We start from the raw sequence: 55,598 nt of genomic DNA on the forward strand, positions 1-55,598 counted from the left end.
ATCACGCCGGAGAAGCCCTCGGGCAGGCCGATCATCCGGCGCAGCCAGTCCATCACCCGGGTCTCGAGCTCGGTCGCCGCCGGCGAGGTCTGCCAGAGCATGCACTGCGCCGCGAGCGCCGCGGTCACGAACTCCGCCACCAGGGAGGGCGGGCTCGCGTTGGCCGGGAAGTAGGCGAAGAAGCGCGGGTGCTGCCAGTGGGTCATGCCCGGCATCACCACCCGGTCGAGGTCGGAGAAGATGGCCTCCATCGGCTCGCCCGCGGCCGGGGGCTCCGCCGGGAGCTGGCGGAAGATCTCGCCCGGCGCCACCTGCGCCCGCACCGGCCGCTCGCCGACGCCCGCCAGGTAATCCACCGACCAGTCGGCGGCCCGGTGCGCCCAGGCCCGAAACGTCTCGTCGTCCATGCCCTTCCTCCCGCCGGCCCGGCATTCCGGTGCCCGGCCGGGGGTTTAGCAGGTTTCGCGGGGCGCGCCTCCCCGTCCGCCGCCGGAACCGCCAATCGAGGCGACAGGCCGCAACCCGGACGTCACCGGATCCGACAATCGAGCCCGGGATCCGGCCAGCTTGAGCGCTCGGTGAAAGCGTGTCACGATCAATCAAGCGAGCGTTCTTAACGGTTGTTTAATCAATTATCGGTTGTAAGGGCGGGTATTTGTTTCTCGTGAACGCAGGGTCGTGAGGGGCGTGGCGGAGCTGCGCGCCGGTGCGGTGCATCGTCGGAACTCGCTTCGATCTTCGTCGACCCGCCTTGTTAGACCATAAGAGGGCGACGAGAGGAGCGCGATGTTCGGGCGACGCACGCAGACGAGACCGGTGGACGGGCTGACCCACCACCCTGTCCGGGTGCAGGGCGGCGAGGGCGTCGACCAGGACGGCTGCCTGATCTGTCTCGGCGACCAGCCGGTCTCGCTGCTGGTCCGCCTGCAACCCGGCACCGCCGCGCCGGAGCACCGCCACAAGTGGCGCGTGGCGGAGACCTACGGCCCCGGCCGGGCGCTCGCCCGCGCCCCGCTCTTCGACACGCCCGACGCGGTCATCGACTGGATCGCCCCCCGCCTGCCGCGCCCGGCCCCGCCTGCGTGGCTGGACGCGCATCTGCTGCCGTGAGGCCGGCAGGCGATCCGGTCCGATACGCGTCCACGATCCATGACGATGTGGCGCGGGCACGCCGCACGGGCCGTCGGGTCTTCGCCAAGCCGCTCCCCTTTCCCGGACGACGGGAGCGAAGCGGAAGGAGATCCGGCAGAGGGGGAGAGGCGGAAGAGGCGTGTCTCCCTCGTCGGTCCGGTGCGCCGGCGCACGCGGGCCCGGACGGGCCGGGCCCATATCTCCTCCATGCCGCCCGCATCCCCGCCGCGCCCGCGTGAGACGCCGGGACTTGAGGGCGGCCGGAGACCCGACACCATGACCCGCTTCGTCACCGCGGCCGTCGTCGCCCTGCCCGTCCTCGCCCTGTCCGTCCCGGCGCTCGCCAATGGCGGCGACCGCGAGCCCGCCGGCGGCGCCTTCATGAGCAGCTACGTCACCAATCCCTACGCCACCGCCCGCTCGCCCGCCGAGGCCCGCCCGCAGGAACAGCCCGCGCCCTGGTTCGTCCCGGAGACCACCGGCTCCGTGCGGGCCCTGCCGGCGCACCGACGGACGCATCGCTGAGCACCGTCATCTCCACGCCACGGTCCCCAAGGTAAGCTTCCGGTTTGATCCGAGCCGGAGCGCCGAGGGGGACCCCGATGACACAGCCGTCGCTGAACCGTTCGCAGCAGGCCGAAGCCGCCGAGGATGCCGGCTCGAACCCGAGCCCGAACCCGACCCTCGGCGAGGTCGTGGCCCGGCGCTTCGACCGGCGCGAGATCCTGCGCGGCGGACTGGCAGGCGGACTGGCGGTCGCGGCGATCTCCGCCACCCTGGCCCCCCGGGCGGTCGCCGCGGCACATCCTGAGACCTTCCCGTTCCGCGAGCTGCCGGCCGGCGCCGACGAGCGCCACCACGTGGCCGAGGGCCACGACGCCGAGGTGCTGATCCGCTGGGGCGACCCGGTCCTGCCCGGCGCGCCGCCCTTCGATCCGCACAGGCAGTCGGCGGCCGCGCAAGCGCAGCAATTCGGCTACAACAACGACTTCCTGGGCTTCTTCCCGCTGCCGGGCGCGAGCGACCCCGCCGGCCACGGCCTCCTCGTCGCCAACCACGAGTACACGAACGAGGAGCTGATGTTCCCCGGCCTCGGCCGGCAGGACGGCAAGGCGGCCTTCGCCGGCATGAGCCGCGACCTCGTCGACATCGAGATGGCGGCCCATGGCGGCTCGGTGATCGAGGTGAAGCGCGAGGACGGGCGCTGGCGCGTGGTGCCGGATTCCCGGTACGCCCGCCGGATCACCGCCACGACCCCGATGCGGATCGCCGGCCCCGCCGCCGGCGCGGACCGCCTGCGTACCGGCGCCGACCCGCAAGGCACGCAGGTTCTCGGCATGCTCAACAACTGCGCCGGCGGCGTCACGCCCTGGGGCACGTGGCTGACCTGCGAGGAGAACGTCAACTACTACTTCCAGGGCCGGCTGCCCGAGGGCTCGGGCGAGGCGCGTAACCACAAGCGCCTCGGCATGCCGGGCAACCTCTACGGCTGGGCCCGCTTCCACGAGCGCTTCGACCTCGGGAAAGAGCCCAACGAGCCGAACCGCTTCGGCTGGGTGGTCGAGATCGATCCGTTCGACCCGACGAGCGTGCCGGTGAAGCGCACCGCCATGGGCCGCTTCAAGCACGAGGGCGCCGCCGGGGCGATGGCGCGCGACGGCCGCTACGTCGTGTTCCAGGGCGACGACGAGCGCTTCGACTACGTCTACCGCTTCGTCACGCGGGATCCGGTGAACACGCAGGACAAGGCCGCCAACCGCGACATCCTCGACCACGGCACCCTGTCGGTCGCCCGCTTCGACGCCGACGGGCGCGGCACCTGGCTGCCGGTGGTGTTCGGGCAGGGCCCGCTGACGCCGGAGAACGGGTTTCGCGACCAGGCCGACGTGCTGATCGAGACCCGCCGGGCCGCCGACCTGCTCGGCGCCACCAAGATGGACCGGCCGGAGGACGTCGAGGCCAACCCCAAGACCGGCAAGGTCTACGTGATGCTGACGAACAACGTGCGCCGCAAGGCCGACCAGGTCGACGCCGCCAACCCGCGGCCGGACAACCGCTTCGGCCACATCGTCGAGCTCTCGCCCGCGGGCGGCGACTTCGCCGCCGATGCCTTCGCCTGGGAGGTGCTGGTGCGCTGCGGCGATCCCTCGGTCGCGGCGGTGGGCGCCACCTTCTCGTCGGCGACGACGAAGGACGGCTGGTTCGGCATGCCGGACAACTGCGCCGTCGACGGCGCGGGCCGGCTCTGGGTCGCCACGGACGGCAACTCGCCGGCCAAGACCGGCCGCGCCGACGGCATCTGGGCAATGGAGACCGACGGCGCCCGCCGCGGCACGGCCAAGCACTTCTTCCAGGTGCCGCTCGGGGCCGAGATGTGCGGCCCCTACTTCACCCCCGACGACACCACCTTCTTCGTCGCCGTGCAGCATCCCGGCGAGGCCGACGAGGAGGATCCGACCGCGACCCCGGCGACCTTCGAGAGCCCGGCGACCCGCTGGCCCGACTTCGACCCCGCCCTGCCGCCGCGCCCGGCGGTGCTGGCGATCACGAAAAGGGGTGGGGGGAAAGTGGGGGCGTAAAGCCCACCTCCTCGAGACTCGCGCCGCCCCGGACCCTCTCCCCTCTCCCGAGCAGGCTGACGGCCTTGGCGCCGATGCGTCGGCTTGACCGAATCGTGTGTCTTTGCCGACGCGCGGAGACGGCCGACGCGGCCCGGAGCCCGATCGTGGTCGCAGACCAGGAGGGCGACATCGATAGCCACCGCGCGCGCCAGCCTGCGGGCAGCGATCGTCTGGTGCGGGCGCATCACGACCGGCCGCTGGTGGCGGGCGGCGGCCCGCAGGCCAGGACGTCGTCGCCGGTGGCGGCGACCGGGACGGTGGAGATACCCGATCGCCCCGGTCGGCCGGGAGCGCTGCCGTGCGGCCCTCCGGCCTGGATGCCTGCGCCCGGACGGCCCCGGCTGCCGTAAGGATCCCGCAACCATCGCGGGGCGAGACTTGGAACGGAACGGCAGAGCTTCGAGTTGTGGGCCGCCGATCCGGGAGCCATCCTTGAGACGACCCTTCCTCTCCCTGCCCGAGCCGCACCTCGCGGCTCGCCGGCCCCCTGTCCCGCGGTCGGGTCCGGCGTGATCGGCTGAACCCTCGCGGCGCCGGTCCCGGGAACCTCCGGTCGCCCGACCCGCGCTCGACGGCTCGCAAAACCGTCCGGGCGGCGCCATCATGGGCGCGCCCGCCACCGCCCGTCCGTCGCGACGGGCCCGCTCCGTCCGTCCGGCTCCTCCCTTGCACGACCATTCCTTGCACGACCGTCCCTTGCACGACCGTCCCTTGCACGACCGTCCCCCGCAGCAAGGCCGTGTCGAGACGACGGCCCTCCCGATCCCGCGGCCGCCGCGGGCGGCGCGATGGATCCCGCACGCGATCCTGGCCGCGGGCCTGATCGCGACGGGGCTCAGCACCGCCCTGATGTGGCGGGCCGGGAGCCTGCGCGACCGGCTGGCCTTCCTCCACGCCACCGACATCGAGCTGCGCACCGTCGAGGACCAGTTCCGGACCTACACCGCCCTCCTGCGGGGCGGCGCCGGCCTGTTCGCCGCCAACCGCGACACCGTCACGCTGGCGGAGTTCCGCGCCTACGTGCAGCGGATCGAGTTCCAGGCGCTGTATCCCGGCTTCCTCGGCATCGGCTTCACGCCGGCGATCCCGGCCTCCGAGCGCGAGCGCTTCGCCGCGCGGGCCGCGGCTTTGGGCGTGCCGGACTTTCGCGTGCGCCCGCAGAGCGACTATCCGGTGCTCAGCCCGATCCTGTTCGCCGAACCGCCGAACCCGCGCAACCAGGCCGCCATCGGCTACGACGTGATGTCCGACCCGGTCCGCCGCGACATGGTCGAGCGGGCGCGCGACAGCGGCCAGCCGGCCGCCTCGGCGCGGATCCAGCTCGTGCAGGAGATCGACGCGAACAAGCAGGCCGGCTTCCTCGTCGCCATGCCGGTCTATGCCGGCGGCACCGTCCCGTCCGACCTCGACGAGCGGCGGCGGCGCTATCTCGGCTTCGTCTTCGGCGCCTTCCGGGCCGACGACCTGTTCAACAGCATCGTGGCGGCGGAGGCCGAGGAGGATGCCGCCTTCGCCATCTACGACGGCGTCCCCGGCGAGGCGACGCTGCTGCACCGCTCCGTGGGCGCGCGGAACACGACGCCCGGCCGCCTCACGCGGGAGGCGACGATCGAACTGGGCGGGCGCACCTGGACCGTGGTGTTCGAGCAGCGCGTCTCGGCCCGGCGCGCCTCGGCGCTGCCGGAGGTCGGGCTCGTCTGCGGCGGCGGCCTCCTCGCCAGCGCGCTGCTCGCCTTCGCGGCGTTCCGGCAGCGCCGCACGCAGGACGAGATCCGCCGCCTCAACGCCTCCCTGGAGGCCCGGGTCGAGGAGCGCACGCGCGACCTGCGGGACGCGGCCGAGAGCCTGCGCCAGGCCGGCGAGGAGCGCGCGCGCATGGAGGAGGTGCTGCGCCAGTCGCAGAAGATGGAGGCGGTGGGCCAGCTCACCGGCGGGCTGGCGCACGACTTCAACAACCTGCTCGCCGGCATCTCGGGGGCGCTCGAGCTGATCGAGACCCGCATCGGCCAGGGCCGCTCCAAGGACGTGGCGAAGTACATCGCCGCCGCGCAGGGCGCCTCGAAGCGCGCCGCGGCGCTGACCCACCGCCTCCTCGCCTTCTCGCGCCGCCAGACGCTGGCGCCGAGGGCCGTCGACGCGAACCGGCTGGTGGACGGGATGCTCGACCTGATCCAGCGCACCGTCGGCCCGGCCATCGACGTGCGGCACACGGGGGCGGACGACCTCTGGCCCACCCTGGTCGACCCGTCGCAGCTCGAGAACTCCCTCCTGAACCTCTGCATCAACGCGCGGGACGCGATGCCGGAGGGCGGCCGGATCGTCATCGCGACGGAGAACCGCTGGATCGACCGCGCGCAGGCCGCGGCGCAGGACATGCCGGAGGGGCAGTACCTGGCTTTGTGCGTGTCCGACACCGGGACCGGCATGCCCCCGGAGGTCGTCGCCCGGGCCTTCGACCCGTTCTTCACGACGAAGCCGATGGGCGAGGGCACGGGTCTCGGCCTGTCGATGATCTACGGCTTCGCCAAGCAGTCGGGCGGGCAGGTGCGCATCGTCTCCGAGGTCGGCGTGGGCACGACCGTGTGCCTCTACCTGCCGCGGCATCGCGGCGAGGCCGACGCGGACGGGCCCGACCCCGACAAGCGTCCGATGGCCCAGGCCGAGACGGGGGAGACCGTGCTGGTCGTGGACGACGAGCCGACCGTGCGCATGCTCGTGACCGACGTTCTGAGCGACCTCGGCTACACCGCGGTCGAGGCCGCGGACGGGGCCGGTGGCTTGCGGGTGCTCCAGTCCGACGCCCGCGTGGACCTCTTGGTGACCGATGTCGGCCTGCCCGGCGGCATGAACGGGCGCCAGATGGCGGACGCCGCCCGGGTCGCCCGGCCCGACCTGAAGGTCCTGTTCATCACGGGCTTTGCCGAGGCCGCCCTGTTCGGCAACGGCCCGCTCGAACCCGGCATGGCGGTCCTGACCAAGCCCTTCGCGGTCGACGCCCTGGCGGCGCGCATCCGCGAGATGATCGCGACCTGACGACCGGCCTCGCGAGGCCGGCGGATCCCGGGCTGTGTCGCCCGCCGTCGCGACCGTGCCGGGTGTCGGCCGCGCAGGCGATGGTCGAGCGATCGTCACGCGACCGGATAAAGGGGGCAGGATGCCCGTCGGACGAGCCTCGGTCCGGGCTCAGTCTTCACCGTCGGCGAGGGTATCGATGCGCTCGGAGAGCCGCCGCACCTCGGAGATCGCGGTCAGCACGCGATTCTCCATCAAGACATTGTCGCCACGAAGCGCGTCGATATCCCGCCTCAGCGAGTCGATATCTTCCCGCACAGTTCCGATGTCGTCGCGGACACGGTTGAAACCCTCATCCATCCGCATCGCCAGTCGGCCGACGAGTTCGATCAGCCGGCTCTCACGCTCGTGGGTTTCCTGAATATCGCGGCGAATACCCTGCATCTGCCGGAGCAGTATATTGTTGTTCGGAGAGGGGAACGACTCCACCATTGTCGACCGATCCTGTCATCGGCTGCGATGCGATACGCACGGAATGATAGTCGTCACCCAGGGGAATGCGAAGCGAAATCTCGCGCTTGCGCGCGCTGCCCTGCCTGCGCCGCCCTACTTGTTCGCCGCGTCGCTCGCCGTAACGAACGTGCCCTCGAAGCGGCCGCGCTGGGTGTCGGCCGCGCAGGCGACAGTGGAGCGGCCCGGGCTGGAAGCCGGGAAGCGGCAGGAGCCGACGGTCATCAGGGTGTCGCGGGTGATGCCGCCGTCGGCGCCCTTTACCGTGAGGATCACCGCGCTCACCGGCTGGAGGGCATCGACCCCGACCTCCTCCTGGCGGTCCTGCGGCATGCCGGTGCCGCTGAAGCTCACGGTGGTGCCGTCGCTCGAGGTGAAGTCGAACGAGGTGCGCCGGCCCTGGACTGTGTTGACGATGGTCTCGCCGCAGGTCGGGCTGACGTCCTTGCCGGCGACGACGAGCTTCTCGCAGGCGCCCTTGAGGACGTTGCGAGTGAGCGGCTGGGCGTGGGACTCGACGGCGCAGGACAGGCCGAGGAGAAGCAGGAGAGTGAGGACGCGGGTCAACATGGCAGGAATGTAGGGACCGCCGACGGCAATCCCAATGTGGCTTTAGTGGAGAACGACCGCGATGGCCTCCGCCGCCCGCTCGCCCTCGGCGAAAGCGCCGCCCGCGGTGCCCCACTGCTCGCGCGACAGGGCCTCGCCGGCAAACCAGATCCGCTCAGCCACCGCCTCCTTCAGGAGGTCGCGGGCCCCGGTATGGCCCGGCGGCACCACCGCCCAGGAGCCGCGCGACCAGGGGTCGTGGCGCCACTCGGTCACCGCCGGCACGGCGAGGTCGCGCAACGGCCCGCGGCCGACCTGCCCGGCCAGGGTCTCGCGCACCAGGCGGCGCGCGCCGTCGGCCCCGGCGCGGGCGGCGTCGAGGCGGGCGGCGAGCGGCACGTCGAGCTCGAAGTAGTGGAACGGCGTGCCGTCGACCCGGGTCAGCAGGCCCGGCGGCTGGAGCCGGCCGCCGATCAGGCTCGCCAGCCGGTCGCGGCCGCGGAACGGCGAGGACGGCCAGTGCAGCACCACGTGCTCGTAGATGCCGGTGCGGAATCCGTCGATCGCCGCGCGGACCGGGCCGGGCAGGTCGGGAGCGAAGCGCAAAGCCGGGGCCGGCTCCTGCATCACCATCATCGGGGCGGTGACGAGGGCCGCACGAGCCCGCAAGGTCCCGCGCGTCCCGAGATCGAGCCGCACCCCCTCGCCGGCCCAGTCGAGGGCGGTGACGGGTGTGGAGAGGGCCACCGGCAGCCCGGCGGCGAGGCGGGCGAGGTAGGCGCCGTAGCCGCCGGCGATGAAGAAGTTGTCGCCGTACTCCATGCTCGGGAAGTCGTGCAGGCTGACCTCGGAGAGCGGCCGGCCGGAGACGAGGCCGTGCACCAGCGCGACCCGCCGCCCCCAGGGGCCGAGGCCGGGCGGCAGGGCGCTCGCCGCCGGCCGGTCCTCGCCGTGGAGGCGCGCGCCGTCGGTCATCGCCCGGTCGGCGACGGCCCAGGCGCGGCCGAAGGCCAGCTCCTCCGCCGGCCGGCCCGGACGGCGCCCGACCCAGAGGTGGCTCTCCTGCGCGGCCCGGCGCAGCGGTTCGCCGCGCGCGAGACCGAGCGCCACCAGGGGATTGATCGGCCCGGCATGGAGCCAGTGGGCGCCGAGATCGACCGGATGGCCGCGCAAGGCGGTGGTGACGGTGCGGCCGCCGAGCCGCGGGCGGGCCTCCAGCACCGCCACCGACAGGCCGCGGGCGAGCAGCCGGCGCGCGGCGCCGATCCCGGCGGCGCCGGCACCGATCACCACCACGTCGGGGTGAGCGGGCAGGTCCGCGAGCGGCGGGGTGCCGGTGGGGCTCAGGTGCTCGTGGGCTGCGCGCGGCATCCGGATCATCACCCCTCGTTCGCCTCGGTTCCGGCCGCCGCCGCGATCCCGTCGAGCCAGCGGGCCAGCCGCCCGCGGCCCGTCGCCGGGACCGGGCAACCGGCCTGGCTGCGAATGTAGAGCGCGAGGCTCGATCGGCCCTCCCCGCGGCCCACGATCTCGACCACGACGGTGTCGGGGCAGCGAAGCCAGGCGGTACGGGCGACGTAGCGGTCCTGCTCGCCCCACCGGTCGGTGAAGACGAGCGCGGTGCGCGGCTCACGCTCGGCCACCGCCCGGACGATCTCGCGCAAGGTGGCGCCCGCCACCGGGTAGAGAGGCGGCACCGCGTCGGCCTGCGCGTGCGGACAGACATCGGCCGCACAGGCGAGCGCGTCGCCCCGGGACGGCACGCGCCGCAGAGCCGCGAAATCGACCGGGCCGAGATCGGGGGGCCCGAGCAGGGCGAACCACGCCTCCTCGATGCCGCCGGGCTCCTCGCCGCGGGCGACCATCACCGCCCCGGCGGCGAGGACCGCGAGGACGAGGGCGGAGACGACGGCGAGGAGGGAGAGCGCGGCGGCACGCCCGGTCACGGATCAGCCTCCGGCGGCGCCGGCCGCGAGGCGCCACACACGCAAGGGGGTGTCCGGCACCGGGACCGGCTCCAGCCCGGGCGGGGTGATCTCGCCGCGCCCGATCCGGTCGGCGACGCTCGACGCCTCGGGGTCGGCCGGGGTCGTGCAGGCCACGATGTAGTCCGCCCCCACCCGCGCCGCCACCGGCGCGAGGGCGTTCACGTCGCGAAAGGCGTCGAGCGCGGCGACGAGGCCCGGCAGCGCCCGGTGGTAGGGCGCGGCCACGACGGCGTGGTGGCCGTGCAGGAGCAGCGCCGGCCCGAGGTCGATCCGGGCGAGGACCAGCCCCGGCGGCAGGACGTCGAGGGCCGCGATCGCCCGGGGAGCGCCGCACTCCTGCCAGGCGGTGCGCTCGGCCTCCATCGCCTTGTCCGGCCCGGGCAGGCCCGGCAGGAGCGACACGACGAGGAGCCAGACCTTGCTGCACAGGGCGAGGCTCACCGCCACGGCGGCGACCTGCCGGGGCGCCGTGGCCCCGGGCACCCGCAGCAGCGCCACCGCCCGGTCGAAGACCGGACCGGCCACCAGCGGCACGAAGGCGGCGGCGACGTAGAGGCCGCGGACCTGCGGCACGCCGAGGGCGAGGCCGAGCCAGAGCGCGCCGGCGACCGCCGCCATCAGATATCGCTGCCCGGCCTCGCGGCCGCGCCACGCCCACAGGCTCGCCGCGACGGCGCCGATCACGACCGGCAGGTAGCCGGCGAGCGCGAGGTCGGGAGCGTGCCGGGCGAGGTGCCAGGCCGGGAGCATCTCCTGCACCCGCACCAGCCATTCCCGGCGCACGACGTCGGGCATGCCGGTGAACGGCCCGGCGGCGCAGGCCGGGAACAGGACGAGGAATCCGCCGGCCGCCGCGACCCCGCAGGCGAGGAGCAGACCGAGGCGCCGGCCCCTCCCCCGCTCGCCCGGCAGGAGGGACGCCGCTCCGGCCGTCACCGCGGCCGAGGCGGCGAGCCAGAGCCAGGGCGGCGAGAGCGCGTCGCAGGCGGTGGCGCTCCACAGGGCCGGCGCGGTCTGGACCAGGAACAGGGCCGGGGCGACGAGCCCGAGGGCGAGGCCGTAGCCGAGGAAGGGCGGCAGCGCGGCGCGCCCGGCCCGCAGCCATAGGCCCGCGAGGACGAGGCCGGCGAGCGCGATGAACGGCAGCGCCTCGAGCCCGACCGCCAGGGAGAGGGCGGCGAGCGCGCCGGCGACCGCCCCGTCCCGCAGCGTCGCGTCCGGCCGGGCGAGGGCGAGGATCAGCGCGAGGATCGCGCAGATCTGGACGCTGTGGTGGTCGATCCGCCCCGGGCCGAACAGGCCGATGACGAAGACCGATTGCGTGGCGGCAAACAGCGCGAAGGCCGCGGCGCGCCAGCCGAACAGGCGTCGCACCCCGCGGTAGAGCAGCGTCGCGTAGAGGCCGAGCAGCAGGAACGGCCAGGCCAGCGCGGCGATGCCCTCCGCCAGGGCGGGTCCCGCGAAGGGCCGCGCCAGCAGGATCAGCCCGGCGATCGGCGCGTCGACGAGGCGCGACCAGTGCATCGGCGGCGCGCCGGCGTGGCGGTGCTGGGAGAGGTCGAACCAGAACTGGCCGGCGAGGAGGTCGCGCACCTGGACGAGCCGCATGGCGTCGTCGGTATCCGGCAGGCGCAGGTCGCGCAGGATCGCCCCGAGGCCGGCCCAGGAGGTGAAGCCGACGGCGCCGGCGAGCACGATGAGCCAGACCAGCGCCGGGCGCTCGAAGGGCGAGGGTCGCGCCTGCGGTCCGGACCGGGCCTGGGCGAGCAAGGCGGCGAGCATGGCGCGGGGTCCTTGAGCCGGGAGGAGATCCGGGGCCTTGGGAAGAACCGGGGTCCCCCGGTTCGCACGCTCGCCGTTACCCCCCGGTTAGCGCGGGCGGTTGAGCGGATCTTTACCATCCGGCCGGTAAAGCTCGGGGAGAGACACGTCCGCACGCGGCCGTGCCGGTCCCGGAGTTGCCCGAGCGATGAGCCTTCACACCGAGACGCTGGTGATCGGCGGGGGACCGGCGGGCCTGACCACCGGCTACATGCTGGCGAAGGCCGGCCGCGACGTCGTGGTGCTGGAGCGCGACGCGACCCAGGTCGGCGGCATCAGCCGTACGGTGGAGTACAAGGGCTTCCTGTTCGACATCGGCGGCCACCGCTTCTTCTCGAAGTCGAAGGAGGTGGTCGATCTCTGGAACGAGATCCTGCCCGACGACTTCATCGAGCGGCCGCGGCTGTCGCGGATCTACTACAAGGGCAAGACCTACGCCTACCCGCTTAAGGCCTTCGAGGCCCTGCGCAACCTCGGAATCGTCGAGAGCGGTCTGTGCGTCGCCTCCTATCTCTGGGCCCGGGCCCGGCCGACGCCCGACCCGAGGAGCTTTCACGAGTGGGTCCGCAACCAGTTCGGCGAGCGGCTGTTCTCGATCTTCTTCAAGACCTACACCGAGAAGGTGTGGGGTATGTCCTGCGACGACATCTCGGCCGATTGGGCGGCGCAGCGCATCAAGGGGCTCGACCTCGGCGCGGCGATCCGCGACGGGCTGAAGCGCTCGCTCGGGCTGCACCGGCCGGCCGCCGGGGACGGCCCGGTGATCAAGACGCTGATCGAGTCGTTCCGCTATCCCCGCCGCGGTCCCGGCATGATGTGGGACGCGGCCGCCCGCGCGATCCGGCGTGACGGCGGGCAGGTGCTGCTCGACCGGCGGGTCGACGGCCTGTCCTACGATTCCACCACCAAGCTGTGGACGGTGAGCGCCCGGCGCGAGGGCGGCGGGCGCGAGACCTTCACGGCGCGCAACGTCGTCTCCTCGGCGCCGATCCGCGAGCTCGTCGGCGCGATCCGCCCGGCCCCCTTGAGCACCTTCCAGGCCCGCTCCCTGCGCTATCGCGACTTCGTCACCGTGGCGCTGATCGCGAAGGCCAGGGACAGCTTCCCGGACAACTGGATCTACGTCCACGACCCGGCGGTGAAGGTCGGCCGGGTGCAGAACTTCCGCTCCTGGTCGCCCGAGATGGTGCCGGATGAGACCTATACCTGCCTCGGCCTCGAATATTTCTGCTTCGAGGGCGACGGCCTGTGGAACGCGGCCGATTCCGAGCTGATCGCACTGGCGCGCCGCGAGATCGGCCAGATCGGCCTCGTCGATCCGGCGAGCGTGGTCGATGCCTGCGTGGTGCGCCAGCCCAAGGCCTATCCGGTCTACGACGACGCCTACCGCGCCCACGTGGCGACGATCCGCCGGGACCTCGAGGGCAGCTACCCGACCCTCCACCTCGTCGGCCGCAACGGGATGCACAAGTACAACAACCAGGACCACGCGATGATGACCGCGATGCTGACCGCGCGGAACATCCTCGCCGGCGAGCGCCGCTACGACGTGTGGAACGTCAACGAGGACGCCGAATACGCCGAGGCCGGGCTGTCGGGGGCGCAGGAGGCGCTTGCGAGCGAGCGGATGGTGCCGCGCAAGGTGGCGTGAGCCGTCACGACGCCGTCTGAGCCGGCCGGCAGCGCAGGCTCAGCAGCTCGTCCAGCGTCGGGTCGAACCCGGCGACCCACCGTCCCCAGACCGGCGCCGTCGCGGCGGCGAGCGCCAGGGCGAGGAGCAGCCACGGCAGCGCCGCGCGCATCACCGCCTCCGCACCAGGAGGCCGCCCGCCAGCGCCATGGCCGCGCCCCAGGCGAGGAATCCCGAATCCCACCAGACCCAGTCCGCCCGCGGCACCGTCTCGTTGACGTGGTGCAGCCCGAGGATCTGGTGGTCGATGACCCCCTCGACGAGGTTGAACGCCGCCCAGCCGAGCAGCACCGCGCCGGCGAGGCCCCGGCCGTCACGGGGACCGCCCCGGCGCCAGAGCCCGAACACGCCGAGCACCACGAACACGTAGGTGGCGCTGTGGAAGTACCCGTCCCAGCGGGTGTTCAGCTCCAGCGCGTCGAGCGAGGTGACCGGGTACCAGCTGCTCAGCATGTGGTGCCATTGCAGCAGCTGGTGCAGCACGATGCCGTCGAAGAAGCCGCCGAGGCCGAGGCCGATCAGCAGGCCGGGCCACAGGCCGGGATGGGGTCGGGTGAGGGCCGTCATGCCCGGCGAACGGCACGGATCTGCATCCGTTCCGGGGCCCGCGACGGCGCCGGAGCTTCACAGCGCCCGCCCCCTCGACTAAGGAGCCCGCAGAACCCCGGCGCAACTCCCCGGACGAGACCCGCGGAAGGACTCCACGACCATGACCGGCTTCGACCATGTCGGCCTGACCCGGCCCGCCTCGCAGCTCGTGACCGTGTTCGGGGGATCGGGCTTCCTCGGCCGCCACGTGGTGCGGGCGCTGGCCAAGCGCGGCTACCGGATCCGGGTGGCGGTGCGCCGGCCCGACCTCGCCCAGTTCCTCCAGCCGCTCGGCCGCGTCGGCCAGATCGTCGGCGTGCAGGCCAACCTCCGCAACCCGGCCTCGATCGTGCGCGCCGCCGAGCACGCCGACATCGTGGTCAACCTCGTCGGCATCCTCCAGGAGAGCGGCAGCCAGAGCTTCCAGCGCCTCCAGGCCGAGGGCGCCGGCGAGGTCGCGCGCGCCGCCGCCGCGGTCGGCGCTCCGATGGTGCACGTCTCGGCCCTCGGCGCCGACGAGCAGTCCGAGTCGGCCTATGCCCGCTCGAAGGCGATCGGCGAGGCCCGGGTGTTCGAGGCCCGGCCCGACGCCGTGATCTTCCGTCCCTCCATCGTGTTCGGGCCGGGCGACAGCTTCTTCAACCGCTTCGCTTCGCTCGCCCGGATGCTGCCGGTGCTGCCGCTGGCCGGCGCCGAGGCGCGGATGCAGCCGGTCTTCGCCGGCGACGTCGCCGAGGCGGTGGCCCGGGCGGTCGAGGGCCAGCTCCAGGGCGGCCGGGTCTACGAGCTCGGCGGGCCGGAGATCCTGACCCTCCAGCAGCTCGTCGAGTACGCCCTGAAGGTGACGATGCGCAGCCGCGTGGTGCTGCCGCTGCCGGCCCCCGCCGCCCGGTTCCAGGCCCGGGTGATGGAGATCGTCGACACCGCGACGCTCGGCCTCCTGCCCGACACCCTGAAGCTCACCCGCGACCAGGTCACCCTGCTCCAGAGCGACAACGTCGTGTCGGCGGCGGCGAAGGCCGAGGGGCGCACGATCGAGGGCATCGGCATCGCGCCCACCGCGATCGAGGCGGTGGTGCCGGGCTACCTCTGGCGCTTCCGCAAGGCCGGCCAGTTCGCTACCGGCCGCGGCACCCCCGAGATGGCCGCGACCCCGGACCTGATGGCCCCCGAGCCGATGGGCCCGGGCTCGCAGCACCACCCGGGCGACGCCAGCGGCCCGGCGATCGGGCAGCTCGCCGCCGGTGTGGGCCCGGCGCCGGGCGTGCGCTGGGGCAAGCGGAAGTAAGGGCTGTCGCAGGTCGGACAGGAAGAAGGGCGGTCCCGCGGGGCCGCCCTTTCTTGTTGCCGCTCCCCTTTCCCGGACGACTGGAGCGTCAGCGGAAGGAGATCCGGGATCCAGCACAGGAACTGCCGCGAAGCGGCTCTGCATCTTGCAACGTTGCAGACAAGCAGGCGCTTCGCGACTTTTCGTGCTGGGTCCCGGATCTCCTTCCACTTCGTTTCAGTCGTCCGGGAAAGGGGGAGGCTGGACGTATGCCGTCCCGCCTCCATTCTCCTCAGATCGACCGCACGGCCCCGCCATCGACCCGGATCATGCTGCCGGTGACGTAGGACGCGCGCTCCGAGGCCAGGAAGCACGCCACGTCGGCGAATTCCTGCACCTTGCCGTAGCGCTTGGCGGGAATCGCCGCGCGGGCGGCCTCGGCGATCTCGTCGCGCGACTTGCCCTGCGCCTTGGCGTTGGCGGCGTCGAGCTCGCCGGTGCGGTCGGTCTCGATCCGGCCGGGCAGGACCATGTTGACGGTGATGCCGTCGGCCGCGACCTCGGAGGCGAGCGTCTTGGCCCAGCCGGCGATCGAGGCGCGCAGCGCGTTCGACATCACGAGGTTCGGGATCGGCTGCTCGACGCCGCTCGAGGCCACCACCAGGATGCGGCCGAAGCCGGCCTGGCGCATGCCCGGCAGGACGAGGCCGGCGAGGCGGAAGACCGGGGTCACCATCGCCTCGAACTGGGGCGTCCAGGCCTCGGGCTGCACGGTGAGCGCCGTGGCGGCCGGCGGGCCGCCGGTATTGGCGACCAGGATGTCGACCCCGCCGAGATGCTCCTGGGCCGCCGCGTAGATCGCCTCGACATTGTCCTTCAGGCTGCCGGCGAAGGCGTAGGCGCGGCCCTGGCCGCGGGCGTTGATCGCCGCCACCGCCTCGTCGAGGCGCTCGGCGGTGCGGGCGGTGAGCAGCACGTCCGCGCCCTCGGCCGCCAGGGCCTCGGCGATGCCGCGGCCGAGGCCGCGGCTGGACGACAGGACGAGGGCGCGCTTGCCCTTGAGACCGAGATCCATGGTGATTCCTCCCGCTATTCCAAAGCTTGTCCGCTGACGTCAGGAACTAACACAACCACGCCCCCCCTCCCACCTGGAACCTCATCCCGAGGTGCCGCGCAGCGGCCTCGAAGGAGGCCTCCAGTTCTCTCGGGGAGTTCTGGAGGCCTCCTTCGAGGCTCCCTGCGGTCGCACCTCAGGATGAGGTCGCGGATGTGGCGGAGCCTCTGGCGGATCGGCGCTCAGGCCGTCTCGCCGGAAAGCCGCTTCAGCCAGCCCTCGGCTTGCGCCCGCACGTTGTCCGGCGCGGTGCCGCCGTAGCTGGTGCGGCTCGCGACCGAGTTCTCGACGCCGAGCACCGCGAAGACGGCTTGCGTGATGCGCGGCTCCTCTTGCTGCATCACGTCGAGCGGCAGCGCCTCGAGGCCGATGCCGCGGGACGAGGCCTCGCCGACGAGGCGGCCGGTCACGTGATGGGCGTCCCGGAACGGCAGGCCGAGCTCGCGCACCAGCCAGTCGGCGAGATCGGTGGCGGTGGCATAGCCGGAGCCGGCGGCCACCTTCAGCACCTCCGGCACCGGCTCCAGGTCGCGCACCATGCCGGCCATGGCGGCGAGGCACAGCGAGAGGGTCTGGAGCGCGTCGAAGGTGCCCTCCTTGTCCTCCTGCATGTCCTTCGAATAGGCGAGCGGCAGGCCCTTCATGACGATGAGCAGGCCCGACAGCGCGCCGATGACCCGGCCGGACTTCGCCCGCACCAGCTCGGCGGCGTCGGGGTTGCGCTTCTGCGGCATGATCGAGGAGCCGGTGGTGAACCGGTCCGACAGCTTGACGAAGCCGAACTGGGCCGAGGTCCAGACTACGATCTCTTCGGCGAATCGCGACAGGTGCACCGCCGTGATCGCTGCCGCCGAGAGGGCTTCCAGGGCGAAGTCGCGGTCGGCGACCGAATCGAGCGAGTTCGCGGTCGGCCGGTCGAAGCCGAGGCTCGTCGCCGTGGCGTGGCGGTCGATCGGGAACGAGGTGCCGGCGAGTGCGGCCGCGCCGAGCGGGCACTCGTTGAGGCGGGCGCGGGCGTCGCGGAACCGGCCGCGGTCGCGGGCCAGCATCTCGACATAGGCCAGGAGATGATGCCCGAAGGTGACGGGCTGCGCCGATTGCAGGTGGGTGAAGCCCGGCATCACCGTGCCCGCGTGCTTCAGCGCCAGCTCGGCCATCGCCTGCTGGAGGTCGGCGGCCTGGGCGTCGAGGGCGTCGAGGGTGTCGCGCACCCACAGCCGCATGTCGGTGGCGACCTGGTCGTTGCGCGAGCGCGCGGTGTGGAGCCGCCCGGCCGTCGGGCCGACGATCTCGCGCAGCCGGCTCTCCACGCTCATGTGGATGTCCTCGAGCTCGCGGCGGAACTCGAAGGTCCCGGCCTCGATCTCGGACTGGACGGACTTGAGCCCGGCCTCGATCTTCGCCACATCCTCGGCCGGCAGGATCCCCGCCTTGCCCAGCATCGCGACGTGGGCGAGCGAGCCCCGGATGTCCTGGGGAGCGAGGCGCTTGTCGAAGCCGATGGAGGCGTTGATCTCCTCCATGATCTCGGCGGGGCCGCTCGCGAAGCGCCCGCCCCACATCCGGTTGCTCATGTCCTCACCTCGTCTCGCATCCTCGCGAAAAACCCGCCTCGCCCTCGTCGCGGGGGGGCTCGTCGCCGTCCTCGGCCTCGGGGCTGCCCTATACGGGGTTGCGGGCGGGGGCAACGGCGGCGCCTGCCCGCTCGGGGCCGCCACCGCCGCCCGCGTCTCGCCCCTCGCCCGCGGCGAGGTGGCCGCGCTCCAGGTCGATCCCCGGCCGAAGCCCGCGCCGGCCATCACCTTCACCGGGCCGGACGGGCAGCCGCGGACGCTCGCCGACCTCAAGGGGCGCACGGTGCTGCTGAACCTCTGGGCGACGTGGTGCGCGCCGTGCAAGGCGGAGATGCCGGCCCTCGACCGGCTCCAGGGCGAACTCGGGGGCAAGGATTTCGAGGTGGTGGCGCTCAACCTCGACACCCGCAACCCCGACCGGCCGCCGCGCTGGATGCAGGAGAACGGGATTTCCCGCCTCGCCTACTATTCCGACCCGGCCGGGCGGGCGCTGCCGGCGTTGCAGCAGGGCGGCGAGGTGGTGGGCCTGCCCACCACCTTCCTGATCGACCCCGACGGCTGCGCGGTCGGCGTGATGAAGGGCCCGGCGGAGTGGGCGAGCGGGGACGCGCTGAAGCTGGTGCGGGCGGCGCTCGGGCGGGGATAGACCCTGTTCGTTGAACCGGCTCGCGATTCCTGGCAGGCGGGGCGCCATGCAGACGACCTCCCCTCCCCGGCGCCTGCCGCGCCCGCTCTCGGCTCTCCGCAACCTGCTCGTCAGCAGCGCCGGCGGCGGCCTCGTGCTGGTGGCGAGCGCGGTGCTCGCCCTCGTCGTCGCCAACGGCCCCTACGGCGACGTCTACGCCCGGGCGCTGCACGCGCATCTCGGGCCGTTGAGCCTGCTGCACTGGATCAACGACGGCCTGATGGCCCTGTTCTTCCTGCTCGTCGGGCTGGAGATCAAGCGCGAGATCCTGGACGGGGGCTTGCGGACCTGGCCCGACCGGGCGCTGCCGGGCATCGCGGCGCTCGGCGGCATGGCGGTGCCGGCGCTCGTCTACGCCGCGGTCAACTTGTCGTCTCCCGCCACCCTGCGGGGCTGGGCGATCCCGGCGGCCACCGACATCGCCTTCGCGCTCGGCGTCCTGGCGCTGCTCGGCTCGCGGGCGCCGGTCTCGCTCAAGGTCTTCCTCACCGCGCTCGCGATCCTCGACGACCTCGGGGCGGTGGTGATCATCGCGCTGTTCTACACCGCCGACCTCGCCTGGCCGATGCTGGCGCTCGCCGGCGCCGTGACCGCGATGCTGACGGTGCTCAACCGCCTCGGACTCCGCCGCCTCGGGCCCTACCTGATCGTCGGCGCCGTGCTGTGGCTCCTGGAGCTGCGCTCAGGGCTCCACGCCACCGTGGCGGGGGTAGTCCTGGCGCTGGCGATCCCACTGCGGGCAAGCCCGGGCCGGCCCGACGACGGGGAATCGCCCCTGCACCGGCTGGAGCACGCGCTCCAGCCCTGGGTCGCCTTCCTGATCCTGCCGGTCTTCGGCTTCGCCAATGCGGGCGTGTCCCTCGCCGAATCGACGCCCTCGGTCCTGTTCGCGCCCGTCACCCTCGGGGTCGCGGCGGGGCTGTTTCTCGGCAAGCAGGTCGGGGTGTTCGGCGGCGTCTGGCTCGCGGTGCGGACCGGGCTGGCGCACAAGCCTGCCGGCGCCACCTGGCGCCAGGTCTACGGAGTGGCGCTGCTGTGCGGCATCGGCTTCACCATGAGCCTGTTCATCGGCGGCCTCGCCTTCGCCGGCGCGCCCGAGTTCGACACCGAGACCAAGCTTGGGGTGATCCTGGGCTCGGTGCTCTCGACGCTGGCCGGCGCCCTGGTGCTGTCGCTCGGGAAGCGGGAGGGGACGAGTTCGGCGGCGACGGAGTAGTGCGCTTGGACGCAACGCGAGGCAAAACGGCTCTCTCGCCGCCGACGCCCTGCCTTCATCCCGCAGGGCTGTCTGGGAAAACCCGCGCCTTCTCCCTTACGTCGGATTCCCCAGCGTCATCCCGGAACTCGCCGCAGACGAGAGCCCGGGAATGACATCGAGGGTTTATCAATTCGCAGTCTGCGAGGCGGCGACGCGGTTGCGGTTCGGCGCCTCGGTGCGCTTGCCGGCATCCGCGGGCTTCACGTCACCGGTCTTGCCCTCTCCGGTCTTGGCCTCCCCGGCCTTGGCGGCGGGCTTGGCGTCGGCAGGCTTCGCCTCCGCCTTGGGCGCAGCGGGCTTTCCGGCACCCGGGTTGAGCCCGTCGACCTTGGCGGTCGCGGCCGCGTGGGCGGCCGGAGCCGGGTGCAGGCGGGCGGTGGCGGTGACCTTCTTCGGCAGCGGTGCGGCCGGCGAGATCGCGGCGACCGGGGTGGTGTCGGCCGACGGCAGGGCGGCGGGCGCCACCGGGGGGGCGGCCGGCGCGCCGCCGAACAGGTTGCCGAGGAGCTTGCGGTAGGCCGACGGGTCGCCGTCGGCGCTCGCCACCGTGATCGGCGCCGCCGGGGCAGCCGCGGCGGCGGCCTCGCGGGTCGGGATCGGGGCCGGATTGGTCGCCGGCGCCGCGAAGGCGAGCGCGGTCGGCTTCGCGCCGGCCTTGCCCTTCTCGTGCTTCGGGTCGATCTTGGCGAGCAGGACCGGCTTCACCTTCGGCTCGATCACGACCTCCTCGGGCGCCGCCGCCAGGGCCTCGGGCCGGCTGATGGTGCCCATGTTCGGCCGCGGCTGCGCCTGCTCGGCGAAGAGCTGGGTGCTCGGCGCGCTCTCGCGGAAGAACGGGTGCTGGCCGCCATCCTGGTAGACGAGGCGGGTCGCCGCGGTGCCCTTGGCGACGAGCTCGGCCACCTCGACCTCGTCCTTCTCGCGCTTGGCGACGACGACGGGATCGACCTTCGGGTTGCAGGCGCCGGCCGCGGCGTCCTGGCCGCCGAAGACGTAGCGGGTGCCGCACACCCCGACCCGCGGCTCCTCGTGCAGGGCCTCGAAGTAGTCCGAGCCCTCCTTGAGGTTCTTCCAGAAGCCGATATTCGGGTCGTTGCGGAACTTGGCGAGGTTCTGCGCCGTCATCCGGAACGGGTAGGACTGGAACTGGAACGCCCGCTGCCCGCCGGCAAAAGCCTCGCGGGCGATGGCGTAGATCTCCGAGATCGCCTCGTCGGTCATGGCAAAGCAGCCGGCCGAGGAGCAGGTGCCGTGCACCATCAGGTAGCTGCCGGTGCGGCCGTTGGCGCGGTCGAAGGCGTTCGGGTATCCGGTGTCGAAGGAGAGGTAGTAGGACGAGTTCGGGTTCATCTGCCCCATGGCGATGGGATAGAACCCCTCAGGCGCCTGACGGTCGCCCTCGCGCACCTTCGGGCCGAGCTGGCCCGACCAGCGGCAGATCGGGAAGGTCTTGAGCAGCGCGTACTGGCCGTCGGTGCCGCGCTTCCAGACCTCCATCTCCGATTCCTTCTTGAAGGCGCGGATCAGGATGGGGTCGCGGGGCGACATGTTCTTCGTCGCCATCAGGGCGACAGTCTTCTGCGGGATCGGCTCGCGGGCCCGCGCCGAGCCGGCGGCCGAGAAGCCGGCATCCTGGCACGCCCCGAGGGACAGCGCGACGGCGAGCGCGCTCGCCGCCAGCACCGGACGCATCGCCAGACGCCTCGCCAGACCCACCATGGGAACCCCGCCTTCTCGCCATCGGACCGCCGGCACACTGACGCCGCGGACCGGTCTCCCCAACCCCATAGCTTCGTTAAACTTACCCGCCTCTTACCGCAAGAACGGTTAAGATTGCGGGGATGCGTTCAACAGGTGCCTCGGACAAGAAGCCGGCACCCGGCGTCACGGGGTTCACCCACGAACACATCCGCCCGGTCTTCGGCAAAACGAAGGCCGGGTTGTGTCTGGGGCATGGGGGTTGTGCGGAGCTGTGGATCGTGGGGATGGAGTATCGACGGAGCCAGCGCCCGCTTCGTCCCACCCGCCGACACCGACACCCTCCGCGTCATCCCGGGCTCCGCTGCGCGGCCCCGGGATGACGCGGAGGATGTCAGATCTGTCGCGGGAAAAGCGGATGCGATGGACCTTTACAGGCTCCGCCCGATCTCCAGGAACTTCTGCGCCCGCCGGTCGCGCAAGGTGTCCGCGTCGAGGCTCGACAGCGGCTCGAGCGCGCTCGCGATCGCCTCGCCGGTGGCCCGGATGGCGGCCGACCGGTCGCGGTGGGCGCCGCCGGTGGGCTCGGGCACGATCCCGTCGATGACGCCGAGCCGCAACAGGTCCTGGGCGGTGATCTTCATCGCGGTGGCGGCGTCCTGCGCCCGCCCGGCGTCGCGCCACAGGATCGAGGCGGCGCCCTCCGGCGAGATCACGCTGTAGATCGCGTGCTCCAGCATCAGCACCGTGTTGGCGGTGGCGAGCGCGATGGCGCCGCCCGAGCCGCCCTCCCCGATCACCACCGTGACGTTGGGGGTCGGCAGGCCGAGGCAGGCCTCGGTCGAGCGGGCGATGGCCTCGGCCTGGCCGCGCTCCTCCGCCTCGATGCCCGGATAGGCGCCCGCCGTGTCGACGAAGGTGAGGACCGGCAGGCCGAAGCGGCCGGCGAGCCCCATCAGGCGGACCGCCTTGCGGTAGCCCTCGGGCTTGGCCATGCCGAAATTGTGCCGGATGCGGGCCTCGGTGTTGGCGCCCTTCTCTTGGCCGATGACGCAGACCGGCCGGCCGCGGAAGCGCCCGAAGCCGCCGACCACCGCCTCGTCCTCGCCGAAGGCGCGGTCGCCGGCGAGCGGCTGGAACTCCTCGATCAGCTCGGCGCAGTAATCGACGAAGTGTGGCCGCTGGGGATGGCGGGCGACCTGGGTCTTCTGCCAGGGGCTGAGGCCGGCATAGAGCTCGGCGAGAGCCGCCGCGGCCTTGGCCTCCAGCCGCGCCACGTCCTCGCTGATCGCCACCGCGCCGTCGCGGTCGCCGAGCGCCCTCAGTTCCTCGAGCTTCGCCTCGAGCTCGGCGACGGGCTTTTCGAAGTCGAGGTAGGAGCGCATCGGGACCTGTGCTGTGTCGAGCCGGCGTCGCGGGAGGCTTTTGGCGGGGAACCGGAGCCAGGGGCACGTCCTGCGGCGCGGGCGGCCCACCCGGGCCTTGAGCGGCGCGGAGGCTTGGCGGAGGGGCCGGCCCGTGTCAACCCGAGGACCCAGGGCGACCCGCGGCGCGGGTGCAGCGCGAGGCTTGTCTCGCGGCAGTGCAGCATCATCTAACCGCCGGGATTCGCGCGGCGGCCAGCGGAGGCCAAATGGACGAGCGGGATCAGGCGGAGCGGCGGGCCGGGCGCGACGAGTGCCGGGTGCTGGTGCTGCAGGGCGGCGGCGCGCTCGGCTCGTACCAGGCCGGCGTCGCCGAGGCGATGCAGGAGGCCGCGCTCTCGCCCGACTGGGTCGCCGGCATCTCGATCGGGGCGATCAACGCCGCGCTCATCGCCGGCAACCCGCCCGAGCGCCGGATCGAGCGGCTGCGGGCCTTCTGGGAGAAGGTCTCCTCCGCGATCACCGTCTCGCCGTGGTGGCCCGGCGAGCAGGCCCGCGAGGTGTTCAACGCCTGGAGCGCCGCCTTCGGGGCGACGGTCGGGGTGCCGGGCTTCTTCGCCCCGCGCGTGCCCCCGGCGACGTTCTACCCGGCCGGCGCACCCCAGGCGCTCAGCTACTACGACACCGCGCCGCTGCGGGAGACCCTCGTCGAACTGATCGACTTCGACCGGATCAACCGCGGCGAGACGCGGCTCAGCGTCGGCGCGGTCAACATCCGCACCGGCAACTTCGTCTATTTCGACAACCGCCGCGACCGGATCGGCCCCGAGCACATCATGGCGTCGGGCGCCCTTCCGCCGGGCTTCCCGCCGGTCGAGATCGACGGCGAGCTCTACTGGGACGGCGGCATCGTCTCGAACACGCCGCTGCAATACGTGCTCGACGAGGAGCGCCTGGCCGATCTGGCGGTGTTCCAGGTCGACCTGTTCAGCGCGCGCGGCCCCGTGCCCCGCACCCTCTCGGAGGCGGCCGAGCGCGAGAAGGACATCCGCTTCTCCAGCCGCACGCGGCTCAACACCAACGACCAGATCGAGATCCACAAGGCCAAGACCGCGTTCCGGCGCCTGTTCGACAAGCTGCCGGCCGCCCTGCGCCAGGATCCCGACGTCGCCTTCCTGTCGGAGGTCAGCCACCAGAACGCGGTGACGATCCTCCAGCTGATCTACCGCGCCAAGAACTACGAGAGCGACGCCAAGGACTACGAGTTCTCGCGCACCACGATGCTGGAGCACTGGAAGACCGGGCGCAACGACGTGCGCCGCTCCTTGCGCCACCGCCACTGGATCGAGCGCTGCCGGCCCGAGGAGGGCGTGAGCGTGTTCGACCTCACCCGCGACGCGCGGGACTGACGATCTTTCGGAGAGGAAGGTACGCCGCATGACCCGCGACGAGATCCTGAAGGCGCCCTCGATGCCGGCCTTCAGCCCGAGCTACCCGCACGGGCCCTACCGCTTCATGCGGCGCGAATACCTCATCATCACCTACGAGACCGACCCGGACGCGCTGCGCGCCGCGCTGCCCGAGCCGCTGGAGCCGGCGCCCGGCAACCTCGCCTTCTACGAGTGGATGAAGATGCCGGATTCCTCCGGCTTCGGCGATTACGAGGAGAGCGGGTCGGCGATCGTCGCCACTTACAAGGGCGAGCCCTGCAATTACTCGGTCCAGATGTATCTCGACGACGAGCCGCCGATCACCGCCGGCCGCGAGATCTGGGGTTTTCCGAAGAAGTACGGCGTGCCCCGGCTCAAGGTGATGAAGGACACGCTGACCGGCACCCTGCACTACGACGAGGAGCGGGTGGCGATGGGCACGATGACCTACAAGCATCGCAGCCTCGAGGACCAGCTCGACAAGGTGCGCGAGGGCATCGGCCAGCTCAACGTCAACCTGAAGCTGATCCCCGACGTCGACGGCGGCGTGAAGGTGGCGCAGCTCGTCGGCTACCGGCTCCAGGACATCACGGTCCACGGCGCCTGGGAGGGCGACGCCCGTCTGCACCTGATCCCGCACGTCAATTGCCGCGTCGCCGACCTGCCGGTGCGCCGGATCGTGCGGGCCCGCCACCAGATCGTCGACTTCACCCTGCCGTACGGCCACGTGCTGCACGACTACCTGGCCTGACGACCCCTCCCCGAGGAGACGAAACCCATGACGCTGCAATCCAAGACCGCCCTCGTCACCGGCTCGACGAGCGGCATCGGGCTGGCCATCGCCCGGGCCCTGGCGCAACACGGCGCCAACGTGGTCATCAACGGCTTCGGCAAGCCCGAGGCGATCGAGAAGGAGCGGGCCGCGATCGAGTCCGAGTTCCACGTCCGCGCGGTCTATTCCGGCGCCGACATGACGAAGCCCGAGGAGATCGCCAAGATGGTGGCGGACGCCGAGGCGGAGTTCGGCGCGGTCGACATCCTCGTCAACAACGCGGGCATCCAGTACGTCTCGGCGATCGAGGAATTCCCGGTCGAGAAGTGGGACCAGATCATCGCGATCAACCTGTCCTCGGCCTTCCACACCATGCGGGCGGCGATCCCCGGGATGAAGAAGAAGGGCTGGGGCCGGATCATCAACACGGCGTCGGCGCACTCGCTGGTCGCCTCGCCCTACAAGTCGGCCTACGTCGCGGCCAAGCACGGCATCGCCGGCCTGACCAAGACCGCGGCGCTCGAACTCGCCACCCACAAGGTCACGGTCAACTGCATCTCGCCGGGCTACGTCTGGACCCCGCTGGTCGAGGCGCAGATCCCCGACACCATGAAGGCCCGCGGCATGACCAAGGACCAGGTGATCGAGGAGGTGCTGCTGAAGGCCCAGCCGACGAAGGAATTCGTCACGGTGGATCAGGTCGCGGCGATCGCGGTGTTCCTGTGCTCGGAGGCCGCGGCCCAGATCACCGGCACCAACCTGCCGGTCGACGGCGGCTGGACGGCGCAGTAGCGCGAGGCGGCGGGATCGGGCCGCGCGAGACCGGCCCGATCCCGTCGGCGTCCGTCAGCCGCGGGCGTCGGCGTAGACCGGCCGGTAGCTCAGCCCCTCGATGAAGGCACGGACGTCGCGCGGGCGCTCGACCGTGGCGAGGCCGCGCGCGAAGATCGACTCGGCGACCCGCGTCGCCGTCGTGCGCTCGGTCTCCAGGATGTTGTCCTGGCGGGGAAACAGCATTCCCGCCTCCCGCTCCGCCCGGCCGACCTGGTCGGCGGTGGCGCGCGCCGCCTCGATGAACATCGCGTCGTCGATGCGCCGCGGCCGCGTCGCGTAGACGGCGAGCGCGACGGCCGGGAAGATGTAGAAGTTGTTCGCCTGCCCGGGATGGAAGGTCCGGCCGTCGCGCTCGACGTCCGGGAACTGCACGCCGCAGGCGACGAGCGCCCGCCCGTCGGTCCAGTCGTAGGCCTGCTCCGGCGTGCACTCGGCGTTGTCGGTCGGGTTGGAGAGCGGGAAGATCACCGGACGCTCGCACGCCTCGGCCATCGCCTTCACCACCGCCTCGGTGAAGAGCCCGCCCACCGTCGAGACACCGACGAGCACCGTCGGCTTGAACCGCCGGACGGACTCGGCGAGGTCGTCCGTCGCCGCCTCGTCGCGGGCATAGGGCGCTTGCGAGGGGTTGAGGTCGGTGCGGCCCTTCACGATCAGGCCGTGGATGTCGAACAGGGCGATGCGCGAGCGCGCCTCGTCGTCGCTCAAGCCCGCCTCGCCCATCGCCATCGCGACCATCCCGGCGATGCCGATGCCGGCCGAGCCTGCGCCGGCGAACAGGACCCGCTGGTCGGCCAGCGCCTCGCCCTTGATCTGGAGCGCGGTGATGAGCCCCGCCAGCGTCACGCTCGCGGTGCCCTGGATGTCGTCGTTGTAGACGAGGTAGCGGTCGCGGTAGCGCGCGAGGAGCCGGATCGCGTCGTCTCCCTTCCAGTCCTCGAAGTGCACGCAGACGCCGGGAAACACCTCGTTGGCCGCGGCCATGAACGCGTCGACCACCGCGTCGACCTCGTCTGGCCCAGGCGGCTCCTCGCGCAGGCCGGTATAGAGCGCGTCGGCGCGCAGCGCCGCGTTGGTGGTCCCGATGTCGAGGTGGATCGGCAGCAGGCCCTCGGGCGGCACGGCGGCGCAGGCGGTGTAGAGTTGCAGCTTGCCGATCGGGATCGGTGCTCCGTTGGCCCCGATGTCGCCGAGGCCGAGGATGCGGCCGCCCGACGAGACGCAGATGAAGCGCACGTCCCGGACCGGCCAGTTGCGCAGCACCTCGGCGAACCGGCCCTGCATGGACCGGTTGAGATACATGCCCTGCGGCTCGCGGTAGATGTGGCCGTAGGTCAGGCAGGCCTCGGCGATCGTCGGATCGTAGACGATCGGCACGAAGCGCACCGGATCGGACATCACGGTGGCGTAGAACAGCGTCTCGTTCCGGACGCTGAGTTCCTGGAGGTAGATGTAGCGCTCGACGTCGTCGGGCTTGGACGCGAGGTGGCCGAGCACCCTCTCGACCTGCCGCTCGAGCGTCTCGACGGCAGTCGGGAGCATCCCTTCGAGCCCGCGGGCCTTGCGCTCGGCTTCGGTATAGGCCGTTCCCCTCGATGCCTGGATCACGGTCGCGTCTCCATGCCTTCCGTCAGCGGGATGGCGGAGGATCGGGCTTCGTCGCGCAGCCGATCCACATCCCCTTGCGGCAACGATGCAGGTGAGCTTTTGTTGCACCGCAGCATGACGCAAAGGTCGGAGCCGCCGCATCGACCTGTCCGTGACCAAGTTCGCTCGCCGCGCCCGGTCCATCCGACCTGCCGTTGTGTTACAGGCTTTTAATGGCACGGACAGGCAACTGGTGGAATGTGAGAGTATTATTCACATGTCATCAACGCAGCGATGATCGAGAATATCCAAGACATCGCCTACAAGAAGAGAGAGCGCCATGTCCTATCGCAAATCCGTCGCCGCCGCCCTCGTCGCCGCCACGTTCCTCGGTGGAGCCGCCTACGCCGCCGAGCAGGCGGCCAAGCCCGCCGCGATGCAGGAGACGCCGGCGCAGAAGGCGATCGACCAGGATGTCGGCAAGCTCTCGAAGGACGGCGCCCAGGCGTTCCGCGACATGCACCTCGCGCGCATCGCGATCTTCGACGCCGACCCGGCGCAGGCCAAGAGCCTGATCGGCAAGGCGCAGGCGGCACTCGCCAAGGCGAAGACGGACGACGCGGTGTTCACCAAGGCCGAGGCCGACCTCAAGACGCCCGCCGACATGGCGGCCGCGCCAGCGGCCCCGAAGGACAAGGCAGCGGCGGACGCCGCGGCGGCGCAGCCGGCCTCCAAGGACGCGGCGGCGAAGGACGCGACGGCCGCGGGCAAGGTCGCCTGGGTGCCGGTCGATGCCCAGATGACCCTCGGCGAGGATTTCGTCGCGACGCCCGAGAAGGCCTCGGCGGTCACCGAGGCAAACAAGAGCCTTGCCAAGGGCGACCAGAAGGGCGCGATCGAGAAGCTCAAGCTCGCCCATGTCGACGTGAACTTCGTGATGGCGGTGCTGCCCCTCGACAAGACCACCGCCGACGTGAACCAGGCCGCCACGCTGATCGGCCAGGGCAAGTACTACGAGGCGAACGCGGCGCTGAAGACCGCCGAGGACGGGATGCGCTTCGACGTGATCGACGCGGTCGGCCTGCCGCAGAAGGCCGCGGCGCACGCCGCCGCCAAGCCCGCGCCGCAGGGCAATGCGGGTGCGGCCGACGGCAAGGCGGCGACGAAGTAGGCGTGAGAGGCCGCGTCCGGCCCGGGACACCCTCCCGGGCCGGACGCCTCGCGCCGGGGCTGACGATCATGGGGAGGGCGTCGTGAGACAGGCGTGGCTCGCGGTCGTGGCACTGGCCCTGGCCGGGTCGATCCCGGTCGGGCCGGCCCTGGCACGGGGCGCGGGCTTTCCGGCCTTCTCCCCGGCCCGGTCCTGCGCGCTCGAACGGGCGCCCGGGCCCGACGCCTCGGCGGCGAGCGTTCGTGGCTGCCTGTCCGACGAGCGCGCCGCGCGGCGCACCCTGCGGCGGCGCTGGTCGGCCTTCCCGGACGCGGACCGGCGCGACTGCCTCGAGGACAGTGCGGTCGGCGGCACGCCCTCCTACGTCGCCCTGCTCACCTGCCTGCAGCTCGCCGACGGCACGCTGCCGCGCGCGCCGCCGCCGCTGCCGCTGCCGCGGTGATGGGCCGGGGTCTCAGCGGCGCCCGTGCACCAGGAGCGCCAAGCCGTAGCCCACGGCCCCGGCGACCAGCAGGGCGAGGAGCGGGGTCTCCTCGACGTACTGGGTGACGGTGCTGGCGCCGTGGCGCGCCGCGCGGCGACCCTGGTCGTAGGCGTCCTCGGCGTAGTCGCGGGCGGTGTCGGCGGCGTCGCGCAGGGTGTCGCGGGCCTCGCCGGCGAAGCGCTCGGCGTGCCCTTGCGCCTCGCGGAACCGGCCCTCGACCTGCGAGCGGTGGTCGCCGGCGAGGTCGCCGAGGGTCGATTGCACTTTGCCGCCGAGTTCGCGGGCCGCGCCGGTGATGCGATCCGTGTCGACCATCTGTCTCTCCCTTGCCGGAGCGTGCGCGAGGGGCGCGCCATGCCATGACAGGTGGGACGGATGGGCGGCGCGGCAATAGTTCTACGCATTCCGGCAGGCGGCCGCCCCCGAAAGAGGGCGGCCCCGCGGGCGACGTGATCAGTCGCGGTCGAGGACTTCCTTGGTGGCGACCGTGGTGTCGTCCTTCAGGCGGTAGACCAGCGGCACGCCGGTGGCGAGCTCGAGGCCGGGAATGGTCTCGGTGGTCAGCCCGTCGAGCACCATCACGAGGGCGCGCAGCGAGTTGCCGTGGGCGGCGACCAGCACCCGCTCGCCGCGCATCACCCGGGGCAGGATCTCCCGCATCGTGTAGGGCAGGACGCGGGCGACGGTGTCCTTCAGGCTCTCGCCGCCAGGCGGGGGCACGTCGTAGGAGCGACGCCAGACGTGGACCTGGTCCTCGCCCCACTTGGCGCGGGCGTCGTCCTTGTTGAGGCCCGAGAGGTCGCCGTAGTCGCGCTCGTTGAGGGCGGCGTCTGCGAAGGTCTGGAGGCCGGTCTGGCCGAGCTCCTCCAGGATCAGCGCGCAGGTGCGCTGGGCCCGGCCGAGGTCCGAGGTGAAGGCGACGTCGAACTGCACGCCCTTCGCCTTGAGCCGCCGCCCGGCGGCCCGCGCCTCCTCGACGCCGAGCTCGGTCAGCCCGGGGTCCTTCCAGCCGGTGAACAGGTTCTTCAGGTTCCACTCGCTCTGGCCGTGGCGCGCGAGGACGAGAAGACGCTCCATGATGCGTGTCGCTCCGTTGTCAGGGGTAGGGTTTTCAGAGGCCCAGCACGTCGTCCATGCCGTAGAAGCCGGGCTCGCGGGATTGCGCCCAGAGGGCGGCCTTGACGGCGCCGGCGGCGAACAGGCCGCGGTCGCTGGCGAGGTGGGTGAGCTCGATGCGCTCGCCGGCGCCGGCGAAGATCACGCTGTGCTCGCCGACGACGCTGCCGCCGCGCAGGGTGGCAAAGCCGATCGTGCCGGGCTCGCGCGGGCCGGTATGGCCGTCGCGCACCGCGACCTTGCGCTCGGACAGCGCCACGTTGCGGCCTTGCGCCGCGGCCTCGCCGAGCAGGAGCGCGGTGCCGGAGGGCGCATCCACCTTGTGGCGGTGGTGCATCTCCAGGATCTCGATGTCGAACTCGTCGCCGAGCGTGGCGGCGACCTTGCGCACGAGGCCGGCCAGCAGGTTGACCCCGAGCGACATGTTGCCCGACTGCACGATGCGGGCGTGAAACGACGCCGTCTTGAGCTTCGAGAAATCGTCCGGCGACAGGCCGGTGGTGCCGACGACGTGGACGATGCGCGCCTGGGCGGCGAGCTCGGCGTAGAACACCGTCGCGGCCGGCGCCGTGAAGTCGAGGACGCCGTCGGCCTCGGCGAAGACCGGCAGCGGATCGTCGGTGACGGGGACGCCGAGGGGCTGGAGCCCGGCGAGCGTGCCGGCATCCTGCCCGAGCGCGGGCGAACCCTCGCGCTCGATCGCGCCCGAGAGCGTGCAGCCCTCGGTGCCGGCCACGGCCTGGATCAGCATCCGCCCCATGCGCCCGGAGGCGCCGACGACGACGAGACGCATGGGTCACGCTCCTTCTGCGGCCGTCGCGGCGACGGCGTTCCGGCGCGGCGCGCCGCCGCGGGCCGGCTCAGGCCTCTCACGGGCCTCGTACAGGGGCGGGGCCATGCTGCCAAGGCTGCCCTGAGAGCAAGAGGCTGCCCCGCGAGCATGAGACTGCCCTGAGAGCAAGAGGCTGCCGGGAGAGATGGGCCGAGGCGGGGGGATATGCGCCGGGCCCGGAAGGCCCCATCTTATGCCGCAGTGCAGCATCGCGCCGGAGATCCCATGGCCTTTCGGTTCGTTCCCGGGCTCGGCTCCCGCCGCGCCGCCTCCGGCGCCGTGCGGATCCTGCGCGCCACCGCCAAGGCGAATGCCGCCGCGGCGCGCCGGACCGGAGCCCTGATGCAGCGCGGCGCCGAGGCGCTGAAGGCGAGCGTGCCGGCGCACGCGCCGCCGGGCCGCTTCATCGAGGTCGACGGGGTGCGGGTGCACGCGATCGTCCGCGGCAAGGGCCGGCCGGTGGTGCTGATCCACGGCAACGGCACGATGGCGGAGGATTTCGTCATCTGCGGCCTCGTCGACCAGCTCGCCAAGAGCTACCGGGTGATCGCGATCGACCGGCCCGGCTTCGGCCATACCGAGCGGCCGCGGCACTGGGTCTGGACCGCCGCCGCGCAGGCGCGGCTGATCGCCCACGTGCTCGCGGCGCTGAACGTCGAGCGGCCCGTCGTCGTCGGCCATTCCTGGGGCACCATCGTGTCCCTGGCGCTGGCGGTGCACGAGGGCGTCGACCTGCGCGGCCTCGTGCTGCTCTCCGGCTACTACTATCCGGGCCGCAGGACCGACGTGACGCTGATCGCGCCCCTCGCCGTGCCCGGCCTCGGCGACGCGGCCCGCGCCCTGGTGCCGGGGGCGGTCGGGCAGATGCTGGCGCCGAAGGTGTTTCGCCACGTGTTCAAGCCGCAGGCGGTGCCGGCCCGGTTCACCGCGCGCTTCCCCGTCGCGCTCTCGCTCTCGGCGACGCAGGGACGCGCGAGCGCCGAGGACACCGCCAGCATGAACACCGCCGTCGCCCTGATGCAGCCCCGCTACGCGGCTCTGAGGCTGCCGGTGGCGATCCTGTCGGGCGATGCCGACGCCGTCGTCGATCCGGCCGAGCAATCCTGCCGCCTGCACGCCGAGCTGGCGGGCAGCACCCTCACCCTGCTGCCCGGCCAGGGCCACATGATCCACTACTCGTCGAAGGCCCGGATCCTGCGGGCGGTCGAGGCGCAGATGGCGCTCAACGGCCGAACCCTGGCCTGGCGTTCGCGATGAGCGGTCCCAGCACGTCGGCGACGCCGGTGAGCGTGATCTGGGTGCCGACGCAGAGGAGCAGGAAGGCGGCGAGCCGCCCGAGCACCCGCGCCCGGGCGTGGCCGAGGCGCTCCACCAGCCGGTCGGCGGAGGCGTAGGCCGCGAGCACCATCGCGGCGATGACGAGGGAGGCGGCGGACGCGCCGGCGAGGTAGGCGATCCGGTCCGCCCCGCCCTCCGGCCGGCCGGCGCCGAGCGCGATCGCCACCGCGATGGTGCCGGGCCCGGTGGTGAAGGGCAGCGTCAGGGGGAAGAACGCCACCTCGGCGAGCGCGGCGGGCTCGGGGCCGGCCTCGCCGCCCTGAACCGGCTCGGCCTGGGCGGTCTTGCGGGCCTCGCGCTGCTCGGGCGCGGCGAGCAGATTCCAGGCCTGCGCCGCCACGACGAGGCCGCCGGCGATGCGAAGCGCCGCGAGCGAGATGCCGAAGAAGCTCAGGACCGAAGCCCCGGCCCAGAGCGAGACCAGCATCACGGCGGCGGCGTAGACGCCGATGCGGCGCGACAGCCAGGTACGGTCGGCGTGGCTGCGCCCGGCGGTGACCTGCGCGAAGATCAGCGCCGCGCCGGGCGGATTGACGATCGAGAACAGGGCCGAGAAGGCGAGGAGGAAGCTCTGGAGCGCGGCCTCCGCACCCGGGAACGGCATCACGCGCCCCCCGGCACGGGGGCGGGCACCGGCACCGGCGCCAGCACCCGGGGCCTCAGGCGCGCCGTCCGGCGGGCCTGGACCGCGACAGGACGGTGCAGCTGCTTCGTCGCCTCGACCACGTGCAGGCCGGCGAAGGGCAGGGACAGGCCGGTGCCGACCCGCTCCCAGGCGCTCGCGGTGCGCAAGGTGAGCCAGCCCTCGACGGGGGGCACGTAGAGCGTCTCGGCCCAGTCCTCGGGCGAGAACAGCGTGTCGCGCATCAGGCGGCCGAGCTGCGAGCGGCTGTAGGGCTGGCCGTGGCCGAAGGGCGTGGCGTCGCGCCGCGCCCACAGGCCGCGGCGGTTCGGCACCGCGACGATCAGCCGGCCGCCCGGGGTCAGCACGCGCCAGACCTCCTGCATCAGCTCGGCCGGGCTCTCCACCGCCTCGATGGCGTGGACCAGCAGCACCCGGTCGAGGGCGGCGTCGGGCAGCGGCATCATCGTCGGGTCGACGAGGCAGGAGGCCGAGCGGCCCGAGCCCGGCCATTGCGTCACCCCTTGCGTCGCCGGCATGAAGGCCAGCGTCCGCTCGGCGGCGTGGCGCACCGGCCCGAGATACGGCACCGCGTAGCCGAGCCCCATCACCCGCAAGCCCGAGACCGAGCCGAGCATGCGGTGGACCGTGCGGCCGACGAGCCGCTGCGCCACCGCCCCGAGGGGGCTGGCGTAGAAGGCGCGCAGGTCGGTGACGTCGAGGCTCATCGGTTCTCGGGGCGTGCGGCGCGAAAAAACGCCGTCGGGGCCATCAATGGGGAGTGGCGCGAAGCGCGGCAAGGCGTCAACCCGGCAAGGACCCGCGTGCTCCCCGCTATTCGCCGCCGACCAACTCGCGCGGCGGCCGCACTGCCCTATCTTCCGGCGGCGAGACCGCGTTTGGAAAGAGGCGCCGCCATGGCCGAGATCCGCCCCGAGATCCGCACCTTCCGGTGCCGGAGCGACAATATCGGCGTGCTGATGCGCGACCCCGAGACCGGCGCCTGCGCGGCGATCGACGTGCCGGAGGCGGCGGCCGTCCTGCGCGCCCTCGACGAGACCGGCTGGCGCCTCACCGACATCCTGGTCACCCACCGCCACGGCGACCACGTCGAGGGCATCCCGGAGGTCAAGGCGCGCACCGGCGCGCGGGTGACGGCGCCGGCGAAGGCCGGCTCGGCCGTGCCGCAGGTCGACGCCACGGTGCGCGAAGGCGACGTGGTGACGGTGGGCTCGTTCGCGGCGGCCGTGTGGGAGACGCCCGGCCATTGCGACGACCACGTCACCTACTGGTTCGAGGAGGCGGGCCTCGCATTCGCCGGCGACACCCTGTTCACCCTCGGCTGCGGCCGGGTGCTCGAGGGCCAGGCCCCGGCGCTGTGGCGCTCGCTGTCGCGCTTCCTGCCCCTGCCCGACGAGACCGTGATCTATTCCGGCCACGACTACGTCCTGTCGAACGCCCGCTTCGCGCTCGCCGCCGAGCCGGAGAACCAGAACCTCAAGGACCGGGCGGCGGTGGCCGAGAAGGCGAAGGCGGACGGCCGCTTCCTGGTGCCGACGACGTTGGGCGAGGAGAAGGCCACCAACCCGTTCCTGCGCGCCACCGAGCCGGCGCTCGCCCGCGCCGTCGGCATGGAGCCCGGCGCCGACCCGGCGGCGGTGTTCACGGCGCTGCGCGAGTGGAAGAACCGGTTCTGACGACCATGCAAAACCTGACCGCATCAGAGGTCGTGCGCCTGCTCGACCTCAAGCCCCATCCGGAGGGCGGGCACTATCGCGAGACCTTTCGCGATTCCCGCGAGATCGACGGGCGCCCGGCCTCGACGGCGATCTACTACCTGCTCGACATCGGCGAGACCTCGGAATGGCACCGGGTCGACGCGACCGAGGTGTGGCTGTGGCATGCAGGCGCCCCAATGGTGATCACCACCAGCCCCAACGGCCACGACGCCGAGGCGCGCCATCTCGGCCCCGACCTCGCCCGGGGCCACCGGCCGCAGATCGTGGTGCCGGCCCATCACTGGCAGACGGCGACCAGCCTCGGGGCCTGGACGCTGGTGAGCTGCACCGTGGCGCCGGGCTTCCGGTTCGAAGGGTTCGAGATGGCGCCGCCGGATTGGCGGCCGATGCCAAGGGGGTGAGAGTTTTTGTTGAGTGGGTCTCGTGCTGCGAACGCTCGCTACGGGTGGGGAGCGGACACCCGCCCGGCGGGATCAGTGATCCTTGGCGGTCGCTGGCGGCTGCATGAACTCAATCGTCGCGCCGTCAGGACCAACGGCGTAGATCACCCGCGTTCCAGCCCGCGCACCGCTCGCGATCGGTTGCGGCGTGCCTTGCGCCTTCCAGCCGTAGGCGGAAATCCGCATCAGGAGCGCGTCGATGTCATCGACCACAAGGGCCAGATGCGCGAAGCCCGGGTCGAACGGCTTGGCTGGCACGCTTGGTCGGTCCGGACCCTGATACTCCAGGAGTTCGATCGTCTGATCCGCCAGCGAAACGATCGCGAGGCGCACCTTCGCCCCATGCGCTCCGGTGACCTGACCGAGGAACTCGCCCCCCATCTCGCCCGTCCGCACGAGGCGTGCGCCGAGCCCATCGATCCAGAACCGAAGTGCCTCGTCGAGGGAGCCGACCGCGAAGCCGACATGATCGGCGCGCTGCACATGGATGCTCGTGTGTTCCGTCATGCAGGACGTTCTATCGGCAAAGGGGCCGCTCGTCCGCAATGGGTCGCGAGCAAACCTCAAGGCCGCGTCAATTCGAACGCATACCCGCGGTGCGCTATCGCCCCTCCGCCACCGCCTCCCGCCTTACCCCCGCCCGCGTCGCCACCAGCGCCCCGGCCACGATGAGCCCGCAGGCCAGCGCCAGCGACCACGTCGCCGGCGCGTAGCCCGCGGCAACCAGGATCAGGGTCGAGAGCACCGGCGCGGCGTAGGAGCCGACGCCGAGGAGGCGGATGTCGCCGCGCTTGACGCCGATGTCCCAGAGGTAGAACGCCGCCCCGACCGGGCCGAGGCCGAGCGCCGCGACCGCCGCCCATTGCGCCGTCCCTTGCGGCCACACCGTGCGCTCGAAGGCGAGGTGGCAGACGAGGCTCAAGGCGGCGGTGGCGAGGCAGAAGCCCGCGACCGCGTCGGTCGGCACCGCGCCGACCCGGCGCGACAGCACCGAGTACCCCGACCACACGAAGGCGCAGGCAAAGGCCGCGACGTAGCCCGGCACGGCGCCGGCCTCGAAGCTGAGCGAGCCGCGGCCGAGGAACAGCGCCACCACGCCGGCGAGCCCGAGAAGCGCCCCGCCGACATGGGTGGCGCGCAGCCCCCCCTCTCCCGGCAGCAGGGCGGAGAACAGGACGATCAGGAGCGGCCAGAGATAGTTGAGGAGCCCGGCCTCTGCCGGCGGCGCGAGGCGCAGGGCCGCGAAGTAGAGCGCGTGGTAGCCGAACAGCCCGCCGACTCCGAGCGCCCAGACCGCGAGCGGCTGGCGCAAGGCGGACAGCCCCGAGGGCCGCACGATCCAGCTGGCGCAGCCGAGGAGGCCGCCGACCAGGAAGGTCATGGCGGCGAGCTGGAACGGCGGCACCGCGCCGGAGGCGGCGGTGAACAGGGCGAGCAGCGACCAGAGCAGGATGGCGCCGGAGCCGATCAGGGTGGCGGAGCGGACGGTCATGGCAGGGGCCTAGCACGCCAGGGCCTGCCGGCTCACCCCGAAATCGGATAGGACACTGCATCCGCCAGAGGAGCGCGCCCTGATCGAACTCGCCCCCGGCCTGATCCACTATCCCGGCTACCTCGACGCCGCGGCGCAAGCAGCCCTCGCCGACGACCTCGCGATCGTGCTGCGCGAGGCGCCGCCCTTCACGCCGCGGATGCCGCGCACGGACAAGCCGTTCTCGGTGCGGATGACGAATTGCGGCCCCCTCGGCTGGGTCTCCGACCGGGCGGGCTACCGCTACCAGGCGACGCACCCCGAGACCGGCCGGCCCTGGCCGGCGATGCCGGCGGCGGTGACGCGGGCCTGGGCCGAGCTCGCCGGCTGTCCGGCGGAGCCCGAGGCCTGCCTCGTCAACCTCTACGCCCCCGTGACCCGGATGGGCCTGCACCAGGACCGGGACGAGGCGGAGTTCTCGGCCCCCGTCCTGTCGCTGTCCCTCGGGGCGACCGCGCTCTTCCGCTACGGCGGCCTCCAGCGCGCCGACCCGACCCGCTCGGTGCGGCTCGCCTCCGGCGACGCGCTGGTGATCGGCGGACCCTCGCGGCTGATCTTCCACGGCGTCGACCGCCTCATCCCGGCCGACCTGCTGGCGCCCGGGCCGGCCCTGCCCGGGGCGGTGGCAGCGGGCGGGCGCCTCAACCTGACCTTGCGGCGCGTCTCGGCGATCCGCCCCGCTTGACAGACCGGCGCGCACGGCCGACGCATCCGGCGAAGTCCCGAGACCCCGCCCGATCCCGGACGGCCCTCGCCAACCCAGAGACGAGCCTGATGCCGACGAGTCCCCTGTCGCTGCGCATTCGTTCGGTCCGCGTGCGTTCCTTGTCGCTGCGCGTGCTCGCGCTCCTCTCCCTCCTGGTCGCGCTGCCGGCCGGGGCGATGGCCGCCGATCCGGTCTACCCGCCGGGCTCGCGCTTCGGCTTCGAGCCGGCCAAGGACATGGTGGTGTCGCGCCGCTTCACCGGCTTCGAGCGGCCGGCCGGCGGCGCCACGGTCTCGGTGGTCGAGCTGCCGCCCCAGGCCTACAAGGACCTCACCGCCAACTTCACCGACGAGAACCTGAAGAGCCAGGGCCTCGTGGTGAAGACCCGCGAGACCCTGAAGCTCGCCGACGGCCGCGAGGGCCTGCTGTTCACCGGCGAGCAGCCGATCGAGCAGCCCGCCGGCACGCCGGCGCTGCACAAGTGGGTCTTCCTCGTCTCGGACCCGACGGTCACCGGCATCATCATCGGCCAGACCCTGCCGGCGGCCGAGTCCGACGAGGCGATGCGCGCGATGCTGACCAGCGTGCGGGTGCGCCCGGCCCTCACCCTCGACCAGCAGGTCGCGGCCCTGCCGTTCCGGGTCACCGAGACCGCGGGCTTCCGCCCGGTGCGGGTGCTCGGCGGCAACTCGGTGCTCTACACCGACGGGCCGAAGGACCAGATGATGAGCCTGGAGCAGCCGATCCTGGTGCTCGCCGAGGCGGTGCAGCCGGCCCCGTCGGCCGAGCAGCGCGACGCCTTCGCCAAGGCCGCGCTGTACTCGAACCAGACGATGAAGGACTTCGCGATCGAGCGCTCGCAGAGCTTCCGCCAGAACGGCGCCGACTGGCACGAGATCGTGGCGCGGGCCGTCGACGTGCCGTCGGGCGCGCCGGTGGTGGTGTCGCAGACCATCCGCTTCCAGCCCGACGGCTATTTCCGCGCCGTCGGCGTGGTGCGCGCCCAGGACCGCGAGGCGGTGCTGCCGCGCTTCCGCAAGGTGGTGGACGCGATCGCGTTCTGAGTGGGCCTGTTTGCGAGAGACCACCGATGTCGCTCGACGGTCTTTCCACCCTCCATCGTCATTCCGGGGCCGCGCAGCGGAGCCCGGAATCCAGAACCGCAGGGGTCGAAGAACAAAGCGGTCCGCTCTCCGCCGGCTCCTGAACCGTCAGCGGTTATGGATCCCGGGCTCCGCTGCGCGGCCCCGGGATGACGCGGAGGGTACGAAATCCCTGGAGGCGACGGCCCACCCGGACGACCGCGATGGAACTCAAGTGGATCGAGGACTTCCTGAGCCTCGCCGAGACGCGCAGCTTCTCGCGCTCGGCGGAGGCCCGCGCCGTCACCCAGTCGGCGTTCAGCCGGCGCATCCGCTCGCTCGAGGTCTGGCTCGGCACCGCGCTCCTCGACCGCAGCACCTACCCGATCACGCTCACCGCCGACGGGCGCCAGTTCCTCGAGACCGCCGAGGAGGTGGTGCGGCTCCTCACGCTCAGCCGAGCCGATTTCCGCGCCCGCAGCGACGGCGCCGGGCTGCCGGTGGTGACGATCACGACGCTGCACTCGCTCTGCCTGTCGTTCCTGCCGCGCTGGCTCGGGCGCATCCGTGACGCGCTGGGACCCGTGGCGAGCCGGGTGCTGCCGGACAACTTCAACATCTGCGTCCAGGCCCTGGTCGAGGGCGGCTACGACCTGCTCCTGACCTACCACCACCCGGGCATCCCGATCCCGCTCGATCCCGAGCGCTATCCCTGCCGGGTCGTCGGGCGCGACAGCCTGGCGGCGGTGGCCTCCCCGCGCGGGCTGGTGCCGGATGCGCGCGGCCGGCTGCCGCTGCTGCAATATTCCCGCGGCTCGTTCCTCGGGCGGCTGGCCGGCATCGCGCAATCCGCCGAGGACGCGCCGGCGACCTACCCGGTCCACACCAACGAGAACTCGATGGCCGAGGCCCTGCGCTCGATGGCGCTCGGCGGCCACGGCATCGCTTGGCTGCCGCGCAGCCTGGTGGCACCCGAGATCCGCGCCGGGGCGCTCACGGTCATCGGCCGCGAGATGCCGATGGACATCCGGCTCTACCGCAGCGCCGAGCGCCACCGCTCCTTCCTCGACGAGGTCTGGGCCGTCGCGGCGGAGGACCCGCCAAACTATTCGGATGCGGAATAGTTCCTGGCAAACATAGCATTGGCGCGGTGCCGCGGCCGGGATTATCCCGCCGCCATCCGGTGACGGCGCCGCGGTTAACCACGGAAATCGCCCCGTCCCCGGCCACAACCGCCCCTCCGACGCGGCCCTGCCGCCTGCGCGCCGCCTGGCGCGCCGGCTCGCGGCCGCGCGCCAGACATCCGCCAGGAGCCCGCCTTGACCGCCGAAGCGACCCGCATCGAACACGACCTTCTCGGCGACCGGGAGGTGCCTCGTTCCGCCTATTACGGCATCCACACCCTGCGCGCCGTCGAGAATTTTTCGATCACCGGCACGACGCTCGCGACCTGCCCCGACCTGATCCGGGCGCTCGCGGCGATCAAGCAGGCGGCGGCGCTCGCCAACCGCGAGCTCGGGCTGCTGGACGACGAGCGCTGCGACGCCATCGTGGCGGCCTGCCTCGAGATTCGCGGCGGCGCCCTGCACGACCAGTTCGTGGTCGACCAGATCCAGGGCGGGGCCGGCACCTCGACCAACATGAACGCCAACGAGGTGATCGCCAACCGGGCGCTCGAACTGCTCGGCAGCCCGCGTGGCGATTACGGCCGGCTGCACCCGAACGAGCACGTCAACATGGGGCAGAGCACCAACGACGTGTACCCGACGGCGCTCAAGATCGCCGGGATCGGGGCGATCCGCCGCCTCGTCGACGCGATGGCCGCCTTGCGCGCGAGCTTCGAGGCGAAGGCGCACGAGTTCCGCGACGTGCTCAAGATGGGCCGCACCCAGCTCCAGGACGCGGTGCCGATGACGCTCGGCCAGGAATTCGGCACTTATGCCCGGATGCTCGCCGAGGACGAGGCGCGCCTCGGCGAGGCCGAGCTGCTGATCCGCGAGATCAACCTCGGCGCCACCGCGATCGGCACCGGCATCACCGCCCATCCGCTCTATGCCGGCCTCGTGCGCGAGCGGCTCTCGACCATCACGGAGATCCCGCTCGTCACCGCGGAGGACCTGGTGGAGGCGACACAGGATTGCGGCGCCTTCGTGCAGGTCTCGGGCGTGCTCAAGCGCGTCGCCGTGAAGCTGTCGAAGACCTGCAACGACCTGCGCCTGCTCTCCAGCGGTCCTCGGGCGGGCTTCAACGAGATCAACCTGCCGGCGCGCCAGGCCGGCTCCTCGATCATGCCCGGCAAGGTCAACCCGGTGATCCCGGAAGTCGTCAACCAGGTCGCCTTCGAGGTGATCGGCAACGACGTCACCATCACCTTCGCGGCGGAAGCCGGCCAGCTCCAGCTCAACGCCTTCGAGCCGGTGATCGCCTACAGCCTGTTCCGCAGCCTCGCGCATCTCGAGGCGGCCTGCCGTACCCTCGACGTCCATTGCGTGCGCGGCATCACGGCGAACCGCGAGCGCCTGCGCGCCAGCGTCGAGAACTCGATCGGGATCGTCACCGCGCTCAATCCCTATATCGGCTATCGCAACGCCACGGCGATCGCCATGGAGGCGCATGCCACGGGCCGGGGCGTCTACGACCTCGTGCTCGAGAAGCGGCTGATGGCCAGGGACCAGCTCGACCGGGTGCTCCAGCCCGACCGGCTCACGCGCCCGCAGGCCCTGACGGCCATCTGATCCCGCGATCGATCGCACGGACGGAAACGCCAGACATCCGCGGGAAACCTCGGGCGCGCTCATCTCGCGCCCGGGGTCCTTCCCGCGCATCCGTTCACCCCTGGGAGGAACACGAACAATGGCACAGGTTGAATCGACCAAGAACTCGGGCCGGCTGACGCTCTATACCGGGATCGGGCTCGCCTTGGGCGTCGCCGTCGGCGCAGGTCTGCACGCCCTGGCGGGGAGCCCGGCCGAGGCCAAGGAGATCGCCGGGTACTTCACCATCGGCACCGACATCTTCCTGCGGCTCATCAAGATGATCATCGCGCCGCTGGTCTTCGCCACCATCGTGTCGGGCATCGCGAGCTTCGGCGACACCAAGGCGGTCGGGCGGGTCGCCGGCCTCGCCATGGGCTGGTTCCTCACCGCCTCGATCGTCTCGCTCTCGCTCGGCTTCCTCGTCGCCAACATCTTCCAGCCCGGCGCCAGCCTCGGCCTGCCGCTGCCGGATGCCGGCGCGCAGACCGGCCTCAAGGCCGCCTCGATCAACCTGCGCGAGTTCATCACCCACGTCTTCCCGACGAGCATCGTGTCGGCGATGGCGACGAACGAGGTGCTGCAGATCCTGGTCTTCTCGGTGTTCTTCGGCTCCGGCCTCAGCGCGATCGACCGGCGTTACGCCGACCCGATGGTGCACATGCTGAACGGGCTCGCTCAGGTGATGTTCAAGGTCACCGACGCGGTGATGAAGGTCGCGCCGCTCGCGGTCTTCGCCGCCATGGCCTCGGTCGTCACCATCCAGGGCCTCGGCGTGCTGATCGATTACGGCAAGTTCATCGCCGTGTTCTACCTCGGCCTCGCGGTATTGTGGGCGCTCCTCATCGGCGCCGGCTGGCTCGTGCTCGGCACCAGCGTCGTGCGGTTGCTGCGCCTCCTGCGCACCCCGATGATCGTCGCCTTCTCGACGGCGAGCAGCGAGGCCGCCTTCCCCCGCACCGTCGAGGTGCTGGAGAAATTCGGCGTGCGGCCCCGCGTCACCGGCTTCGTGCTGCCGCTCGGCTACTCGTTCAACCTCGACGGCTCGATGATGTACCAGGCCCTGGCCTCGCTGTTCATCGCCCAGGCCTTCGGCATCCATCTCGGCATCACCGAGCAGCTGACCATGCTGCTCGTCATGATGGTGACGAGCAAGGGCATCGCCGGCGTGCCGCGCGCCTCGCTGGTGGTGGTGGCCGCGACCGTGCCGATGTTCGGCCTGCCGGCCGCCGGCATCCTGCTCATCATGGGCGTCGACCAGATCCTCGACATGGGCCGCACCGTCACCAACGTCCTCGGCAACGGGCTCGCCACCGCCGCGGTCGCCCGCTGGCGGGGCGAGATGGACGAGGGGACGGACGAGGCGGTGGCAGCGCCCGCTGCCGTCGCGATGCCGGCCAGCAAGGCGGCGTGAAGGAGGCTGGCGGTCGTCGATGACGGCCGATCCGATGACCTCACTCTTCGAAGCCCGTTCTATGCGGGCTGCGGGACTTGAAACCCGCACTGTCATCCCGGGCTCGCCAGAGGCGAGAACCCGGGATCCATCACCGCTGACGGTGCCGGATGAGGCGCCCGGCGCTCCTCATCTTCCTCAATCGTCAGCGGGTATCGATCCCGGGTTCCGCGGCTCGGCCCCGGGATGACACAGAGGATTTGATGACCGTCGGCCGGAACGCGCCCGCCGGTCCGCCCTACCCCACCCCCGCCAGCACCTCGACGACCTTCTCGGGGTTCGGCACCTCGACGTCGTGCGGGACTGCCAGCTCGCGGTACTGCCATCCGGCCTTGGCCTTCGCCCGCTGCCGGCTCGGCTCGATGGAGGCCAGAGCCGGGTTGGTGTAGGCGACGTAGGTGACCGGCAGGCCGGCGCCCGCCGGCTTCGTCAGTCGCACCGGACTCTCGTAGGTGCCGATCGGGTGCGGCCGCAGGCGCTGCATGAACCAGTCCTTGGCCGGCCCTGCGGGAATCGGAAAGGCCTCCGGGCCGGGCACCGGCAGCGCCACGCCCGCGCCCTGCTCCAGCGCCACCTTGCGCCGGGCGTCCGCCATGCCGGCGGGCAGGATCGTGAAGGCGGTGTCGCCGTTCTCGGGGATCAGCGCGTCGAGGTAGACGATGTGGCGGATCCGGTCGGTCATCCGGTCGGCGACTCCGGTGACCGCCATGCCGCCGTAGGAATGCCCGACCAGGACGATGTCGCGCAGGTCCTCCAGGGCGATCAGGCTCGCCACGTCCTCGATGTGGGTGTCGACCGTGATCTGGCGCGACAGGAGGTGGCTGCGCTCGCCGAGCCCGGTCTGCGTCGGCGTGTAGACCCGGTGGCCCTGTTGCCGCAGGCCGGCGGCGACGTCGCGCCAGATCCAGCCGCCGCCATAGGCGCCATGGACGAGCACGTAGGTCTTCGGGGCGGCGCCCTGCGCCTGCGCGGCGCCCGACGCGAGGGCGGCGGCACCGAGGGCGGAGACGCCCGCCAGGGCGGTTCTGCGGTTGACGGTCATGCCGTGGTTCCTCCCGATATGGTTCTTGCCGATATGGTTCTTGCCGGTGTGGTTCTTGCCGGTGTTCGGTCTTGAGAGCGTTGTAACGGCCCCGCGTCCCAAATCCATCGGCCAAGCTCCATGGCGAGGGCATGCGTGGGTTGCGGCTCGCGCCCGGCGCCCGCGGTGCTATGGAGGGAGCACCGAGACATTTCCCCCGACACGAGGGCACGCCCGACCGATGACCCACGCGGAGACCACCCCACCGGACCTCTCGGCCACGCTGTCGCCGCGGATGCGCGGCATCGGCACGAGCCAGATCGGCCTCGTCGCCGACCGCGGCCGGGACGATCCCGAGGTGGTCAAGCTGTGGATCGGCGAGGGCGACCTGCCGACGCCGCCCTTCATCGTCGAGGCGGCCCACAAGGCCATGCTGGCGGGGCATACCCGCTACGCCACGTCGCTGGGCCTGCCGCGCCTGCGGGAGGCCCTGAGCGCCTACCACGCCCGACACTGGGACGTGGACGTGCCGCCCGAGCGCTTCGCCGTCACCGCCGGCGGCATGAACGCGATCATGCAGGCGGCCCAAGCCCTGCTGGAGCCCGGCGACGAGATCATCATCCCCTCCCCGGCCTGGCCGAACCTTGCGGAAGCCGTGCGCATTACCGGCGGTGTGCCGGTGACGGTGCCCTACCGGGTGCAAGGGGACGGGCGCTTCGCCCTGCCGCTCGCCGACATCGAGGCGGCGATCACCCCGCGCACCCGCGTCATCGTGGTGAACTCGCCCTCGAACCCGACCGGCTGGATCATGCCGCTCGACGAGATGAAGGCGCTTCGCGATCTCGCCCGGGCGCGCGGCCTGTGGATCATCGCCGACGAGGTCTACGCCCACTTCACCTACGGCAACGCCATCGCGCCGTCCTTCCTGCAGATCTGCACCGAGGACGACCGGCTGGTCGTCACCAACACCTTCTCGAAGAACTGGGCGATGACCGGCTGGCGCGCCGGCTGGCTGATCGCCCCGCGCGGGCTCGGGCCCACCTTCGCCAAGCTCGGCCAGTACAACACCACCTCGATCCCGACCTTCATCCAGCACGCCGCCGTGACGGCGCTCGAGGAAGGCGACGGCTTCATCCGCCAGATGGTCGCGCGCTGCGCCGAGAGCCGCGAGATCCTGGTCGCCGGCCTCTCGCGGCTCCCCGGCGTCACCGTGTCGGTGCCGGAGGGCGCGTTCTACCTGATGGCTCGGGTCGCCGGACCCGGCACCCCGCGCCCCGAGGAGACCAGCCTCGGCCTCGCCTTCCGGCTCCTCGAGGAGGCGAAGGTCGGCGTCGCGCCCGGCACCGCCTTCGGGCCGGAGGGCGAGGGCTTCGTCCGCCTGTGCTTCGCCATCAGCCCCGGCCTCGCCCGGGAGGCGGTCGCCCGCCTCACCCCCGTCCTCGGCCGCTGACGGGAGCGCTGTCGATGTCCGAACCGATCGCCTTCCTGGGCAACCTCGACGCGGAGGAGGAGGCCGACTTCCTGGCGGCCCTGTCCGCGGCGATGCCCGAGGAGACCATCCGGCCGTTCCGGACCCTGGACGCGCAGGAGCGCGCCGGTATCCGGATCGCGATCGTCGCCAATCCCGATCCGGCCGAGGTGGCGCTGCTGCCGAACCTCGCCTGGATCCACAGCCTGTGGGCCGGGGTCGAGCGTCTGGTGCGCGATCTCAAGGGCAGCGGCGTGCCGATCGTCCGCCTGATCGACCCCGAGCTCGCCCGCACCATGGCCGAGGCGGTGCTGGCCTGGACCTACTACCTCCAGCGCGACATGCCGGCCTACCGGCGCCAGCAGGAGGCCGGGACCTGGCGCCAGATCGCCTACCGGCCGCCGGCCGAGGTCGCCGTCGGGCTCCTCGGCCTCGGGGCGCTCGGGAGCGCGGCGGCCGGGCGCCTGGCGGGAGCGGGCTTCCGGGTCGCGGCCTGGAGCCGCTCGCCCAAGGAACTGCCTCCCGGAGTGACCGGATTTTCCGGGCCGGACGGCCTGGCGGGCCTGCTCGCGGAAAGCGACATCGCCGTCTGCCTGCTGCCGCTGACCGACGAAACGCGGGGCCTCCTCGATGCCGGGCGGCTCGCCGCGATAAAGCCGGGGGCGGCGCTGATCAATTTCGGCCGCGGGCCGATCGTCGCGACCGATGCGCTCCTCGCCGCCCTCGATCGGGGCCAGCTCTCGCACGCGGTGCTCGACGTGTTCGAGGTCGAGCCGCTGCCGCCCGATTCGCCCCTGTGGCGCCATCCCGGGGTGACCGTGCTGCCGCACATCTCCGGCCCGACCACCCCGGCGAGCGCGGCCGCGATCGTCGCCGGCAACGTGCGCGCCTATCGCGGCACGGGGCGGATCCCGGCCGCCGTGGACGTGGCGCGGGGCTACTGAGGGCTTGGTCGATCGGCCCCCGCAGCCTCGTCAGCCCTCCGGGTCATGGCAGGTCCGCTGCCTCGGTCTCGCCGTCGAGGCCCCGCCCCGGGCCCGTCGCGCCTCCCCCATCCCGCATGCCGGACATTCCGCGGTCCGGCCGGGTGGCCGCCGGTGCACCCGGCGCAGATTTCGGGCGTTGGCCGAGGCGACGCACCGGGGGATCCGCGCATGGGCAATCGTGACATCGTCGTCATCGGCGGTTCGTCGGGGGCGACGACGCCGCTGCGGACGATCCTCGGCGCCCTGCCGGCGGACTTTCCCGCCGCCCTGTTCGTCGTGCTGCACATTCCCGCCCGCAGCCTCGGCCTGCTCGCGACCGTGACCGCCGCGGCAGGCCGCCTGCCGGTCCGCGCGGCGGTCGACGGCATGGCGATCCGGCCCGGCACCATCACCCTCGGCGTGCCGGACCACCACCTCATCCTGACCGAGACCGGGATCCGGCTCGGGCGCGGGCCGCGCGAGAACATGGCGCGGCCCTCCATCGACCCGCTGTTCCGCTCGGCGGCCGCGGCCTACGGGCCCCGGGTCATCGGCATCCTGCTGAGCGGCCTGCTCAACGACGGCGCCTCGGGCCTGGAGGCGATCAAACGCTGCGGCGGCCTCACGCTGGTGCAGGATCCCGCCGACGCCCTGGCCGACGAGATGCCGCGCAGCGCCCTCGAGGCCCTGGAGGTCGACCTCACCCTGCCGGCCGCCCGCATCGGCGACGTGCTGTCGGAGCTGGTGCGCGATCCCGCCGGGCCGCCGCTGCCGGTCTCGCCGGAGCTTCGCCTCGAGGTCGACATCGCGGCGGGCGAGCGCATCGACAGCGACGTGCTGCGCCGCCTCGCCGATCCAGCGCCGATCACCTGCCCGCAATGCGGCGGCGTCCTCTCGCAAATGCGCAACGCCCGGCCCCTGCGGTTCCGCTGCCAGGTCGGCCACGCCTACTCGGCCGAGGCGGTGGCCAAGGAGCAGGAGAATGCCGTCGACGAGGCGATGCGGGTGGCCCTGCGCATCGTCGAGGAGCGGGCGGAGCTCGTCCGGCGCATGGCCCGGGACGCGCGCGAGGCCGGGCGCACCGCCGTCGCCGCGATGTACGAGGAGCGCGCCGCCGAGTACCGCCGCTACGCCGAGACGATCCGCAAGGCGGTCCTCCTCAAGATGCCCTCGCCCGAGCCCTCGGGCGACGAGGGCGCGCAGGAAGCCTGACGCGGCCTCACCCCGCGACCGCGGCGCGGGCCGCCTCGATCAGGTCGCCGGCCAGCGCCTCGTCGTCGACCGCCCGGGCGAGGACGACCGCGCCGACGAGGGTCGAGAGCTGCGCCAGAGACCGCTGCCGGCGGCGCTCCTTGGATGCCCTGGGGGTCAGGTCGGCGAGGAGCCCGGCGAGGTGCCGGACGCCGTGGCTGAAGCGCGCCCGCACGGCGCTGCCCGGGGGCTCGCGCGCGACGTCGTTGGCGAGCGCCGCGAGGGGGCAGCCCCGGCCGGGGGTCCGGACGTGCTCGGCCGAGAGGTAGTTCGCGACGAGGGCGTCGAGCACCCCGCGGTACTCCTCGGCGAGGGCCGCGTCGAACGCCTCGACCGCGAGCGCGTCCTTGCTGGCGAACTGGCCGTAGAATCCGCCATGGGTGAGGCCGGCCGCCGCCATGATGTCGGCGACGCCGACGCCGTGCAGGCCCCGCTCACGGAACAGCGCCGCCGCCACCTCCACCACCCGCTGACGATTGAGCTTGGCCTGCTCCTGCGAGACTCTCGGCATCCTCGCCTCCTTGGCTTCCAGCGGCTTCATATATGCCGTGCGTCATGCATCGCGCGTTCCATGGCGGGAGACCCGCCTCACGGCGAGACCGGCGCCCCGACCGCTTCGTGAGGTGCGGGCGCCGCCGCTTCGTCCGGCCGGCGGACCCGGAACCACAGGGCGTAGAGGGCCGGCAGGAACAGCAGGGTCATGAGCGTGCCGACGCCGACGCCGCCGATCAGCACGTAGGCGAGCGCCCCCCAGAACACCGAGTGGGTGAGCGGGATGAAGGCCAGCATCGCGGCGGCCGCCGTCAGGATGACGGGCCGGGCCCGCCGCACGGTCGATTCGACGATCGCCTCGTAATCCGACAGGCCCGCCGCGCGGTCGTGGTGGATCTGGTCGACGAGGATCAGGGTGTTGCGCATCAGGATCCCCGACAGCGCGATCAGCCCGAGGATCGCGTTGAAGCCGAAGGGCTGGTGGAAGATCAGCAGCGTCGGCGCGGCGCCCACCAGGCCGAGCGGGGCGGTGGCGAACACCATGAACATGGTGGTGAACGAGCGCACCTGGATCATGATCACGGTGAGCGTCACGATCAGCATCAGGGGGAAGACCGCCACCAGCGAGGCCATCGCCTTGGCGCTCTCCTCCACCGCCCCCGCATTGTCGATGCGGTAGCCGGCCGGCAGCCGGGCCTTGATCGGATCGAGGAGCGGCGCGACCTCGGCGTGGACATCCGGCGGCTGCCTGCCGTCGACGACGTCGCCCTGGACGCGGATATACGTGTCCCGGTTGTAGCGCTTGAGCACCGCATCCTCGCTGCGGCTCTCCAGCCGCGCGACCTGCGACACCGGCACCTGGCGCCCGTCCTTCGTCGCCAGCGTCAGGTCGCCGATGTCGCCGAGCGAGCGCCGCTCCGGGCCGGGGCTGCGCAGGAGCACGTCGACCGAGCGCAGGTTCTCGCGCACCTGGGTCGCCGGCGTGCCGGTGAGGTAGCTCTGCAGCTGCTGGCCGGCCTCCTTCGGCGTCAGGCCGATCAGCCGCAGCCGCTCCTGGTCGAGGACGAGGCGCAGGGTCGGGGTCTTGTCGCCCCAGTCGAGGTGGACCATGCGCATGCTCGGGTTCGTGGCCATCGCGGCCGCCACCTCGGCGGCGATGCCGCGGACGACGTCGAGGTCGGGCCCGACCACCCGGAAGGCGACCGGGAAGCGCACCGGCGGCCCGAACACGATCTGGAGCACCCGCACCCGCGCCTCGGGGAAGCGGCCCTCGTCGACGAGCCGGCGCACCTTGCCCCTCAAGGCGTCGCGGGCCTGCGAATCGGCGGTCTGGACGACGATCTGCGCGAAGGCGGGATCGGGCAGTTCGGGATCGAACGAGAGCACGAAGCGCGGCATGCCCTGGCCGATATAGCTCGTGATCTCGCGCGCCTCCGGCAGCGCGCGCACCGCCGCCTCGACCCGCCTCACCGTCGCCTCGGTGGTGCTGAAGGCCGAGCCCGTCGGCAGCGTCACCTCGACGATCAGCTCGGCCCGCTCCGAGTTCGGGAAGAACTGCTTCTCGACCCGGCCCATGGCGACTACGGCGGCGGCGAACGACGCCACGGTGATGCCGGCCGCCAGCCACTTGTGGTCGACCGACAGCCGTACGATCCGGCGCAGGCGCGCGTAGTTCTTCGTCGCGTAGATCGCCTCGTGCCCGCCCTCGACGCGTCTGATGTTCGGCAGCAGCTTGACGCCGAGATACGGCGTGAAAGTCACCGCCACGATCCAGGACACGATCAGCGAGAACGAGACCACCCAGAAGATGTTGCCGGCATACTCGCCCGCTGTCGAGGCGGCGAAGCCGATGGGCAGGAAGCCCGCGATGGTGACGAGGGTGCCGGTGAGCATCGGCGCGGCGGTGGCGCTCCAGGCGTGGGTGGCGGCCGAGACCCGGTCGGCCCCCTCCTCCATGCGCACCACCATCATCTCGATGGCGATGATCGCGTCGTCGACGAGGAGCCCGAGCGAGATGATCAGCGCGCCGAGCGTGATCCGGTCGAAGTCGCGGCCGGTCAGCATCATCACCACGAACACCGCGGAGAGCGTCAGCGGCACCGCGAGCGCCACCACGATGCCGACCCGGAAGCCGAGCGCCACGAGGCTCACCACGATCACCACGCCGAGCGCGGTGAAGAACTTCACCATGAACTCGTGGATCGCCTCGTCGATGACCTTCGCCTGGTCGGTGATCTTGGTGAAGCGGATGCCGGCCGGCAGCGCGCGGTGGATCGCCGCCTCCTCGGCGTCCAGGCTCTCGCCGAGGGTGAGGCCGTTGAATCCCGGCTTCATCACCAGGCCGAGCATCAGCGCCGGCTCGCCGTCGTTGCGGATCGCGAAGGCCTTGGGGTCCTCGTAGCCGCGCCGGACCTCGGCGATGTCGCCGAGCTTGAGGCTGCGCTCGCCCGCCGCCACCGGCAGCTCGCGGATCGCCTCGAGCCCGTCGATGGCGCCGTCGAGCCGGAGATACACCCGCGGGCCGGTGGTCTCGACGAAGCCCGCCGGCGTGACGTCGTTCTGGTTGGCGAGGGAGGCCAGGAGCTGCTGGCCGGTGATGCCGAGCGTCGCGAGGCGCTGGTAGGAGATCTCGACGAAGATCTTCTGGGCCTGCTCGCCCAGGATGTTGATCTTCTCGACGCCCGGCAGCCGCAGCAGGCGCTGGCGCAGGTCCTCGGCCCGCGTCACGAGGTGGCGGTGCGGCAGGCCCTCGGCCTGGAGCGCGTAGAGGGCGAAGTAGACGTCCGAGAACTCGTCGTTGAACAGCGGCCCGAGCACCCCGCGCGGCAGGCTGGAGGCCTGGTCGGAGAGCTTCTTGCGCGCCTGGTAGAACTCCGCCTGCAGCCTGCCCGGCGGCATCGCGTCCCGGAAGAACACCTTCATCAGCATCAGGCCGGGCCGGACGGTGGTCTCGACGCGGTCGTAGTAGACGAGTTCCTGGAGGCGCTTCTCCAGCGGGTCGGCGACCTGGCGCTGCATCTCGTCGGTGGTCGCCCCGGGCCAGGCGGCCGAGACCGCCATGGTCTTGACCGTGAAGGCGGGATCCTCCGCCCGCCCGAGCTTCTCGAAGGCGAATACGCCCGCGCCGGTGAGCGCGATGATCAGGAACAGCGTGACCGCCCGCTCGCGGACGGCCAGCGCCGAGAGGTTGAAGCCGCTCATCGGGCCGCTCCCGTCGGGTCGGAGGAGGCCTGCGCCGTCGGGCCGAGGGGCGCTTGGCGCACCTCCTGCCCGGCCTTGAGCAGGTGGGCGCCCAGCGCGACGATCCGCTCGCCGGGGCTCAGGCCTGCGGCGATCTCGGCGCTCTCCTCCGACAGGCGGGCGACGACGACGGGCTGGGCCGCGACGGTGCGGGTGGTGGCGTCGTAGCGCCAGACGGCGGCGCCCTTGCCGGAATCGAACAGGGCGGCGAGCGGCACCTCGACGGAGGGCGGGCGGCCGCCGTCCGCCGCCCGCAGGCGGAGCGTCACGGTGGCGCCGAGCGGCGCATCCTCGCCGCCGCCCGACAGGATGTAGCGCGCCCGGTAGGTCCGCGTCGCCGGATCGGCGGTGGCGGACAATTCGCGCAGCCGCGCCGGATAGGTCGTCTCGCCCTCGGCGTAGAGGGTGGCGAGGGCCGCGCCTGTGGCGAGGCGCCGGCTTCCCTCGGGCAGGAACACCTCCGCCTCACGCGCCCCGTCCCGGGCCAGCCTGACGACGGTCTGGCCGGCCGCGACCACCTGGCCCGGCTCGCTCGGCACCTCCATGACGACGCCGTCGGCATCGGCCTGGAGCTCGGCATAGCCGGCCTGGTTCTCGATCTGGCTCGCCTGCGCCTCGGCGGCGGCGAACTGGGCGGCGGCGGCGTCCGCCGCGGCCTTGTTCTGGTCGTAGGCCTGCCGCGAGGTCCAGCCCTCGGCGACGAGCTTGCGGCTGCGCTCCTCGTCGGCCCGCGCCTTGACCATCTGGGCCCGGGCGGCCTCGACCGACGAGCGCGCGGCGGCGAGCGCGAGGGTGAAGTCGGTGCGGTCGAGGCGCATCAGGGCCTGCCCGCGCCGCACCTGCTGGCCCGGATCGACGAGGCGCTCGAAGATCTTGCCGCCGACGCGGAAGCCGAGGTTGCTCTCGGTGCGGGCCCGGACGACCCCGGTGTAGCGCGCGCTCACGCCCGCACCCGGCGCGACCGCGACGGTCTGGACCAGGGGCGGCTGCGGGGTGACGGCGGTCTCGGCCGGCGAGCACCCCGCCAGGGCGATCACTGCGGCCCCGAGCATCCATCGCGTGTCCATCGACCCTCTCCCCTCGATCGGTGACGGGGCTTTTATATGATGTTCAACATCTATTATGGCACCCGGCCGGCGTCAATGGCCCCGCGGGCCGGTGGACCGGCGGCAGGCGGAGGATCGGCGCGCCGCGCCCTTGTGGAGAACGGCCGAGGCTCGTACCACGGGTCGGACGTGCTCGACGGGAAGACCATCGCGTCGGCCGGGCGGGCCGCTCGCGTCCCGAGAGAGGCAGCGGCAGGGCGTCATGGACGGCAGAACGATGACGGCACCGAGCGTCGCGGCACTCCCGGCCGAGGGCGGCGAGATGGGCGCCGCTTTACGCGGGCACGACTGGGCGGGTTCGCCGCTCGGCGATCCCGCATCCTGGCCGTGCGCCCTGACGACCCTCGTTAACGTGATGCTCGCCTCCGACCAGCCGATCTTCGTCGCCTGGGGGCCTGAGCGGACGCTCCTCTACAACGACTGCTACGCAAGGCGCCTCGGCGACCGGCACCCGGCGGCGCTCGGGCGCGACTACCTCGAGGTGTGGCACGAGGCGCGGGCCGCCCTGGCGCCCCTCGTCGCGGAGGCCTGGTCCGGCCGGCCGGTCCATGCGGGCGCCCCGGCCGAGGAGCGCGATCTTTCGCCCTGCCGCCTCTCCCTGGTGCCGGTACGCGACGCGGCCGGGATGGTCGCGGGCCTCTACGGCACCTGCATCGCGGTCGCCGGAACGGCGCTCGGCGAGAGCCGGCAGCGGGAGGCGGAGGCCGTGCTGCGCGACAACGAGGAGCGGCAATCCTTCCTCCTCGACCTCAGCGACACGCTGCGGACCCTGACCTCGCCGACGGAGATCGCCGAGATCGCGTCCCGGCGCCTCGGCGAGCGGCTCGGCGCGAGCCGGGTCTTCTACGCCGAGATCGACGGCAGCCTGATGCGGGTCGAGCGGGAATACGTCCACGGGGTCGGCTCGATCGTCGGCGAGCACTCGCTCGCGGCGTTCGGCCCCGACCTCCTGACGGCCTACCGGGACGGCGCGGTCGTCGCCGTCGAGGACGTCGCCGGGGATACGCGGTTCAGCGACGAGGCCAGGTCCGGCCTCGGCAGCCGGCAGGTCGGCGCCTTCGTCGACGTCGTCCTGTTCCGGGAGGACGAGTGGGTCGGCCTCCTCGCCGTGCAGAGCGCGGTCCCGCGCGCCTGGACCACGGTCGAGGGCAACCTCATCCGGGACGTGGGCGAGCGCATCAAGGCGGCGATCGAGCGCGGCCGCGCCGAGTCGGCCCTGCGCGAGAGCGAGGCGCACCTCGCGGCGATCTTCGCCGGCGCCTCGGTCGGGCTGTCGGAGGTCACCGCCGACGGCCGCTTCCTGCGGGTGAACACCGAGCTGTGCCGCATCCTGGGACGCCCGGCCGAGGAGGTGCTGACGCTCGGCGTCCTCGACGTGACCGATGCCGACGACGTCGGGGCGAGCCTCGGGCGGCTCGCGCACGCCGTCGCGACGGGGCGCAGCGCGGCCTTCGACAAGCGCTACCGGCGCCCGGACGGTTCGGCGATCTGGGCGAGCAGCAGCATCCAGCGCCTCGACGACGCGCACGGGACGCTCAAGAACCTGCTGGTCGTGACCGCCGACCTGAGCCAGCGCAAGGAGGCCGAGCAGCGCCTCGCCGACAGCGAGCGCCGGCTCCAGGACCTGAACGAGACGCTGGAGCAGCAGGTCTCCGACCGCACGGCGGAGCGCAACCTGTTCGCCACGATCATCGAGCGGACCGACGTCATGGTGATGGCGGCCGACCTCGACTACACCATCCTGGCGATCAACAAGGCCAATGCCGACGAGTTCGCGCGGATCTACGGCGTCCGTCCGAAGGTCGGCGACAACATGCTCGCCCTCCTCGCCGACCAGCCCGAGCACCAGGCGCAGGTCCGGGCCGGCTGGGGCCGGGGACTCGCGGGCGAGGAGATCACCGTGGTGGAGGAGTACGGCAACGCCGCACGCGCCTCCTACGAGATCAGCTTCCGCACCCTGCGCGACGCGCAAGGCGCGCGCATGGGCTGCTACCAGTTCGTCACCGACGTGACCGAGCGGCTGCGCAGCCAGACCGCCCTCGCCCAGGCCGAGGAGGCGTTGCGCCAGTCGCAGAAGCTCGAGGCGGTGGGCCAGCTGACAGGGGGCGTCGCGCACGACTTCAACAACCTGCTCACCATCATCCGCTCCTCGATCGACTTCCTGCACCGGCCCGACCTGCCGGAGGCCCGCCGGCGCCGCTACCTCGACGCGGTGTCCGAGACGGTCGAGCGGGCTGCCAAGCTCACCGGCCAGCTCCTCGCCTTCGCCCGGCGCCAGGCCCTCAAGCCGGAGGTGTTCGACGTCGGCGAGCGGGTGCGCGGGGTCGCCGACATGCTCGACACGCTGACGGGCGCGCGGGTGCGCGTCGCGACCGAGGTGCCGGACGCGCCCTGCCTCATCCGGGCCGACCTGAGCCAGTTCGAGACCGCGCTCGTCAACATGGCGGTCAACGCCCGCGACGCCATGGATGGCGAGGGAACGCTGAGCCTGCGCGTGTCCTGCGGCGTGGCGCTGCCGACGATCCGGGGCCATGCCGGATCGCCCGAGCCGTTCGCGGCGGTGAGCCTGACCGATACCGGCGCGGGCATCTCGGCCGACGAGATCGGGCGGATCTTCGAGCCGTTCTTCACCACGAAGGCGGTCGGCAAGGGCACGGGCCTCGGCCTGAGCCAGGTCTTCGGCTTTGCCAAGCAGTCGGGCGGCGACGTCGACGTGCACAGTAGGGTCGGGCGCGGCACCACCTTCACGCTCTACCTGCCCCAGGTTCCCTCCGAGGAGCGGCCGGAGAGCGCGCAGGTGCGGGCGGGCGGCCTGGCGCCGCTGGGGAGCGGCCAGCGCATCCTCGTCGTCGAGGACAATGTCGGCGTGGGCCAGTTCGCGACCCAGATCCTGGAGGACCTGGGCTACCGGACGACCTGGGCCGCCAACGCCGAGGAGGCCCTGAGCGAGCTCGCGCGCGACGGCGCCCGGTTCGACCTGGTGTTCTCCGACGTGGTGATGCCCGGCATCGGCGGCGTCGCGCTAGCGCGGGAGATGCGGCTGCGCTTCCCCCACGTCCCGGTGGTCCTGACCTCGGGCTACAGCCACGTCCTCGCGCAGTCGGACGCGCACGGCTTCGACCTGCTGCACAAGCCGTACTCCGCCGAGCAGCTCAGCCGCCTGCTGCACCAGATCCTCGGCCTGCGCCAGGATCGCGCGGTCCCGCTCGAGCGCGGTTCGATCGCGTCGCGACCGGACGCCGCCCTGGTCGTTTGACTTATGCCGCGGGAGAATGCCCGACGGCGGGAGAGCCTT

At 72.3% G+C, this 55,598-nt stretch carries 49 protein-coding genes (1 of these 49 cut by a window edge); 25 read left to right on the forward strand and 24 right to left on the reverse strand.

The features are described 5' to 3' along the window. Positions 1–407, reverse strand: the 5' portion of a protein-coding gene (locus ACS5PV_RS14970) for a pyridoxal phosphate-dependent decarboxylase family protein (protein ID WP_455396120.1). Its footprint begins 1,012 nt before the window's first position; 407 of the gene's 1,419 nt are visible here — the first part of the coding sequence; the start codon lies at positions 405–407; the stop codon falls past the left edge of the window. A gap of 379 nt (positions 408–786) precedes the next feature. Between ACS5PV_RS14970 and ACS5PV_RS14975 the strand changes: the two genes are divergently transcribed. The 4 genes from ACS5PV_RS14975 to ACS5PV_RS14990 all read left to right on the forward strand — a co-directional run bounded on the left by ACS5PV_RS14975 (position 787) and on the right by ACS5PV_RS14990 (position 6,785). After that, the gene (locus ACS5PV_RS14975) at positions 787–1,110 is read left to right on the forward strand and encodes a hypothetical protein (protein WP_455396121.1); all 324 of its coding nucleotides are present in this window, start codon (positions 787–789) and stop codon (positions 1,108–1,110) included. 297 nt (positions 1,111–1,407) lie between these two features. After that, positions 1,408–1,656: a hypothetical protein gene (locus tag ACS5PV_RS14980; RefSeq protein ID WP_455396122.1), complete on the forward strand. Its 249-nt coding sequence runs from the start codon at positions 1,408–1,410 to the stop codon at positions 1,654–1,656. Positions 1,657–1,733: 77 nt separating this feature from the next. Next, the gene (locus tag ACS5PV_RS14985) at positions 1,734–3,710 is read left to right on the forward strand and encodes a PhoX family protein (protein ID WP_455396123.1); all 1,977 of its coding nucleotides are present in this window, start codon (positions 1,734–1,736) and stop codon (positions 3,708–3,710) included. 891 nt (positions 3,711–4,601) lie between these two features. Further along, a complete protein-coding gene (locus ACS5PV_RS14990) occupies positions 4,602–6,785 on the forward strand; it encodes a CHASE domain-containing protein (protein WP_455396221.1) in 2,184 nt (727 codons plus the stop codon). Positions 6,786–6,935: 150 nt separating this feature from the next. Here ACS5PV_RS14990 and ACS5PV_RS14995 read toward each other — a convergent pair whose 3' ends face one another. The 5 genes from ACS5PV_RS14995 to ACS5PV_RS15015 all read right to left on the reverse strand — a co-directional run bounded on the left by ACS5PV_RS14995 (position 6,936) and on the right by ACS5PV_RS15015 (position 11,593). Beyond that, positions 6,936–7,256: a hypothetical protein gene (locus tag ACS5PV_RS14995; protein ID WP_455396124.1), complete on the reverse strand. Its 321-nt coding sequence runs from the start codon at positions 7,254–7,256 to the stop codon at positions 6,936–6,938. Positions 7,257–7,370: 114 nt separating this feature from the next. Beyond that, positions 7,371–7,844: a hypothetical protein gene (locus ACS5PV_RS15000; protein ID WP_455396125.1), complete on the reverse strand. Its 474-nt coding sequence runs from the start codon at positions 7,842–7,844 to the stop codon at positions 7,371–7,373. A gap of 42 nt (positions 7,845–7,886) precedes the next feature. Beyond that, positions 7,887–9,203, reverse strand: a complete 1,317-nt coding sequence (locus ACS5PV_RS15005) for a flavin monoamine oxidase family protein (RefSeq protein WP_455396126.1) — start codon at positions 9,201–9,203, stop codon at positions 7,887–7,889. After that, positions 9,203–9,769 carry a hypothetical protein gene (locus tag ACS5PV_RS15010; protein ID WP_455396127.1) on the reverse strand — a complete coding sequence of 189 codons (567 nt, stop codon included), beginning with the start codon at positions 9,767–9,769 and terminating at the stop codon, positions 9,203–9,205. The genes ACS5PV_RS15005 and ACS5PV_RS15010 overlap by 1 nt, the downstream gene beginning before the upstream one ends. A gap of 3 nt (positions 9,770–9,772) precedes the next feature. Next, positions 9,773–11,593, reverse strand: a complete 1,821-nt coding sequence (locus ACS5PV_RS15015; RefSeq protein WP_455396128.1) for a hypothetical protein — start codon at positions 11,591–11,593, stop codon at positions 9,773–9,775. Positions 11,594–11,780: 187 nt separating this feature from the next. On the opposite strand from ACS5PV_RS15015, the gene ACS5PV_RS15020 reads away from it, so the two are divergent. Further along, a complete protein-coding gene (locus tag ACS5PV_RS15020; RefSeq protein WP_455396129.1) occupies positions 11,781–13,283 on the forward strand; it encodes an NAD(P)/FAD-dependent oxidoreductase in 1,503 nt (500 codons plus the stop codon). Positions 13,284–13,287: 4 nt separating this feature from the next. Here ACS5PV_RS15020 and ACS5PV_RS15025 read toward each other — a convergent pair whose 3' ends face one another. Together ACS5PV_RS15025 and ACS5PV_RS15030 are read right to left on the reverse strand one after the other, a co-directional pair. Beyond that, positions 13,288–13,434, reverse strand: coding sequence for a hypothetical protein (locus tag ACS5PV_RS15025; protein WP_455396130.1), 147 nt, complete (start codon positions 13,432–13,434; stop codon positions 13,288–13,290). Beyond that, positions 13,434–13,889: a DUF2243 domain-containing protein gene (locus tag ACS5PV_RS15030; RefSeq protein WP_455396131.1), complete on the reverse strand. Its 456-nt coding sequence runs from the start codon at positions 13,887–13,889 to the stop codon at positions 13,434–13,436. Before ACS5PV_RS15030 ends, ACS5PV_RS15025 begins: the two co-directional genes overlap by 1 nt. A 142-nt stretch (positions 13,890–14,031) precedes the next feature. On the opposite strand from ACS5PV_RS15030, the gene ACS5PV_RS15035 reads away from it, so the two are divergent. Further along, positions 14,032–15,198 (forward strand): complex I NDUFA9 subunit family protein, encoded by a 1,167-nt coding sequence (locus ACS5PV_RS15035; protein ID WP_455396132.1) that lies wholly within the window; start codon positions 14,032–14,034, stop codon positions 15,196–15,198. A gap of 271 nt (positions 15,199–15,469) precedes the next feature. On the opposite strand, the gene ACS5PV_RS15040 is transcribed toward ACS5PV_RS15035, so the two are convergent. Together ACS5PV_RS15040 and argH are read right to left on the reverse strand one after the other, a co-directional pair. Further along, positions 15,470–16,252, reverse strand: coding sequence for an SDR family oxidoreductase (locus tag ACS5PV_RS15040; RefSeq protein WP_455396133.1), 783 nt, complete (start codon positions 16,250–16,252; stop codon positions 15,470–15,472). Positions 16,253–16,473: 221 nt separating this feature from the next. Next, on the reverse strand, positions 16,474–17,865 hold the full coding sequence (gene argH / locus ACS5PV_RS15045) for an argininosuccinate lyase (RefSeq protein ID WP_455396134.1): 1,392 nt from the start codon (positions 17,863–17,865) through the stop codon (positions 16,474–16,476). Between argH and tlpA the strand changes: the two genes are divergently transcribed. After that, the gene (gene tlpA, locus ACS5PV_RS15050; protein WP_455396135.1) at positions 17,864–18,511 is read left to right on the forward strand and encodes a thiol:disulfide interchange protein TlpA; all 648 of its coding nucleotides are present in this window, start codon (positions 17,864–17,866) and stop codon (positions 18,509–18,511) included. The two genes, argH and tlpA, sit on opposite strands and share 2 nt — an antisense overlap. Before the next feature lie 46 nt (positions 18,512–18,557). Beyond that, the gene (gene nhaA / locus ACS5PV_RS15055; RefSeq protein WP_455396136.1) at positions 18,558–19,766 is read left to right on the forward strand and encodes a Na+/H+ antiporter NhaA; all 1,209 of its coding nucleotides are present in this window, start codon (positions 18,558–18,560) and stop codon (positions 19,764–19,766) included. 168 nt (positions 19,767–19,934) lie between these two features. Here nhaA and ACS5PV_RS15060 read toward each other — a convergent pair whose 3' ends face one another. Both ACS5PV_RS15060 and ACS5PV_RS15065 read right to left on the reverse strand, forming a co-directional pair. Next, the gene (locus ACS5PV_RS15060) at positions 19,935–21,500 is read right to left on the reverse strand and encodes a L,D-transpeptidase family protein (protein WP_455396137.1); all 1,566 of its coding nucleotides are present in this window, start codon (positions 21,498–21,500) and stop codon (positions 19,935–19,937) included. A gap of 437 nt (positions 21,501–21,937) precedes the next feature. Continuing rightward, a complete protein-coding gene (locus ACS5PV_RS15065; RefSeq protein ID WP_455396138.1) occupies positions 21,938–22,891 on the reverse strand; it encodes an acetyl-CoA carboxylase carboxyltransferase subunit alpha in 954 nt (317 codons plus the stop codon). A 248-nt stretch (positions 22,892–23,139) separates the two neighbouring features. Between ACS5PV_RS15065 and ACS5PV_RS15070 the strand changes: the two genes are divergently transcribed. The 3 genes from ACS5PV_RS15070 to ACS5PV_RS15080 are packed head-to-tail and all read left to right on the forward strand — an operon-like array spanning position 23,140 to position 25,864. Then, on the forward strand, positions 23,140–24,279 hold the full coding sequence (locus ACS5PV_RS15070) for a patatin-like phospholipase family protein (RefSeq protein ID WP_455396139.1): 1,140 nt from the start codon (positions 23,140–23,142) through the stop codon (positions 24,277–24,279). A 28-nt stretch (positions 24,280–24,307) separates the two neighbouring features. Beyond that, positions 24,308–25,051, forward strand: a complete 744-nt coding sequence (locus tag ACS5PV_RS15075; RefSeq protein WP_455396140.1) for an acetoacetate decarboxylase — start codon at positions 24,308–24,310, stop codon at positions 25,049–25,051. Positions 25,052–25,078: 27 nt separating this feature from the next. Continuing rightward, positions 25,079–25,864, forward strand: coding sequence for a 3-hydroxybutyrate dehydrogenase (locus ACS5PV_RS15080; RefSeq protein WP_455396141.1), 786 nt, complete (start codon positions 25,079–25,081; stop codon positions 25,862–25,864). Positions 25,865–25,918: 54 nt separating this feature from the next. Here the strand turns inward: ACS5PV_RS15080 and ACS5PV_RS15085 are convergent, their stop codons facing one another. Continuing rightward, positions 25,919–27,514 (reverse strand): NAD-dependent malic enzyme, encoded by a 1,596-nt coding sequence (locus tag ACS5PV_RS15085; protein WP_455396142.1) that lies wholly within the window; start codon positions 27,512–27,514, stop codon positions 25,919–25,921. Positions 27,515–27,833: 319 nt separating this feature from the next. Here ACS5PV_RS15085 and ACS5PV_RS15090 point away from each other — a divergent pair, with 319 nt between their 5' ends. Further along, on the forward strand, positions 27,834–28,664 hold the full coding sequence (locus ACS5PV_RS15090) for a YfdX family protein (RefSeq protein WP_455396143.1): 831 nt from the start codon (positions 27,834–27,836) through the stop codon (positions 28,662–28,664). An 82-nt stretch (positions 28,665–28,746) separates the two neighbouring features. Beyond that, the gene (locus ACS5PV_RS15095) at positions 28,747–29,106 is read left to right on the forward strand and encodes a hypothetical protein (RefSeq protein ID WP_455396144.1); all 360 of its coding nucleotides are present in this window, start codon (positions 28,747–28,749) and stop codon (positions 29,104–29,106) included. 12 nt (positions 29,107–29,118) lie between these two features. Here ACS5PV_RS15095 and ACS5PV_RS15100 read toward each other — a convergent pair whose 3' ends face one another. The 3 genes from ACS5PV_RS15100 to dapB form a co-directional block, all read right to left on the reverse strand. Further along, on the reverse strand, positions 29,119–29,463 hold the full coding sequence (locus tag ACS5PV_RS15100; protein WP_455396145.1) for a CsbD family protein: 345 nt from the start codon (positions 29,461–29,463) through the stop codon (positions 29,119–29,121). Between the two features lie 138 nt (positions 29,464–29,601). Further along, a complete protein-coding gene (locus tag ACS5PV_RS15105) occupies positions 29,602–30,225 on the reverse strand; it encodes a 2,3-bisphosphoglycerate-dependent phosphoglycerate mutase (protein WP_455396146.1) in 624 nt (207 codons plus the stop codon). A gap of 34 nt (positions 30,226–30,259) precedes the next feature. Further along, a complete protein-coding gene (gene dapB / locus ACS5PV_RS15110; RefSeq protein ID WP_455396147.1) occupies positions 30,260–31,057 on the reverse strand; it encodes a 4-hydroxy-tetrahydrodipicolinate reductase in 798 nt (265 codons plus the stop codon). 264 nt (positions 31,058–31,321) lie between these two features. Here dapB and ACS5PV_RS15115 point away from each other — a divergent pair, with 264 nt between their 5' ends. Beyond that, positions 31,322–32,353, forward strand: coding sequence for an alpha/beta fold hydrolase (locus ACS5PV_RS15115; protein WP_455396148.1), 1,032 nt, complete (start codon positions 31,322–31,324; stop codon positions 32,351–32,353). On the opposite strand, the gene ACS5PV_RS15120 is transcribed toward ACS5PV_RS15115, so the two are convergent. Then, the gene (locus ACS5PV_RS15120) at positions 32,319–33,041 is read right to left on the reverse strand and encodes a MarC family protein (protein ID WP_455396149.1); all 723 of its coding nucleotides are present in this window, start codon (positions 33,039–33,041) and stop codon (positions 32,319–32,321) included. The two genes, ACS5PV_RS15115 and ACS5PV_RS15120, sit on opposite strands and share 35 nt — an antisense overlap. Continuing rightward, positions 33,038–33,784, reverse strand: coding sequence for a methyltransferase domain-containing protein (locus ACS5PV_RS15125; protein WP_455396150.1), 747 nt, complete (start codon positions 33,782–33,784; stop codon positions 33,038–33,040). The genes ACS5PV_RS15120 and ACS5PV_RS15125 overlap by 4 nt, the downstream gene beginning before the upstream one ends. A gap of 189 nt (positions 33,785–33,973) precedes the next feature. Between ACS5PV_RS15125 and gloB the strand changes: the two genes are divergently transcribed. Together gloB and ACS5PV_RS15135 are read left to right on the forward strand one after the other, a co-directional pair. After that, a complete protein-coding gene (gene gloB / locus ACS5PV_RS15130; RefSeq protein WP_455396151.1) occupies positions 33,974–34,753 on the forward strand; it encodes a hydroxyacylglutathione hydrolase in 780 nt (259 codons plus the stop codon). Positions 34,754–34,758: 5 nt separating this feature from the next. Next, positions 34,759–35,196 carry a cupin domain-containing protein gene (locus tag ACS5PV_RS15135; protein ID WP_455396152.1) on the forward strand — a complete coding sequence of 146 codons (438 nt, stop codon included), beginning with the start codon at positions 34,759–34,761 and terminating at the stop codon, positions 35,194–35,196. A 72-nt stretch (positions 35,197–35,268) separates the two neighbouring features. Here the strand turns inward: ACS5PV_RS15135 and ACS5PV_RS15140 are convergent, their stop codons facing one another. Then, positions 35,269–35,742 (reverse strand): VOC family protein, encoded by a 474-nt coding sequence (locus ACS5PV_RS15140; RefSeq protein ID WP_455396153.1) that lies wholly within the window; start codon positions 35,740–35,742, stop codon positions 35,269–35,271. Positions 35,743–35,836: 94 nt separating this feature from the next. Beyond that, a complete protein-coding gene (gene yddG, locus ACS5PV_RS15145) occupies positions 35,837–36,727 on the reverse strand; it encodes an aromatic amino acid exporter YddG (RefSeq protein WP_455396154.1) in 891 nt (296 codons plus the stop codon). Positions 36,728–36,806: 79 nt separating this feature from the next. Between yddG and ACS5PV_RS15150 the strand changes: the two genes are divergently transcribed. From ACS5PV_RS15150 to ACS5PV_RS15170, 5 genes are all read left to right on the forward strand, one after another. Continuing rightward, the gene (locus ACS5PV_RS15150; RefSeq protein ID WP_455396222.1) at positions 36,807–37,451 is read left to right on the forward strand and encodes an alpha-ketoglutarate-dependent dioxygenase AlkB; all 645 of its coding nucleotides are present in this window, start codon (positions 36,807–36,809) and stop codon (positions 37,449–37,451) included. 89 nt (positions 37,452–37,540) lie between these two features. Continuing rightward, positions 37,541–38,536 (forward strand): hypothetical protein, encoded by a 996-nt coding sequence (locus ACS5PV_RS15155; protein WP_455396155.1) that lies wholly within the window; start codon positions 37,541–37,543, stop codon positions 38,534–38,536. A gap of 242 nt (positions 38,537–38,778) precedes the next feature. Continuing rightward, positions 38,779–39,678, forward strand: a complete 900-nt coding sequence (locus ACS5PV_RS15160; RefSeq protein ID WP_455396156.1) for a LysR family transcriptional regulator — start codon at positions 38,779–38,781, stop codon at positions 39,676–39,678. Positions 39,679–39,873: 195 nt separating this feature from the next. Next, a complete protein-coding gene (gene aspA / locus ACS5PV_RS15165; RefSeq protein WP_455396157.1) occupies positions 39,874–41,289 on the forward strand; it encodes an aspartate ammonia-lyase in 1,416 nt (471 codons plus the stop codon). Between the two features lie 118 nt (positions 41,290–41,407). Next, positions 41,408–42,721 carry a dicarboxylate/amino acid:cation symporter gene (locus ACS5PV_RS15170; protein ID WP_455396158.1) on the forward strand — a complete coding sequence of 438 codons (1,314 nt, stop codon included), beginning with the start codon at positions 41,408–41,410 and terminating at the stop codon, positions 42,719–42,721. A gap of 277 nt (positions 42,722–42,998) precedes the next feature. Here the strand turns inward: ACS5PV_RS15170 and ACS5PV_RS15175 are convergent, their stop codons facing one another. Then, positions 42,999–43,802 (reverse strand): alpha/beta fold hydrolase, encoded by an 804-nt coding sequence (locus tag ACS5PV_RS15175; protein WP_455396159.1) that lies wholly within the window; start codon positions 43,800–43,802, stop codon positions 42,999–43,001. 220 nt (positions 43,803–44,022) lie between these two features. On the opposite strand from ACS5PV_RS15175, the gene ACS5PV_RS15180 reads away from it, so the two are divergent. From ACS5PV_RS15180 to ACS5PV_RS15190, 3 genes are all read left to right on the forward strand, one after another. Continuing rightward, on the forward strand, positions 44,023–45,231 hold the full coding sequence (locus tag ACS5PV_RS15180; protein WP_455396160.1) for a pyridoxal phosphate-dependent aminotransferase: 1,209 nt from the start codon (positions 44,023–44,025) through the stop codon (positions 45,229–45,231). Between the two features lie 14 nt (positions 45,232–45,245). Beyond that, the gene (locus ACS5PV_RS15185) at positions 45,246–46,193 is read left to right on the forward strand and encodes a 2-hydroxyacid dehydrogenase (RefSeq protein ID WP_455396161.1); all 948 of its coding nucleotides are present in this window, start codon (positions 45,246–45,248) and stop codon (positions 46,191–46,193) included. A 210-nt stretch (positions 46,194–46,403) separates the two neighbouring features. After that, positions 46,404–47,426 carry a chemotaxis protein CheB gene (locus ACS5PV_RS15190; protein ID WP_455396162.1) on the forward strand — a complete coding sequence of 341 codons (1,023 nt, stop codon included), beginning with the start codon at positions 46,404–46,406 and terminating at the stop codon, positions 47,424–47,426. Between the two features lie 7 nt (positions 47,427–47,433). Here the strand turns inward: ACS5PV_RS15190 and ACS5PV_RS15195 are convergent, their stop codons facing one another. From ACS5PV_RS15195 to ACS5PV_RS15205, 3 genes are all read right to left on the reverse strand, one after another. Beyond that, positions 47,434–47,976, reverse strand: coding sequence for a TetR/AcrR family transcriptional regulator (locus ACS5PV_RS15195; RefSeq protein WP_455396163.1), 543 nt, complete (start codon positions 47,974–47,976; stop codon positions 47,434–47,436). A 77-nt stretch (positions 47,977–48,053) separates the two neighbouring features. Next, a complete protein-coding gene (locus ACS5PV_RS15200) occupies positions 48,054–51,158 on the reverse strand; it encodes an efflux RND transporter permease subunit (protein WP_455396164.1) in 3,105 nt (1,034 codons plus the stop codon). Then, complete coding sequence (locus tag ACS5PV_RS15205; protein ID WP_455396165.1) at positions 51,155–52,264, reverse strand: efflux RND transporter periplasmic adaptor subunit; 1,110 nt, start codon at positions 52,262–52,264, stop codon at positions 51,155–51,157. Before ACS5PV_RS15205 ends, ACS5PV_RS15200 begins: the two co-directional genes overlap by 4 nt. Before the next feature lie 256 nt (positions 52,265–52,520). On the opposite strand from ACS5PV_RS15205, the gene ACS5PV_RS15210 reads away from it, so the two are divergent. Further along, positions 52,521–55,559 (forward strand): PAS domain-containing protein, encoded by a 3,039-nt coding sequence (locus ACS5PV_RS15210; RefSeq protein ID WP_455396166.1) that lies wholly within the window; start codon positions 52,521–52,523, stop codon positions 55,557–55,559. The last annotated feature ends 39 nt before the right edge of the window (positions 55,560–55,598 follow it).

The sequence above is a fragment of the Methylobacterium sp. Gmos1 genome, assembly GCF_053764715.1.

Coding starts and splice junctions, on each gene's coding strand:
- ACS5PV_RS15140 (WP_455396153.1), bottom strand. CDS start 35,742: ATGACGGAACACACGAGCATCCATGTGCAGCGCGCCGATCATGTCGGC.
- ACS5PV_RS15100 (WP_455396145.1), bottom strand. CDS start 29,463: ATGGTCGACACGGATCGCATCACCGGCGCGGCCCGCGAACTCGGCGGC.
- ACS5PV_RS15065 (WP_455396138.1), bottom strand. CDS start 22,891: ATGCGCTCCTACCTCGACTTCGAAAAGCCCGTCGCCGAGCTCGAGGCG.
- ACS5PV_RS15060 (WP_455396137.1), bottom strand. CDS start 21,500: ATGCGTCCGGTGCTGGCGGCGAGCGCGCTCGCCGTCGCGCTGTCCCTC.
- ACS5PV_RS15190 (WP_455396162.1), top strand. CDS start 46,404: ATGGGCAATCGTGACATCGTCGTCATCGGCGGTTCGTCGGGGGCGACG.
- ACS5PV_RS14985 (WP_455396123.1), top strand. CDS start 1,734: ATGACACAGCCGTCGCTGAACCGTTCGCAGCAGGCCGAAGCCGCCGAG.
- gloB (WP_455396151.1), top strand. CDS start 33,974: ATGGCCGAGATCCGCCCCGAGATCCGCACCTTCCGGTGCCGGAGCGAC.
- nhaA (WP_455396136.1), top strand. CDS start 18,558: ATGCAGACGACCTCCCCTCCCCGGCGCCTGCCGCGCCCGCTCTCGGCT.
- ACS5PV_RS15135 (WP_455396152.1), top strand. CDS start 34,759: ATGCAAAACCTGACCGCATCAGAGGTCGTGCGCCTGCTCGACCTCAAG.
- ACS5PV_RS15180 (WP_455396160.1), top strand. CDS start 44,023: ATGACCCACGCGGAGACCACCCCACCGGACCTCTCGGCCACGCTGTCG.
- ACS5PV_RS15090 (WP_455396143.1), top strand. CDS start 27,834: ATGTCCTATCGCAAATCCGTCGCCGCCGCCCTCGTCGCCGCCACGTTC.
- ACS5PV_RS15175 (WP_455396159.1), bottom strand. CDS start 43,802: ATGACCGTCAACCGCAGAACCGCCCTGGCGGGCGTCTCCGCCCTCGGT.
- dapB (WP_455396147.1), bottom strand. CDS start 31,057: ATGCGTCTCGTCGTCGTCGGCGCCTCCGGGCGCATGGGGCGGATGCTG.
- argH (WP_455396134.1), bottom strand. CDS start 17,865: ATGAGCAACCGGATGTGGGGCGGGCGCTTCGCGAGCGGCCCCGCCGAG.
- ACS5PV_RS15030 (WP_455396131.1), bottom strand. CDS start 13,889: ATGACGGCCCTCACCCGACCCCATCCCGGCCTGTGGCCCGGCCTGCTG.
- ACS5PV_RS15205 (WP_455396165.1), bottom strand. CDS start 52,264: ATGGACACGCGATGGATGCTCGGGGCCGCAGTGATCGCCCTGGCGGGG.
- ACS5PV_RS15105 (WP_455396146.1), bottom strand. CDS start 30,225: ATGGAGCGTCTTCTCGTCCTCGCGCGCCACGGCCAGAGCGAGTGGAAC.
- ACS5PV_RS15020 (WP_455396129.1), top strand. CDS start 11,781: ATGAGCCTTCACACCGAGACGCTGGTGATCGGCGGGGGACCGGCGGGC.
- ACS5PV_RS15000 (WP_455396125.1), bottom strand. CDS start 7,844: ATGTTGACCCGCGTCCTCACTCTCCTGCTTCTCCTCGGCCTGTCCTGC.
- ACS5PV_RS14975 (WP_455396121.1), top strand. CDS start 787: ATGTTCGGGCGACGCACGCAGACGAGACCGGTGGACGGGCTGACCCAC.
- ACS5PV_RS15210 (WP_455396166.1), top strand. CDS start 52,521: ATGACGGCACCGAGCGTCGCGGCACTCCCGGCCGAGGGCGGCGAGATG.
- ACS5PV_RS14980 (WP_455396122.1), top strand. CDS start 1,408: ATGACCCGCTTCGTCACCGCGGCCGTCGTCGCCCTGCCCGTCCTCGCC.
- ACS5PV_RS15040 (WP_455396133.1), bottom strand. CDS start 16,252: ATGGATCTCGGTCTCAAGGGCAAGCGCGCCCTCGTCCTGTCGTCCAGC.
- ACS5PV_RS15080 (WP_455396141.1), top strand. CDS start 25,079: ATGACGCTGCAATCCAAGACCGCCCTCGTCACCGGCTCGACGAGCGGC.
- ACS5PV_RS15035 (WP_455396132.1), top strand. CDS start 14,032: ATGACCGGCTTCGACCATGTCGGCCTGACCCGGCCCGCCTCGCAGCTC.
- ACS5PV_RS14995 (WP_455396124.1), bottom strand. CDS start 7,256: ATGGTGGAGTCGTTCCCCTCTCCGAACAACAATATACTGCTCCGGCAG.
- ACS5PV_RS15025 (WP_455396130.1), bottom strand. CDS start 13,434: ATGCGCGCGGCGCTGCCGTGGCTGCTCCTCGCCCTGGCGCTCGCCGCC.
- ACS5PV_RS15195 (WP_455396163.1), bottom strand. CDS start 47,976: ATGCCGAGAGTCTCGCAGGAGCAGGCCAAGCTCAATCGTCAGCGGGTG.
- ACS5PV_RS15200 (WP_455396164.1), bottom strand. CDS start 51,158: ATGAGCGGCTTCAACCTCTCGGCGCTGGCCGTCCGCGAGCGGGCGGTC.
- tlpA (WP_455396135.1), top strand. CDS start 17,864: ATGTCCTCACCTCGTCTCGCATCCTCGCGAAAAACCCGCCTCGCCCTC.
- ACS5PV_RS15070 (WP_455396139.1), top strand. CDS start 23,140: ATGGACGAGCGGGATCAGGCGGAGCGGCGGGCCGGGCGCGACGAGTGC.
- ACS5PV_RS15005 (WP_455396126.1), bottom strand. CDS start 9,203: ATGATCCGGATGCCGCGCGCAGCCCACGAGCACCTGAGCCCCACCGGC.
- ACS5PV_RS15015 (WP_455396128.1), bottom strand. CDS start 11,593: ATGCTCGCCGCCTTGCTCGCCCAGGCCCGGTCCGGACCGCAGGCGCGA.
- ACS5PV_RS15075 (WP_455396140.1), top strand. CDS start 24,308: ATGACCCGCGACGAGATCCTGAAGGCGCCCTCGATGCCGGCCTTCAGC.
- ACS5PV_RS14990 (WP_455396221.1), top strand. CDS start 4,602: ATGTGGCGGGCCGGGAGCCTGCGCGACCGGCTGGCCTTCCTCCACGCC.
- ACS5PV_RS15155 (WP_455396155.1), top strand. CDS start 37,541: ATGCCGACGAGTCCCCTGTCGCTGCGCATTCGTTCGGTCCGCGTGCGT.
- yddG (WP_455396154.1), bottom strand. CDS start 36,727: ATGACCGTCCGCTCCGCCACCCTGATCGGCTCCGGCGCCATCCTGCTC.
- ACS5PV_RS15160 (WP_455396156.1), top strand. CDS start 38,779: ATGGAACTCAAGTGGATCGAGGACTTCCTGAGCCTCGCCGAGACGCGC.
- ACS5PV_RS15170 (WP_455396158.1), top strand. CDS start 41,408: ATGGCACAGGTTGAATCGACCAAGAACTCGGGCCGGCTGACGCTCTAT.
- ACS5PV_RS15185 (WP_455396161.1), top strand. CDS start 45,246: ATGTCCGAACCGATCGCCTTCCTGGGCAACCTCGACGCGGAGGAGGAG.
- ACS5PV_RS15115 (WP_455396148.1), top strand. CDS start 31,322: ATGGCCTTTCGGTTCGTTCCCGGGCTCGGCTCCCGCCGCGCCGCCTCC.
- ACS5PV_RS15125 (WP_455396150.1), bottom strand. CDS start 33,784: ATGAGCCTCGACGTCACCGACCTGCGCGCCTTCTACGCCAGCCCCCTC.